47 protein-coding genes (2 of these 47 cut by a window edge) are annotated in these 57,671 nt (G+C 69.0%); 13 read left to right on the top strand and 34 right to left on the bottom strand.

Going from position 1 to position 57,671, the window contains the following annotated elements; genetic code table 11:
* From IWC96_RS15225 to IWC96_RS15160, 14 genes are all read right to left on the bottom strand, one after another.
* A protein-coding gene (locus IWC96_RS15225) for a pitrilysin family protein (protein WP_196839234.1) crosses the window boundary here: on the bottom strand, positions 1-1,052 show its 5' end (the start). It extends 1,678 nt beyond the left edge of the window; 1,052 of the gene's 2,730 nt are visible here — the first part of the coding sequence; its start codon is at positions 1,050-1,052; its stop codon lies off the left edge, out of view.
* A 69-nt stretch (positions 1,053-1,121) separates the two neighbouring features.
* A complete protein-coding gene (locus IWC96_RS15220) occupies positions 1,122-4,565 on the bottom strand; it encodes a TonB-dependent receptor (protein ID WP_021698111.1) in 3,444 nt (1,147 codons plus the stop codon).
* Between the two features lie 101 nt (positions 4,566-4,666).
* Entirely contained in the window at positions 4,667-5,617 is a 951-nt protein-coding gene (locus IWC96_RS15215) for a FecR family protein (RefSeq protein ID WP_196839233.1), read from the bottom strand.
* Complete coding sequence (locus IWC96_RS15210; protein WP_021698108.1) at positions 5,614-6,090, bottom strand: RNA polymerase sigma factor; 477 nt, start codon at positions 6,088-6,090, stop codon at positions 5,614-5,616. The genes IWC96_RS15215 and IWC96_RS15210 overlap by 4 nt, the downstream gene beginning before the upstream one ends.
* A 72-nt stretch (positions 6,091-6,162) precedes the next feature.
* Positions 6,163-6,675, bottom strand: a complete 513-nt coding sequence (locus IWC96_RS15205; protein WP_021698107.1) for a hypothetical protein — start codon at positions 6,673-6,675, stop codon at positions 6,163-6,165.
* Positions 6,676-6,736: 61 nt separating this feature from the next.
* Positions 6,737-8,152 (bottom strand): NAD(P)(+) transhydrogenase (Re/Si-specific) subunit beta, encoded by a 1,416-nt coding sequence (locus IWC96_RS15200; protein ID WP_196839232.1) that lies wholly within the window; start codon positions 8,150-8,152, stop codon positions 6,737-6,739.
* 22 nt (positions 8,153-8,174) lie between these two features.
* Positions 8,175-8,537 carry a hypothetical protein gene (locus IWC96_RS15195; protein WP_196839231.1) on the bottom strand — a complete coding sequence of 121 codons (363 nt, stop codon included), beginning with the start codon at positions 8,535-8,537 and terminating at the stop codon, positions 8,175-8,177.
* Positions 8,534-8,827, bottom strand: a complete 294-nt coding sequence (locus tag IWC96_RS15190) for a hypothetical protein (protein WP_021698105.1) — start codon at positions 8,825-8,827, stop codon at positions 8,534-8,536. Before IWC96_RS15190 ends, IWC96_RS15195 begins: the two co-directional genes overlap by 4 nt.
* Positions 8,824-9,141 (bottom strand): NAD(P) transhydrogenase subunit alpha, encoded by a 318-nt coding sequence (locus tag IWC96_RS15185; protein ID WP_021698104.1) that lies wholly within the window; start codon positions 9,139-9,141, stop codon positions 8,824-8,826. The genes IWC96_RS15190 and IWC96_RS15185 overlap by 4 nt, the downstream gene beginning before the upstream one ends.
* A 50-nt stretch (positions 9,142-9,191) precedes the next feature.
* A complete protein-coding gene (locus IWC96_RS15180; protein ID WP_196839230.1) occupies positions 9,192-9,416 on the bottom strand; it encodes a hypothetical protein in 225 nt (74 codons plus the stop codon).
* Positions 9,416-9,664, bottom strand: a complete 249-nt coding sequence (locus tag IWC96_RS15175) for a hypothetical protein (protein ID WP_045319238.1) — start codon at positions 9,662-9,664, stop codon at positions 9,416-9,418. The genes IWC96_RS15180 and IWC96_RS15175 overlap by 1 nt, the downstream gene beginning before the upstream one ends.
* Entirely contained in the window at positions 9,661-10,794 is a 1,134-nt protein-coding gene (locus tag IWC96_RS15170; protein ID WP_196839229.1) for a Re/Si-specific NAD(P)(+) transhydrogenase subunit alpha, read from the bottom strand. The genes IWC96_RS15175 and IWC96_RS15170 overlap by 4 nt, the downstream gene beginning before the upstream one ends.
* A gap of 88 nt (positions 10,795-10,882) precedes the next feature.
* Positions 10,883-11,140: an aa3-type cytochrome c oxidase subunit IV gene (locus IWC96_RS15165; protein WP_021698101.1), complete on the bottom strand. Its 258-nt coding sequence runs from the start codon at positions 11,138-11,140 to the stop codon at positions 10,883-10,885.
* A 79-nt stretch (positions 11,141-11,219) separates the two neighbouring features.
* On the bottom strand, positions 11,220-13,022 hold the full coding sequence (locus IWC96_RS15160) for a M3 family oligoendopeptidase (protein ID WP_045319237.1): 1,803 nt from the start codon (positions 13,020-13,022) through the stop codon (positions 11,220-11,222).
* Between the two features lie 109 nt (positions 13,023-13,131).
* Here IWC96_RS15160 and IWC96_RS15155 point away from each other — a divergent pair, with 109 nt between their 5' ends.
* The 4 genes from IWC96_RS15155 (at position 13,132) to IWC96_RS15140 (ending at position 19,847) form a co-directional block, all read left to right on the top strand.
* On the top strand, positions 13,132-13,599 hold the full coding sequence (locus IWC96_RS15155) for a DUF1203 domain-containing protein (protein WP_021698099.1): 468 nt from the start codon (positions 13,132-13,134) through the stop codon (positions 13,597-13,599).
* A gap of 56 nt (positions 13,600-13,655) precedes the next feature.
* Positions 13,656-15,467 (top strand): DUF4153 domain-containing protein, encoded by a 1,812-nt coding sequence (locus IWC96_RS15150; protein WP_021698098.1) that lies wholly within the window; start codon positions 13,656-13,658, stop codon positions 15,465-15,467.
* A gap of 98 nt (positions 15,468-15,565) precedes the next feature.
* Positions 15,566-17,017 carry a sigma-54 dependent transcriptional regulator gene (locus IWC96_RS15145; RefSeq protein ID WP_021698097.1) on the top strand — a complete coding sequence of 484 codons (1,452 nt, stop codon included), beginning with the start codon at positions 15,566-15,568 and terminating at the stop codon, positions 17,015-17,017.
* 157 nt (positions 17,018-17,174) lie between these two features.
* Positions 17,175-19,847, top strand: coding sequence for a TonB-dependent receptor (locus tag IWC96_RS15140; protein WP_196839228.1), 2,673 nt, complete (start codon positions 17,175-17,177; stop codon positions 19,845-19,847).
* A gap of 15 nt (positions 19,848-19,862) precedes the next feature.
* On the opposite strand, the gene IWC96_RS15135 is transcribed toward IWC96_RS15140, so the two are convergent.
* The 3 genes from IWC96_RS15135 to ykgO all read right to left on the bottom strand — a co-directional run bounded on the left by IWC96_RS15135 (position 19,863) and on the right by ykgO (position 21,030).
* Entirely contained in the window at positions 19,863-20,135 is a 273-nt protein-coding gene (locus tag IWC96_RS15135; protein WP_231379126.1) for a hypothetical protein, read from the bottom strand.
* A 235-nt stretch (positions 20,136-20,370) separates the two neighbouring features.
* The gene (locus IWC96_RS15130; protein WP_021698750.1) at positions 20,371-20,643 is read right to left on the bottom strand and encodes a DUF2312 domain-containing protein; all 273 of its coding nucleotides are present in this window, start codon (positions 20,641-20,643) and stop codon (positions 20,371-20,373) included.
* A 261-nt stretch (positions 20,644-20,904) separates the two neighbouring features.
* Entirely contained in the window at positions 20,905-21,030 is a 126-nt protein-coding gene (gene ykgO / locus IWC96_RS15125) for a type B 50S ribosomal protein L36 (protein ID WP_021698751.1), read from the bottom strand.
* A gap of 784 nt (positions 21,031-21,814) precedes the next feature.
* Between ykgO and IWC96_RS15120 the strand changes: the two genes are divergently transcribed.
* Complete coding sequence (locus IWC96_RS15120; RefSeq protein ID WP_196839227.1) at positions 21,815-23,077, top strand: lytic murein transglycosylase; 1,263 nt, start codon at positions 21,815-21,817, stop codon at positions 23,075-23,077.
* A 42-nt stretch (positions 23,078-23,119) separates the two neighbouring features.
* Positions 23,120-24,229 carry a hypothetical protein gene (locus IWC96_RS15115; protein WP_196839226.1) on the top strand — a complete coding sequence of 370 codons (1,110 nt, stop codon included), beginning with the start codon at positions 23,120-23,122 and terminating at the stop codon, positions 24,227-24,229.
* A 220-nt stretch (positions 24,230-24,449) separates the two neighbouring features.
* On the opposite strand, the gene leuB is transcribed toward IWC96_RS15115, so the two are convergent.
* The 14 genes from leuB to IWC96_RS15045 form a co-directional block, all read right to left on the bottom strand.
* Positions 24,450-25,550: a 3-isopropylmalate dehydrogenase gene (gene leuB / locus IWC96_RS15110; RefSeq protein WP_021695847.1), complete on the bottom strand. Its 1,101-nt coding sequence runs from the start codon at positions 25,548-25,550 to the stop codon at positions 24,450-24,452.
* Positions 25,550-26,137: a 3-isopropylmalate dehydratase small subunit gene (leuD, locus tag IWC96_RS15105; protein WP_021695848.1), complete on the bottom strand. Its 588-nt coding sequence runs from the start codon at positions 26,135-26,137 to the stop codon at positions 25,550-25,552. The genes leuB and leuD overlap by 1 nt, the downstream gene beginning before the upstream one ends.
* Positions 26,130-27,554, bottom strand: coding sequence for a 3-isopropylmalate dehydratase large subunit (leuC, locus tag IWC96_RS15100; RefSeq protein ID WP_196839225.1), 1,425 nt, complete (start codon positions 27,552-27,554; stop codon positions 26,130-26,132). Before leuC ends, leuD begins: the two co-directional genes overlap by 8 nt.
* Positions 27,555-27,706: 152 nt before the next feature.
* Positions 27,707-28,660, bottom strand: a complete 954-nt coding sequence (locus IWC96_RS15095; protein WP_021695850.1) for a branched-chain amino acid transaminase — start codon at positions 28,658-28,660, stop codon at positions 27,707-27,709.
* Entirely contained in the window at positions 28,644-29,891 is a 1,248-nt protein-coding gene (locus tag IWC96_RS15090; RefSeq protein ID WP_021695851.1) for a 2-isopropylmalate synthase, read from the bottom strand. Before IWC96_RS15090 ends, IWC96_RS15095 begins: the two co-directional genes overlap by 17 nt.
* Positions 29,891-30,142: an ACT domain-containing protein gene (locus tag IWC96_RS15085; RefSeq protein WP_021695852.1), complete on the bottom strand. Its 252-nt coding sequence runs from the start codon at positions 30,140-30,142 to the stop codon at positions 29,891-29,893. Before IWC96_RS15085 ends, IWC96_RS15090 begins: the two co-directional genes overlap by 1 nt.
* Entirely contained in the window at positions 30,142-31,836 is a 1,695-nt protein-coding gene (ilvG, locus tag IWC96_RS15080; RefSeq protein WP_021695853.1) for an acetolactate synthase 2 catalytic subunit, read from the bottom strand. The genes IWC96_RS15085 and ilvG overlap by 1 nt, the downstream gene beginning before the upstream one ends.
* A 27-nt stretch (positions 31,837-31,863) precedes the next feature.
* A complete protein-coding gene (ilvC, locus tag IWC96_RS15075) occupies positions 31,864-32,877 on the bottom strand; it encodes a ketol-acid reductoisomerase (protein WP_021695854.1) in 1,014 nt (337 codons plus the stop codon).
* The gene (locus IWC96_RS15070; protein WP_021695855.1) at positions 32,877-34,634 is read right to left on the bottom strand and encodes a dihydroxy-acid dehydratase; all 1,758 of its coding nucleotides are present in this window, start codon (positions 34,632-34,634) and stop codon (positions 32,877-32,879) included. Before IWC96_RS15070 ends, ilvC begins: the two co-directional genes overlap by 1 nt.
* An 87-nt stretch (positions 34,635-34,721) precedes the next feature.
* Positions 34,722-34,871: a hypothetical protein gene (locus IWC96_RS15065; protein ID WP_158332105.1), complete on the bottom strand. Its 150-nt coding sequence runs from the start codon at positions 34,869-34,871 to the stop codon at positions 34,722-34,724.
* A 139-nt stretch (positions 34,872-35,010) separates the two neighbouring features.
* Positions 35,011-35,958: an SMP-30/gluconolactonase/LRE family protein gene (locus tag IWC96_RS15060; protein ID WP_052516682.1), complete on the bottom strand. Its 948-nt coding sequence runs from the start codon at positions 35,956-35,958 to the stop codon at positions 35,011-35,013.
* Between the two features lie 101 nt (positions 35,959-36,059).
* Positions 36,060-37,160, bottom strand: a complete 1,101-nt coding sequence (locus IWC96_RS15055; protein WP_021695858.1) for a Gfo/Idh/MocA family protein — start codon at positions 37,158-37,160, stop codon at positions 36,060-36,062.
* 24 nt (positions 37,161-37,184) lie between these two features.
* Positions 37,185-39,800 carry a glucokinase gene (locus IWC96_RS15050; RefSeq protein ID WP_021695859.1) on the bottom strand — a complete coding sequence of 872 codons (2,616 nt, stop codon included), beginning with the start codon at positions 39,798-39,800 and terminating at the stop codon, positions 37,185-37,187.
* Between the two features lie 97 nt (positions 39,801-39,897).
* Positions 39,898-40,431 (bottom strand): TetR/AcrR family transcriptional regulator, encoded by a 534-nt coding sequence (locus IWC96_RS15045; protein ID WP_021695860.1) that lies wholly within the window; start codon positions 40,429-40,431, stop codon positions 39,898-39,900.
* A 198-nt stretch (positions 40,432-40,629) separates the two neighbouring features.
* On the opposite strand from IWC96_RS15045, the gene IWC96_RS15040 reads away from it, so the two are divergent.
* Genes IWC96_RS15040 through IWC96_RS15030 form a run of 3 tightly spaced genes read left to right on the top strand, consistent with a single transcriptional unit; the run spans position 40,630 to position 46,539 of the window.
* On the top strand, positions 40,630-41,814 hold the full coding sequence (locus IWC96_RS15040) for an efflux RND transporter periplasmic adaptor subunit (protein ID WP_196839224.1): 1,185 nt from the start codon (positions 40,630-40,632) through the stop codon (positions 41,812-41,814).
* Between the two features lie 19 nt (positions 41,815-41,833).
* Positions 41,834-45,100 carry an efflux RND transporter permease subunit gene (locus tag IWC96_RS15035; protein ID WP_196839223.1) on the top strand — a complete coding sequence of 1,089 codons (3,267 nt, stop codon included), beginning with the start codon at positions 41,834-41,836 and terminating at the stop codon, positions 45,098-45,100.
* The gene (locus IWC96_RS15030; protein ID WP_196839222.1) at positions 45,100-46,539 is read left to right on the top strand and encodes an efflux transporter outer membrane subunit; all 1,440 of its coding nucleotides are present in this window, start codon (positions 45,100-45,102) and stop codon (positions 46,537-46,539) included. Before IWC96_RS15035 ends, IWC96_RS15030 begins: the two co-directional genes overlap by 1 nt.
* Positions 46,540-46,542: 3 nt before the next feature.
* Here the strand turns inward: IWC96_RS15030 and IWC96_RS15025 are convergent, their stop codons facing one another.
* The 3 genes from IWC96_RS15025 to IWC96_RS15015 form a co-directional block, all read right to left on the bottom strand.
* Positions 46,543-46,938, bottom strand: a complete 396-nt coding sequence (locus IWC96_RS15025; protein WP_045318591.1) for a MerC domain-containing protein — start codon at positions 46,936-46,938, stop codon at positions 46,543-46,545.
* Between the two features lie 120 nt (positions 46,939-47,058).
* Positions 47,059-47,733: a TorF family putative porin gene (locus tag IWC96_RS15020; protein ID WP_045318581.1), complete on the bottom strand. Its 675-nt coding sequence runs from the start codon at positions 47,731-47,733 to the stop codon at positions 47,059-47,061.
* A 133-nt stretch (positions 47,734-47,866) separates the two neighbouring features.
* Positions 47,867-49,312, bottom strand: coding sequence for an ammonium transporter (locus tag IWC96_RS15015; protein WP_196839221.1), 1,446 nt, complete (start codon positions 49,310-49,312; stop codon positions 47,867-47,869).
* A 250-nt stretch (positions 49,313-49,562) separates the two neighbouring features.
* On the opposite strand from IWC96_RS15015, the gene IWC96_RS15010 reads away from it, so the two are divergent.
* The 4 genes from IWC96_RS15010 to IWC96_RS14995 form a co-directional block, all read left to right on the top strand.
* Positions 49,563-50,996, top strand: coding sequence for an NAD(P)-dependent oxidoreductase (locus IWC96_RS15010; protein WP_021695868.1), 1,434 nt, complete (start codon positions 49,563-49,565; stop codon positions 50,994-50,996).
* Positions 50,993-55,480: a glutamate synthase large subunit gene (gltB, locus tag IWC96_RS15005; protein ID WP_021695869.1), complete on the top strand. Its 4,488-nt coding sequence runs from the start codon at positions 50,993-50,995 to the stop codon at positions 55,478-55,480. The genes IWC96_RS15010 and gltB overlap by 4 nt, the downstream gene beginning before the upstream one ends.
* 83 nt (positions 55,481-55,563) lie before the next feature.
* A complete protein-coding gene (locus IWC96_RS15000) occupies positions 55,564-56,811 on the top strand; it encodes an NAD(P)/FAD-dependent oxidoreductase (RefSeq protein ID WP_045318592.1) in 1,248 nt (415 codons plus the stop codon).
* Positions 56,808-57,671: the 5' portion of a hydantoinase B/oxoprolinase family protein gene (locus tag IWC96_RS14995; RefSeq protein WP_045318582.1), read on the top strand. It continues 2,745 nt past the right edge of the window; 864 of the gene's 3,609 nt are visible here — the first part of the coding sequence; its start codon is at positions 56,808-56,810; its stop codon lies beyond the right edge, outside the window. The genes IWC96_RS15000 and IWC96_RS14995 overlap by 4 nt, the downstream gene beginning before the upstream one ends.

The following is a 57,671-nucleotide window of genomic DNA, read 5'->3' as shown; positions in this document are numbered from 1 at the left end:
GCTTCGGCCTCGGCCTGATCGACGCCGGGCTGCAGCCGGATCTCGATGTTGAACAGACCCGAGATGGCCGCGCCCTCGTAGTTGGCCGAGACGCTGTTGGCCAGCTGCCGGTCGATCACCAGCGCCTGGTTCAGGCGGGACAGACGCCCACGGCCCAGAACCGACGAGGCCATGCGCAGGGCTTGCCGGTCCTCGGCGTCGTTGCCGGGCACGGGCCAGCTCCACGAGATCGCCGTCTGCGGCACATTGTCGGCCACCACCTCGGTCCTGACCCGCTCCAGCAGGGGCGTCCATTCGGTCATGCGCCCGATGGGCGGCCCTGGCGGCACGCTGCCGAAATAGCGGGTCATCAGCTCGCGCGCCTGCTCGACCGTCACGTCGCCGGCGAGCGCCACCACGGCGTTGGACGCGCCATAGTACTGGTGGAACCACCCATGCACGTCCTCCAGAGAGGCCGCGTCCAGATCCTCCATCGAGCCGATGATGGGGTGGTGATAGGGGTGGTCGGACGGAAAGATCGCCTCGGCCCGCAACTCCGGCATCATCGAATAGGGCTGGTTGTCGCGGGTGCGCTTCTCGTTCTGCACGACGCCGCGCTGCTCATCGAGCTTCTCCTGGGTCACGGCGCCGAGCAGATAGCCCATGCGGTCGGACTCCAGCCACAGCACCCGCTCCAGCCCGCCGGTGGGCACCACCGCATAGTAGTAGGTCTGGTCCAGCGTCGTGGCGCCGTTGACCGCCGAGGCGCCGATTTCCTGCAGCGGCGGCATGTATTCGTCGTCGTGATTTTCCGACCCGTTGAACATCAGATGCTCGAACAGGTGGGCGAAGCCGGTCTGGCCGGCCGGCTCGTTCATGGAGCCCACGTGATACCAGACGGTCACCGCCACCTTGGGCGCCGAGTGATCCTCGTGCACCACGACCCGCAGGCCGTTGGGCAGGGTGAACTGCTCGTAGGGCAGCAGCGCCTGTTCGTCGGACGGGTTTGCGGCGGCGGGCGAACTGAGCATCGCCGCGGCCGATGCGAACAGCACCAGCATCATCGTCTTCATGGGGTTTCCTGACGTGGAGAAGAGAGCGGCCGGCGCGTCACGGGACGCACCGGCCTTTGGGCGTGACGATCAGAACGTGGCCGACAGACCGATGCGCAGGCTGCGGCCGCCCAGATAGGTGGCGCGGGTGAAGAAGGTCGGCGCGCCCTGTTCGCCGCCGAAGGTCTGTTCGAGGTTCGGATCCGATGTGCCGTTGAGCAGATCGTTGGCCTCCACATAGACGCGGAAGCTGCCGTAGCTGGGGCGCAGATAGTATTCCGCGCGGAAGTCCAGCGTCTCCGTGCCTTCGGTGTAGACGCTCAGCCCGCGCGGCTGGAACAGCGACAGCCCCCGCGACTGGTAGCCGTAGGCCAGCGTCGCATCGATGTCGTACTTGTTGTAGGTCAGCGCCGCCGTGCCCGAGTGGGCGGGCTGCTGCACGAACGGCAGGTCTGTGAAGGTGAAGACGTTGTCGGGGGGCGTTCCATAGCTCCAGTTGTAGCGGTCGGCGCGCGAACTGTCGGTCCAGGTGTGGTTCAGGAACACGCCGAAGCCGCCCCAGATGCCGGGCAGGAAGTCGAACCGCCGCTCGGCCTGGAACTCGATGCCCCACAGCTCGGCCACCTCGTCACTGTTCACCGGGCTGCCGCCGGTGATGAAGACCGAGGACGGATTGTTCGGATCGAAATAGGGCGCCCCGTTGAAATAGGGGTGATCCGGCAGGGTCACCGCCGCCAGGGTCGCCGGCCCGTTGGTGATGTTGGTCTGCAGCAGATTGTCGATGCGCTTGTAGAAGGCGCTGATCTTGAAGATGCCGATGCCGGAATAGTACTCGGCGCTCAGGTCGAAATTGTCCGTGGTCGCCGGCTGCAGGTTGGGATTGCCGCTGTTGATCTGCAGGATCGGCTTGACGCCTTCAGGCCCCGGAATGGGGAAGTTGATGAAGGCGATGCGCGTCTCGCTGGACAGCTGGCTGATCGCGGGCCGGGCGACCGACAGGAAGTAGCCGCCCCGGAAGATCAGATCGTCGCTGGCGCGGTAGTTGAACAGAACCCGCGGCAGGAAATCCTCCGACACGGCCTCCTCGGTGACCAGCCGCGTGAACTCGTTCTGGAAGATGAAGTCCACCCCCATGCCCCCGCCGTTCTCGGGCAGGATCGGGCCGGTGTAGACCGGGAAGTTGAGATTGGTCGCCTCAAGCCGGGTGTGGTTGAAGCGCACCCCGCCGATGATCTCGAGCTTGCCGATGTCGATCCGCCCCTGGAGGTAGGCGGCGAAATTGGTCTCCTCGGTGTTCTCGTTGCCCTGGTCGGGGTGGGGCGCGATCGGCGTGAGCGTGAGGCCCGACGGACCCCCGGCCAGGGCGCCCAGACCATCGACGAAACCGCGCAGGGCGCCTTCGCTGAGGGTGGAGAATCCGGGCTCGGACAGTCCGATGCGCGTCAGGTCCGACGGGATGAATTCGAGGCCCAGCGCCGAGACCGGGACGTTGCCGCCGATCTGGCTGCGGGTCAGATTGCTCTGGAACTCGGCGCGCTCATAAAAGCCGCCCAACTCCACATAGTTCAGCCAGCCGCCGCCCGAGGTCCAGCGCGCGCTGCCGCTGGCTGTGTACCGGTCATTGCTGCCCTCGGAATTGTCGAGCTGGCCGCTGGCGTTCTCGATGACGAAGGCGGACGGGTCATTGACCAGGGCCCAGCCCTGGCTGCTCAGCAGGGGCAGGGGAATGCCGCTGCCGCTGCGCGGCCCGAAGCCGGTGTGGATCACCCCGGTCTCCGGATCGACCGCTTCCGGCAGGAACAGATCCGCGCTGGCGTCGGTGTCGGGCATGCGCAGCTGCAGGCCGAAGCTGGCCGGGTGACGTTCCGTGCCGTGGGCATAGCCGGCCAGATAGTTGAACTCGAACGCGCCGAGGGTGGTCCGGCCGTTCAGGCTGAAGGTGTCGGTGATCTTCCGGACGTCGCGGTCATAGCTGTAGTTCTGCGAGCGTGAGATGCCCTCGTTGCCCGGGCTCAGGTCCAGCACCAGCTGGGCGTTCGTCTCGCCCGGCAGGACGACGTATTCGGCGCCGGTCGAGAAAGTGTCCGACAGCGAGAAGAAGTCGGTCCGCGTCTCCGCGTGCTGATAGTCGAACTTCAGATTGGTGTGGCTGGCGATCCGCCATTCGGCCGAGAGCGTCCCGGCCAGGGTTTCTGTCTCGTCGTGAAAGAAGCTGGTGACCAGCCCGCCCGGATACGCCTGATCCTCGCCTGACACGAACGGAAAGGTCTGAAGCGGATCGACGGCTTCGAGATTGGTGATCGGATTTCCGACGACGTCGAGCGGCAGGTAGCGGCCGAAGTTCAGCCGTCCGCCGTTGCTGCCCGCGTCATAGGCGATCGAGCGGGTGCTCTGGCTGCGGTACTGGACCGAAGCGCTGAGGCCGAAATTGTCGCCGAACGTGCCGGCCACCGTGCCGGAGACGAGAAAGTCGTCGCCGAAATCGTCGGGCGTGCGGTCGCCCTCCACCAGAAAGTTCGCATAGCGACGCGGACGATCCAGCGGCGACATGGTCTCGATCTCGATCAATCCGCCGGTGCCGGCGCTGTCATGGCTGGGCAGCAGGGACTTGTTGATGGTGATCCGGCTCACCGAGTCGGCCAGCAGGTTCGACAGGTCGGCCGACCGGCCCACGCCGTTGCCGACCGGCAGATTCAGGCCGTTCAGCTGGATCGCATTCATGTCGGGCTCCAGCCCGCGCACGATCACATTGGTGCCGTCCCCGGTCACCGAGTTGCGCTGAAACGAAATCCCCGGCGCGCGGCGCAGCGCCTCGGAAAAGGTGGTCCCGGTGAAATTGCCCAGCTCGTCCGCCGAGATCACATCGGCGCTGTTCTCGGCCGTGCGCTGAAGATTGAGAGCGTTGGCGCGGGCGCTGCGCGAGCCGAAAATGACCACGTCCTCGACCGTGGTGGCGTAGGCCTGGCCCAGGGTGAAGGCCTGCTGGTGCGACCCTCCGGCCGGGACGGTCACCGTCTCGACGAGAGGCTCATAGCCCAGAAAGGAGATTTCGACCGTGTAGTCGCCGGCCGGAAGCGAGGGAAAACGAAAGCTGCCGTATTGATCGACGCTGGTGGTCTGGCCCGTCTCGGCGATGCGCACCAGGGCGCCGTCCGGACTACGGGCGCCTTCGGCGATGGAGACCTGGCCGACCAGCGCGCCCTGACCCTGCCGGGCGGCCTGTCCGGCTACAGGCGCGCTGACGACGAACGATCCGCCGTCGGTGACGCCCAGCCTCAGGCCTGATCCACGCAGCATCGCGCGATAGGCGCCTTCGGCGGAATAGCTGCCTCGCAGGGCGGGTGCGGTCTTGCCGCTGACCTGGTCGCCGGAGAACACGACATTGGTGTTGGTCTGGGCGGCCACGGCGCGCAGCGACGCCTCGAGCGGCTGCGCGGGCAGATCAAAAGCGTAGAGCGCCTGCGCCTGCGCCTGGGCTGACAGTACGAGCGTGCTGGCGCTGACGGCCAGGGCGGCGAGATTACGTGAAAACATATGTCCCCCTTGGGGAGCGCGATGCATGGCTCCCACTAGGTAGACGACGTTTCGCCGCAAACCCGACACGGTTGCGACACAAAAAAATCACCGCCCCTTCATCAGCGCTCAAGGTGCAGGGTGTCGCCCTCCCGTTCGACGTTGAGGCCGTGCAGATCCGCGACGGCCTGGGCGAAGTCGGGTGCATTGGTCGTGAACACGCCCGATATGGGCAAGGCCGCCACGCGCGGATCCTCGATCACCACCTGCGGCCCGCCGTAGCGGTTTAGCTCGGTGACCGCCTCGCCCAGAGGCGTGTCGCGGAATATGGTCTGGCCTCGCCGCCACGCGGTCGCCGCCTCCACCGAAGCGGGCTCGATCCGGGTGGGCCCGGCTTCCGGTTCGGTCAGCCGTTCGCCCGGCTGCAGCAGCATCGGGGCCTCCGGCGCATCGCTCGTTCCCGCGCCCTCACGGGTGACCGCCACCTCGCCCTTGATCAGGGTGACCACCACCTCGGTCCGTGTCCGCCGCACGGTGAAGACCGTGCCCAGCGCCTCGACCCGGGTGTCCCCGGCGATCACGACGAAGGGACGGTCGGCATCGTGGGCGACCTCGAACATGGCCTCCCCCCGGTCCAGGGTGATGTGGCGGCGGTCCGCGTTGAACTTCACATCGACCCGGGTGTCCGTGTTGAGCGCGATGCGGCTTCCGTCATCCAGGGTGGCCACCTGCTGCTCGCCGGGCCGGGTCACATAGTCGCCGACGGTGGCCAGAGACCACCACAGCACGCCGAAGCCGAGCACCAGCGATGCGGCCATGGCCAGCGCCGGACGCAGCCACGGCCGTCTCTCGGGCGCGGGGCGCAGGCGCGCTTCGTCCGCACTGCTGCGGGCGGCCCGAGGCAGGATGGCCCAGATCTCACTGGCCCGCTCGAACGCCGCCGCATGGGCGGGATCCTCGGCCAGCCAGGCGTCCAGGGCGTCCCGCGCGGCGGCGTCATGGTCGCCGTGCAGCCGCGCCAGCCACGCGGCGGCCTCGGCATCGATGTTGGGGGAAGACAAGCTGCGGCTCACGACGAAGTCCTCCCCTTCATCAGTTGCAACGTCGCGCGGGCCACCGTCTTCTCCACGGCGGCCACCGTCATCGCCTCCGATGCGGCGATCTCGGCGTAGCTCATGTTCTCGAGCCGGCGCTTCAGCAGGATCCGGCGCGTGCGTTCCGGCAGTTGCGCCAGATCCGCCGCCACCTGCTGCAGCCGCGCCCGCGCTTCCAGGATCCGGGCGGGATCCGGCGCTGTGTCGGCGATTTCATGCAGTTCGGCGCCGTCGGCCATGGGCATGCGGCCGCGATGGCGCTGACGGTCGATCGACAGGTTCACCGCCGCCCGGACCAGCAGCGCCTCCTGGCTACGGACCGCATGGTCACGCTGATACTGCTCCACTTTCAGAAACGCCTCGTGCACCAGGTCATCCGCATCGTGATCGGCGATACCCTGCCGTATGACGGCCCGCCGTGCCTTGCCGAGAATGTCCGCGAGCGTCGCCATGGGTACCTGCCTCACTCACTCAGACGTTCGAGGGCGGGAAATCCGACATGCAAAGCGCAACTTCAACGAGATTCAACGATCGTCTTCCAGCGACCGGGGCTCGGCGTGCGCCACCCGCACCATGCCCGGCGTCGGCACGCGATCCGCCGGACCGGCCGCCGCCCCGCACCGACGATCGACCCGCGCCTCGCAAAGCCCGCTGGCGGTCCAGTAGTACTGGGTGCGTGGAAAGCCGTCATCCCCGGAGATGACCCGGGCCAGGGTCGCCGGCCCGCCGTCCGCGCCCGTACAGGCGCTGCGCCCCGCCGCCGCCGCCCGGCCATCGACCGCGCACCAGGCATGGGCGCCCCGCGCCTCGACCGCCGTCTCCAGGAACACCGCCGTCAGCATGGCCGCCGGAACCACCAGCACCAGCCCGGCCAGCACCGCCTTCCACCGCCCTCTCGAGGCGCCCCAGGCGAACAGCGCCAACCCGGTCACGATCACCGCCGCGAGCACGCCGAACGCCCACAGCACGTCAGCCGACGGCGCACGCGTCCACACCGCCCACTCGGCGTCGTTCAGTTTCAGCCATCCCTGAAGCACGTCGCCCCCTCCCGACCGGAGGCGATAGCACGGTTATCCGGTCAGACCCGTGACCGGGGGGTCACAGCCCCTTCACGATCCCTTCCACCATCTTCTTGGCGTCGGCGAACAGCATCATGGTGTTGTCGCGGAAGAACAGCTCGTTCTCCACGCCTGCGTAGCCCGCCGACATGCCGCGCTTGACGAACAGCACCGTGCCGGCCTTCTCCACGTCCAGGATGGGCATGCCGAAGATGGGGGACTGGGGATCGGTCTTGGCGGCCGGGTTGGTGACGTCGTTGGCGCCGATGACGAAGGCCACGTCGGCGCTGCTGAATTCGCTGTTGATGTCCTCCAGTTCGAACACCTCGTCATAGGGCACGTTGGCCTCGGCCAGCAGCACGTTCATGTGCCCCGGCATCCGTCCGGCCACGGGGTGAATGGCGTATTTCACCTCCACGCCCTCCTCCTTCAGCTTGTCGGCCATCTCGCGCAGGGCGTGCTGGGCCTGGGCCACGGCCATGCCGTAGCCGGGCACGATGATGACCTTGGAGGCGTTCTTCATGATGAAGGCGGCGTCGTCGGCCGAGCCCTGCTTGACCGGCCGGGTCTCCACGTGGCCGGCGCCCGCCGCCGCCGCGTCGCCGCCGAAGCCGCCCAGAATGACGCTGATGAAGCTGCGGTTCATGCCCTTGCACATGATGTAGCTGAGGATCGCACCGGACGAGCCCACCAGGGCGCCGGTGATGATCAGGGCGATGTTCTCCAGCGTGAAGCCCAGCGCCGCCGCCGCCCATCCGGAGTAGCTGTTCAGCATGGACACCACCACCGGCATGTCCGCCCCGCCGATGGGGATGATCAGGGTGGCGCCCAGGATCAGGGCGATCACGAACACGCCCCAGAAGGCCCAGACCGCCGTGCCGCCCGTGGCGATCAGGATGCCGATCAGCACCACCAGCCCGGCCGCCAGACCGATGTTGATCATGTGCCGCGCCGGCAGCAGGATCGGCGTGCCGCTCATGTTGCCGTTGAGCTTGGCGAAGGCGATCACCGAGCCGGTGAAGGTGATGGCGCCGATAGCGAGGCCCAGGCCCAGCTCGATGATCGACAGGGTCTTGATGCCCCCCGCCCCGTCGTCGATGCCGAAGGCCACGGGCGCATAGACCGCCCCCACCGCCACCAGACACGCCGCCATGCCCACCAGGCTGTGGAACGCGGCCACCAGCTGCGGCATGGAGGTCATGGGCACCCGCCGGGCGATCACCGCCCCCAGCCCGCCGCCGACGACGACGCCGCCCGCGATCAGCGCCAGCGTCAGGCCGTCCAGCGCCTGGGTCCCCCACAGGGTCAGCAGGGTCACGCCGATGGCCAGCCCCATGCCCACCATGCCGAAGGTGTTGCCCCGCCGGCTGGTCTCCGGGCTGGACAGCCCGCGCAGGGACAGGATGAACAGGACGCCGGCCGCCAGATAGGCCAGGGCTGCGATGGATGCGTTCATGACGGCGTCCCCCTCATTCGTCTCAGTAGATTTCCACCCGCGCCGGTTCGGCGGGGTCGTTGGTTCCGGCGGCGGTGGGCGTTCCGTCCTTGACCAGGGCGAAGCCAACCGGCCCCTCGCCGCCCGTCTTGGTCAGGGCGCACCAGGCGCGGTAGGTCGGCAGACGCCCGGCGGCGCGGCCCTGGCCCTCCAGGTCGAAGCGGTTGACCGTGCCGGTCCCGGCCATCTGGTGGGGCGGAAATCCACAGTTCAGCCTCCAGCTGGCGCCGCCCGGCGCCGCCACGGCGAAGTGCGCGCCTTGATAGGCCTCGCCGGTCTGGCGCGTGGCCTGGGCCTGGGCGACCCCGGCGACGGCGAGCACCGCAACGATCAACGCAACTCTCATCGGTCCTCCGAACCTGTCATGCCGCCGGTCCGCTTCAGCCGCCACAGGGCGGCGGCGATGAACAGCGGCGCAATCACCACCAGAATCCAGTCGAACCAGGTCATGGCCCGGTCCTGGATCAGCACCCGCACGATGATGGACGAGAACACCAGCACCATGCCGGCGTCGTGAAACCGCATCTTGGCGATGGGGTTCTTCTCGCCCACCCAGCCGTAGATCCACAGGCCGACGCCCAGGCCCGTGGCGACCCACGAGCCTGTCGCGGCCACCTGGGCCGCGTCGCCGGTCAAGCCTTCTTTTCCTTCTTCCGGTACATGGCCAGCATGCGCCGGGTGACCATGAAGCCGCCGAAGATGTTGACGCTGGCCAGGGTCACCGCCGCCACGCCCGCGCCCTTGGCGATCCAGCCGTTGACGCCGGACGCCTCCGACACGGCCGCCGCCGCGATCAGACCGCCGACGATGATGACCGAGGAAATGGCGTTGGTGACCGCCATCAGCGGCGTATGCAGCGCCGGCGTCACGCTCCAGACCACATAGTAGCCGACGAAGATCGCCAGCACGAAAATGGCCAGGCGGAAGACGGTGGGATCGACGTGTTCCATCTATCGGGTCCTCTGTTGATTATGCGGCGCGGCCGGGTCGTTGCGAACGTTCATCCCCGCGCCTCCAGCCGGGCGTCGATGCTGAGCAAGGCGCGCAGCAATCCGCCACCCAGAAGGGTGAAGATGATGATGCGTATCGCAACCCCGAGGTCGGCGGCGGTGACCGCCTGCTCGAGCATCCAGGTCAGCGCCAGCATGAGGATCGCGAGCGGCGTGCCGCCGGCGATCAGGATCATCGAAAAGACCGTCAACGCCCTGCGCAGCTTCTCGCTCATCATCGGTTCGCCTCCAGCCGTTCCAAGCGGTCGTCTATGCTGAGGAGCAGCTTGATCACACCGCCAGCCAGCAGACACACCACAAGGGCATAGAGCCCTGCACCGACGGAAACCAACCCGGTTCCCAAGCGGCCGCCCGTTCCCACGCTCACCAAAGCAAAAAGCGCCATGAGCGCCACCAGAGCCGGACCGGCGACAAGAAATATCGTCGAAACCACCCTCAAGAATCCCTTGAGCCAGCGGTTCACCCCTTCACCCCCTCATGCACCACGGCCCCGCCGTGGGTGACGACGGCGGCCTTGAGGATCTCGTCCTCCAGGTCCAGGGCCAGCGCCTCGTCCTTCACCAGCAGGCCGACGAAGGCCAGCAGGTTCTTGGCGTACAGGGCCGAGGCGTCCGCCGCGATGCGGCCGGGCAGGTTGGACCAGCCGACGATGCTGGCGCCGTTGGCGGTCTTCACCACCTCGCCCGGCTTCGAGCCTTCCACATTGCCGCCCGCCTCGACCGCCAGATCGACCAGCACCGAGCCGGGCTTCATGGAGGCCACATGGGCGGCCGAGATCAGACGGGGCGCCGGGCGGCCGGGGATCAGGGCGGTGGTGATCACCACGTCCTGTTTGGTGATGTGGGTGGCGGTCAGGGCGGCCTGCTTGGCCTGATACTCGGCCGACATCTGCTTGGCGTAGCCGCCCGCCGTCTCGGCGGCCTTGAACTCCTCGTCCTCCACCGCGACGAATTTGGCGCCCAGGCTCTCCACCTGCTCCTTGGCGGCGGGGCGCACGTCGGTGGCGCTGACCACCGCGCCCAGACGCCGCGCCGTGGCGATGGCCTGCAGCCCCGCCACGCCCGCGCCCATGACGAACACCTTTGCGGGAGCGACGGTGCCCGCCGCCGTCATCATCATGGGAAAGGCGCGGCCGTATGTGTGGGCCGCCTCGATCACCGCGCGGTAGCCCGCCAGATTGGCCTGGGACGACAGGGCGTCCATCACCTGGGCCCGGCTGATGCGGGGCACGAACTCCATGGCGAAGGCGGTGACGTTCGCCTTGGCCATGGCCTGGACGGTGTCCTTTTCGCGGTAGGCGTCCAGCAGGGCGACGACGATGGCGCCCGGCTTCAGGGCGCTGATCTCCTGCGCCGTGGGGCCGCGCACCTTCAGCAGGATGTCGGCCTTCGACAGCACCGCGCTGGAGTCCTTGGCGATCCTGGCGCCTGCGGCCTCATAGTCGGCGTCGGGAATGGACGAGCCCAGACCGGCGCCGGCCTCGACCAGCACCGAGGCGCCGAGCGCGGTCAGCTTCTTCACCGTATCGGGTGTTGCGGCGGTGCGCGGTTCGCCTTCACGGCGTTCGCGCGTCACGGCTATGGCGACGGCCAAGCGAATCCCCCTGCCTGTTGTTTCAGAGCAGTGGAACGTTAGGACGTTTCAGAAAGGCCCGTAAAGGCCGGGCCCGCCAGAATAACTGTTAGTGATCAGCAGGCTTGCTGCGCAGGAACCACCAGCCGGCGACGGCCAGCACCACCGCCGCGATCGCCGCGGGGAAGAAGCCGCCGTTGGGCATGAACCACACGGTGAACAGCAGCACCGCCACCGCAGTGGCCAGCGAGCCCCACTTGGTCAGGAAATTGAACAGATGCCAGGTGGCGATCTGCTCGGTGATTTCCTGCGAGCCCTTCAGATAGGCTTCGGCGTCGTGATCGGCTTCGTGGGTGTCGGCGGCCATGCGATGATCTTTCGAAGGCAAACGAGAATCTGACCGCCCTTATAGCGAGGGCGGCGCGCGGCTCAAGCGCGGTGTGTCGTCACGCCACCGCCTCGAACTCGTCGATCAGCCGCTCCAGCCGCTGGCAGCCTGTGGCCCAGAAGGCCGGGTCGCGCGGGTTCAGACCGAAGGGCTTCAGCGCCTCAACGTAGGTCTTCGTGCCGCCGCCGGCCAGAAGCTCGCGGTACAGGGGCGCAAAGCCGTCCGGGTCCTCGCGCCGCTTCTCCATCAGGGCGGCCACCAGCAGGTCTCCGAAGGCATAGGCGTACACATAGAAGGGCGAGTGCACGAAGTGGCTGACATAGGCCCACCAGTGCTCGTATCCATCGTTGAGCTTGACCGCCGGGCCCAGGCTCGCGCCCATCTCCTCCATCCAGATCTCGCCGATGCGGGCGACCGACACCTCGCCCTGCGCCCGCTCGTCATGGAAGCGGGTCTCGAAGCGGTGGAAGGCGATCTGACGCACCACGGTGTTCAGCCCGTCCTCGATGCGGCCGGCCAGCAGGCCGCGCTTTTCCTTTTCGGGGGCGGTCGCCAGCAGCCGATCGAACGTCAGGCCTTCGGCGAAGATGGACGCCGTCTCGGCCAGGGTCAGGGGCGTGTCGGCCAGCAGTGTGCCCTGATCCGCCGCCAGGGTCTGGTGAACCCCGTGGCCCAGTTCGTGGGCCAGGGTCAGCACGTCGCGCCGCTCGCCCATCCAGTTCATGAACACATAGGGGTGCCGGTCCGCCGTCACCGGGTGCGCATAGGCGCCGGACTGCTTGCCCGCCCGCGCCCGTCCGTCGATCCACGGATTGTCAAAGAACGACTTCGCCCGGTCGCCGAACTCGGCGCCCAGATCATTGAAGCTGTCCAGAACCATGGCCCGCCCCTGACCCCAGTCGAAGCCGCGCGGCGCGGTGGTCTCGATGGGGGCGTTGCGGTCCCACTGGTTCAGCTGCTTGAGGCCCATGGCCTTCGCCTTGAGCGCATAATAGCGGTGGGTCAGGCGCGGATAGGCCTCGGCCACCGCCGCCGCCATGGCGTCCACCGCCTCGCCGTCCACCTCGTTCATCAGGTGCTTCGATTGGGCCGGATAGGTGAATTTGCGCCAGCGATCCTCCAGCGCCTTTTCCTGGGCCACGGTGTTCAGCACCAGCGCCATGGTGGTGGCCCGTGACGCCAGGGCCGCGTCCAGCCCCTCGGCCGCCGCCTTGCGCCGGTCCGCCTTGGGGTCCGACAGGCGGTTCAGCGCCTCGGCCAGGGTCAGCTCGTCCTTGCCCGCCTTCACCCGCAGGGCCGCCAGGGTCTCGTCGAACAGGCGCGGCCACTGCATGGCGGCGGGCATGCGCTCGGCGATGAACCGCTCCAGCTCGGGCGACAGCTCATGGGGCTTGCTGGCCCGCACCCGGCGCAGCCACGGCCGCCAGCGCGCGGCGGCGTCATCCGCGTTCAGCGCCGCCTCGATCTCGACCTCCTCCAGCCGGTTGATCTCCAGCGTCAGCCACAGGGTCTCGGCGGCGATGGTGGTCACCTTCTGGCGGATGTCCGCCTCGAACCCCTGCGCGGCGCCGTCCTCCCGATTGGTGGACGCGGCCAGAAACGCATAGGCCCCCAGCGCCCCCAGATGGTTGGACGCCTGTTCATACAGGGTGATCGCCCGGTCCAGGCGCCCGCCCAGCGTCGCCGCGTCGCCCCGCGCCGCCTCCAACTGGCCTTCCAGCGCGTTCAGCTCGGCGGTCGCCTTGCGCCCCGCCTCCAGATCCGCCGCCACCCGGTCGTCGGTGGGCGAGGCGTAGAGGTCGGACAGATCCCAGAGGGGAGCTTCGGTCGGGGCCGCATCGGGCTTGAAGGGGGCGTTCATGGTCCCTGTTCTGGTGATCCGGAACGCCCGGCGCAATGGCGGTTCCGAAAACCGCCAGCCGGATCGCCCCCGTCGCGCTACGCCATCCGGGCTTCCACGGAGATGTCTCATGTTCAGGATCGTCGGCCTGCCCCTCGCGCCCTTCGCCCCCCTTTTCGCCCTGCCGGATCAGGCGTTGGCGGACCGGGGCGCCCGGCGCGTTCCCGTCACCCGCGTCGGCGTGGCCCCCTGCCGCGTCAGCCTCGCCGACGCCCGGCCCGGGCAGTCCGTCATCCTGCTGAACTACCCGCACCTGGACGACCCCGCCTCGCCCTTTCGCGCCTCGGGTCCCATCTATGTGTCCGAGAGCGCCCGGGACCATGCGCCGGACGTCGACCATGTGCCCGCCATGCTGGCCACGCGGCTCCTTTCGGCGCGCGTCTACGACGGTTCGAACATGATGATCGACGCTGATGTCATGGAGGGCGAAACCCTGGCCGGACGCCTCGCGAACTGGTTCGCCGACCCCGAGGTGCGCCATGTCCATCTCCACGCCGCGCGGCGTGGCTGCTATCTGGCCAGGGCCGAGCGCGACTGACCCTTCCCTCCTGTCCCCTTTTCAGGCCAGATGCGGCGGAAAGACGGGGAAACAGCATGACCATCTTCGGCGCCAACGAGATTGCGGATCGCGGGCCGGATGACCGGAGTCTGGGCTGGACCCGGCTGGTCATCGGCCTGATCCAGGGCGCGGCCCTGCTGGGCCTCTATCTCTCCCTTGAAAACCGGGCATGGCCCGCCACCGTCCCCGGCCTGTTCGCGCCGCTGGTGCTGATTTTCGCCTGGCTGCCCATCGTCCTGCTGGGCGCCGTCGGCCGGATGCGGCTTCGCACCCTCCTGATCTGGGGACTCGCCGCAGCGGCGCTTCTGGCGCTCATGGGCTGGTGGAGCGTGACCTGGGGCGTGCGGCCCGACGGACTGAACGAGCCCCTGGCCGCGCCCATCGTCTTCGCGGCCTCGGCGGCCATGCTTTTCATCGCCCACCATCTGATCCTGCCCGCCGACCGGGCGCGGCGCTGGCTCGCCCCCTATCCCGCCTATTTCGACACGGCGTGGAAGGCCGGGGTGCAGCTGGCCCTGTCGGTCGCCTTCACCGGCGCCTTCTGGGTTCTGCTTTTCCTCGGCGCCGGGCTGTTCAGCGTCATCGGCCTGAACTTCCTGCGCGACCTGCTGGGTCAGGAATGGTTCTCGATTCCCGTGACCACCCTGGCCTTTTCCGCCGCCGTGCATCTGACCGATGTGAAGGATGGGCTGATCCGGGGCGTGCGCACCGTGGCCCTGATGCTGCTGTCCTGGCTGATGCCGGTGATGACCCTGATCACCGCCGCCTTCATCCTGGCCCTGCCCTTCGCGGGCGTGGGCCGTCTGTGGGACGAGGGCTACGGCACGAGCCTGATGCTGTCGGCGGCGGCGGCCCTGATCATCCTCATCAACGCCGCCTATCAGGACGGCGAGCCCGACGGCGCGCCGCCGGTGGTGCTGCAGTGGGCCGCGCGGATCGCAGGCGTGCTGCTGGTTCCCCTGATCGGCCTGGCCCTGTGGGGCCTCGCCCTGCGCATCGGCCAGCACGGCCTGACGCCCGAGCGCATCATCGCCGCCGCCTGCGTCCTGGTGGGCGCGGTCCACGCCGTCGGCTACGCCTTCGCCGCCGTGAAGCCCGGCCCATGGATGCGCCCGCTGGAGCGCACCAACATCATCGGCGGGGTGGTCGCGGTCGTCGGCATCCTCGCCCTGTTCACCCCCCTCGCCGACCCCGCCCGCCTGTCCGTCGCCGACCAGATGCGGCGGCTCGAGACCGGCCGGGTGTCCGCCGAGGAATTCGACTACGCCTTCCTGCGCTTTGACGCAGGCCGGTCAGGCCGGGCAGCGCTGGACCGGCTTGCGGAATCCGACGATCCTGAGGTTGCGCGCCGGGCGGGTGAGACTCAGACTGTGGAAGACCGCTATCAGGTGTCGCCCACCGAGAGTCCGCGTCCCCAGAATATCCGCATCGAGGTCAACCCGGCGGGAACTACGTTGCCGCCCGCCTTCCTTGAGCAGGTCGCCGAGTACGACTGGTTCATTCAGCTGTGCACCGAAGACAACGTCTGCCAGGCCAGAATGAGGGATATGGATGGTGACGGAACAGATGAAATACTGATCGCCTATGCTTCGCATCGGTCTGGTGTGTCGCTGTTCAAGCTTGAGGGTGACGGCCAGTGGATGGAATGGGCCGACTATCGCGCCCCTGACGACACGGCTTGCAATGGTGAGGACATCGACCCGAGAAACGCGCTGCGGGAGGGGCGGCTGGAGACGGTCGACCCGCTATTCCCCGATCTTGTTGTCGACGGCGTGCGTATCAGGCCCCAAGGCGTTTTCCAGCCGTATTGCGGTGACGGACCTGATCGCGCGCCCGCGTTGCCTTAAACCCGATCTTCACCCCCTTCGGCCTAAAACCGTCCCGAAACGAGCCAGTCCCGATCAATGAGGACCGGCCGCACGGTTGATGATGAAGGGTGGCTCCCATGGCCAAGACGGTGCTGGTCGTCGATGACGACCCGACCCAGCGCAGGCTGGTGCAGGCGGTTCTCGACCGCGAAGGCTACAACGTCGTCCACGCCGAAAACGGCGGCGAGGCCATCGACCGCATGACAAAGGGCGGCGGCGCCGACGTGGTCCTGCTGGACATGGTCATGCCCGGCCTGTCGGGCATGGAGACCCTCGCCGAAATGCGCACCGCGGGCGTCCGCGCCCCGGTCATCATCCTGACCGCGTCCGGCGGCATCGACACCGTGGTCAAGGCCATGCAGGCCGGAGCCCAGGACTTCTTCGTCAAGCCCGCCAGCCCCGAACGCATCCTCATCTCCATCCGCAACGCCCTGCAGATGGGCGATCTGGTGGCCGAGGTGGGCCGCGTCCGCCGTCAGGTCTCGGGCCGGACCTCCTTCGACGACCTGGTGGGCGACAGCGCCCCCATGCGCATGGTCAAGTCGCTGGGCGCCCGCGCGGCCAAATCCAACATCCCGGTCCTGATCACCGGCGAGAGCGGCGTCGGCAAGGAAGTCATCGCCCGCGCCCTGCACGGCGCCTCGTCGCGCGCCGGCAAGCCCTTCGTGGCGGTGAACTGCGGCGCCCTGCCCGCGAACCTCGTCGAATCCATCCTGTTCGGCCACGAGAAGGGCGCCTTCACCGGCGCGGTCGACAAGACCCTGGGCAAGTTCCGCGAGGCGGACGGCGGCACCCTGTTCCTGGACGAGATCGGCGAGCTGCCGCTGGACATGCAGGTCAAGCTGCTGCGCGCCCTGCAGGAGAGCGAGATCGACCCGGTGGGCGCCAAGCGCCCGGTCAAGGTGGACGTGCGCATCGTCTCGGCCACCAACCGCGACCCGGAGGCCCAGGTGAAGGCCGGCGCCTTCCGCGAGGACCTGTTCTACCGCCTCAACGTCTTCCCCATCGAGGCCCCCGCCCTGCGCGCCCGGCGCGAGGACATCCCGGCCCTGATCGACCACTTCATCGCCCGCTTCAACGCCGAGGAAGGCAAGCGGGTGGCCGGCGCCGCGCCCGACACCCTGGCTTTGCTGACCGCCTTCGAATGGCCCGGCAACGTGCGCCAGCTGGAGAACGCGGTCTATCGCGCCATCGTTCTGGCTGACGGCCCGTGGCTGCAGCCCCACGACTTCCCCGCCATCTCAGGCGTGGCCGCGCCCATGCCCGAGGCTGAGGCCAGTCCCGACGCGCCCCGCGCCGAGCACGCCCTGTCCGACCTGGCCCTGCCCGACGCCCCGGTGCGCATCATCGACGACAAGGGCCACCTGCGCACCCTGGAAGACATCGAGCGCGACCTGATCCAGCACGCCATCGAGGTCTATGCCGGCCACATGTCCGAGATCGCCCGGCGCCTCGGCATCGGCCGCTCCACCCTGTATCGCAAGGTGCGCGAACAGGGTCTGGAAGGCGTGCTCCGCGACGCGGGCTGAGCCCTCGATCGCCGATAACGGGCCGAAATTTCGCCGTTGCAATCATGCCGCGACGGAATCGCCGCAATTGACGCGTTAGACGGTCATTGAACCGGGGGGTCGGCAAGGTTCGCGGCCCAGACGAACTCCCCGGCCCTCCCCAACCGGATACGCATACATGTCTCTCTCGACCACCGCCCTGACCGGGCTGGCCGCGCTGCTCGTTCAATCCGCCGGCGTTCCGCAGGACGCCGGCCAGGACCCGATCCTCGAGGAGGACGGCGTCACGTCTGTCTCGGAGCTCATCATCGTCGCCCCGCGACGTCGCGGCGACGTGGACACCGACATCGCGCCCGAGCTGGAGCTGGACGCCGCCGACATCCAGGCCTACGGCGCCTCGGACATCTCCCAGCTGCTGGAATTCCTGGAGCCGGTCACCACCAGCTCGCGCGGCGGCTCGCCGGTGTTCCTGGTCAACGGCCGGCGCATCTCCGGCTTCCGCGAGATCCGGGGCCTGCCGTCCGAGGCCATCGAGCGGGTCCAGGTCCTGCCCGAGGAGGTGGCCCTGCAGTTCGGCTACCGCGCCGACCAGCGGGTGGTGAACTTCATCCTCAAGAATCCCTTCCGCTCGACCACCACCGAGGTGGAGTTCCGCGGCCCCACCGCCGGGGGCCGCTCGGGCTATGAGGTCGAGGCCGACATCCTGCGCATCGACGGCGACAACCGCTGGTCCATCGACATCGAGCACGAGCGGGACACCGCCCTGTACGAGACCGAGCGCGACATCGTCCGCGACCCCGGCACGACGCCCTACGACCTGATGGGCAACATCTCGGCGCCCATGTTCGGCGACGAGATCGACCCGGCCTTCTCGACCGCCGTGGGCGAGACCGCCATTGTAGCCCCCGTGCCCATGGGCGGAACCAGCCTGGCCGACTTCGCCGGCGCCTACGGCCCGCCGGGCCGGGGCGCCCTCAGCGACTGGCGCACCCTGCAGCCGGAAACCGAGCAGAACTCCATCTCCGCCACCCTCAAGCGCGGCCTGCCCGGCGACATCCAGGCGACCATCAGCGCCGGTCTGGAGGACGAGACCAGCGAGCGCTTCAACGGCCTGCCGGGCCTGGCCCTGACCGTGCCGTCGGGCGTGGGCGGCTCACCCTTCTCGCAGGATGTGACCCTCTACCGCTTCCTCGACACGCCCGAGGCCCTCAGCTCCCGCACCGACAGCCTGCAGGCCGAACTGGGCCTTCTGCTGGACGGTTTCATCGGCGACGACTGGCGCTGGAGCTTCAACGGCGAATACACCCGCAACGAACGGGACACCTTCACGGGCCGGGGCTTTGACGTCACGACCTATCAGGACCGGCTGGACGCGGGGGATCCCACCGTCAGCCCGTTCGGCCCGCTGACGGGCGCCGACTTCACCCGCCTGCCCGACGACCTGGCCAACTCCGTGACCAGCCGTTACAGCGGCGAGGCGGTGTTCACCGGGCCGTTGACCGAGCTGCCCGCCGGCGACCTGCGCTCCACCTTCACCTTCGGCGCCGACCGCCAGACCCTGGAGTCCTGGTCCCTGCGTTCGGGCGTCGAGACCGAGCGTGAGCTGTCCCGCGACCGGCTCAACGCCCAGACCAGCTTCGACATCCCGGTCTTCGAGCGCGACGAGGAGAGCCCGTCGCTGCTGGGCGATCTCTCCCTCAATCTCAACGCGGGCTATGAGGACGTGTCGGACTTCGGCGGCCTCGACACCCTCGGCGTCAATCTGAACTGGAGCCCGGTGGACCGACTGTCCTTCCTGACCGGCTACACCCGCCAGGACCAGGCCCCCAGCATCGCCCAGCTGAACGATCCGGTCATCGCCACGCCGAACACAGCGGTGTTCGACTTCTCCACCGGAGACACGGTGCTGGTCACCCGCACCACCGGCGGCAACCCGGACCTGGACGCCGCGACCCGCTCGGTCTGGCGTGCCGGCTTCAACTGGCAGCCGCTGGAGGACGAGCAGCTTCGCATCACCTCCACCTGGACCCGCACCTCCATCCAGAACGAGGTCAACGGCTTCCCCGCCGTGACCGCCGCGCTGGAGGCCGCCCTGCCGGACCGGTTCACCCGCGACGGCGACGGAACCCTGATCGCGGTGGATGCCCGCCCGATCAATTTCGCCGAGGTCGAGCGCCAGGATCTGCGCACCGGCTTCACCTTTTCGCGCACCTTCGGCCAGCCGACGCCTGAAACCCGCCAACGCGGCCGCGGCCAGCGCGGCGAGGGCGGCGGCGGGCGCGGTCCCGGCGCGGGCGGCCCGCCCCCCGGCGGCGGCGGCGGCATGCGTGGCGGCGGCAGGGGCGGCGGCCGGGGCGGCATGCAGCCCGGCCAGGGCCGCTACAACATCTCCCTGTTCCACACCTGGCGCATCCAGGACGAGATCCTGATCGCCCCCGGCCTGCCGATCCTCGACCTGCTGGACGGCGACGCCACCGACGCGGGCGGCGGCAGCTCGCGCCACCAGATCCAGGCCCAGGGCGGCGTGTTCAGGAACGGCATGGGCATGTTCGTCAACGCCACCTGGCGCGAAGGCACCCGCGTGGACGGCGGGACCGGACCGGACCTGTTCTTCGACGACCGCACCAGCGTGGGCGTCAACGCCTTCGTGGATCTGGGCGCGCAGGAACGTCTGGTCGCCCGCTGGCCGTGGCTGGAAGGCTCGCGCGTCAACCTGCGCGTCCAGAACCTGTTCGATTCGAAGCCCGAGGTGATCTCCAGCGACGGAACCACCCCGGTCAACTACCAGCCCGACTTCCTGGACCCCGAAGGCCGCACGGTCAGCATCACCTTCCGCAAGATCCTGTTCTAGCCAGATCTGCGCCGCTCATTCCGACGACGGGGATGAGCGGCCCCGCGCGGGCTTCTTCCGCGTGCCGCGCCGGTCGTCCTCGCCTTTCGCCTTCCTGGCGATCTCTTTCAGCTTGCGCGCCTGCATGGCCGACAGCGACTGGCCCGGCGCGCCCTTTTCCGGGTCGCCGAAAGCGCGGCCATAGGTCTTCACCCGGTCCGACACCGACCCCAGGAACTCGTCCTCCCAGTCGGACAGCTGCACCCCGGCCCTGTCGGCGGCGCGGCGCGCGCGTTTCAGGGCGTTCAGCGCCGAGCGCTGGGCAGCCTTCTTCGCCGCCTCATAGGGGGAATCCTTTTGCGCACCGTCCTTCGGGCTGCTTGATCTGCTCTTTTGCGCGCTACCGCCCTTCGGGCTGCTTGAGCTGCTCTTCTGCGCGCTACCGCCCTTCGGGCTGCTTGAGCTGCTCTTCTGCGCGCTACCGCCCTTCGGGCTGCTTGAGCGCAGTCCGCCGTCCTTGCGTCCGAAACCGGACCGCTTCAGCTCAGATCTCGCCGAGGGCGGCCAGATAGAGGTCCAGGATCGCCTCTTCCTCCTGGCGCTTGGCCTTGTCCAGCTTGCGGATGCGGATGACCTTGCGCAGGGTCTTCACGTCATAGCCCTCGCCCTTGGCCTCGGCGAAGACCTCCTTCATGTCGGCCATGATCGCCTGCTTGTCCTCCTCCAGACGCTCCAGGCGCTCGATGATGGTGCGCAGACGGCCCTGGGCCGAGGCGTTCAGGACGTCAGGATTGGCGAAGGCGGCGTCGTCGGCCATGGGAAGTCCTTTTTGGGCGCTATCGCTCGGCGCGCGGCGCCTCGCTGCTTGAGCGCGGTTGATTTGGTGCGCTTTGTTCGCGCGCAACATGGATGGTTGAAGCTGGGTTAGCGCCGTCGCCGCAACGGCTCAACGGCGCACGCGAAAAAGGCCACGGACAATCGTCCATGGCCTGTGGATCATTCCGCCGCCCGGCCAGTCCGCGACAACGCCCTCAAGCAGAGAGCGCCCGCGGCGCGAGCGATAAGGCGCTAAAAAGCCTTAACCCTGGCGCGCCTTGAAGCGCGGGTCGGTCTTGTTGATCACATAGACGCGGCCCTTGCGGCGCACGATCTTGCAATCGCGGTGGCGCGACTTCAGCGACTTCAGAGAACTACGGACCTTCATGGTCTCATTCCTTCGTGGCCCCCCCGGCGTGAACCTGTCGGGCGCGATACAAAATGAAACGCCGCAAGCGGACCTGCGGCGGGGAGACGGGCCTATAGGTCAGCTACGCCTGCCCTGTCAACGGGAAACCACCTCAAACCCGACCGCGTCCGCCTGTTTCATCCCCCTCCCCTCGCCCGGGCCCATAATGACCCTCCTCACGAGGCGCAGGAGACGATTTCGGACAATTCAGACTATTCAGACCCTGTTTTTTTGGCGCCAGAGTCTGAAATCCGCCCTCAGGTAGAGAGGCCTCCGGGACCGAGCGTTAGGGTTGCGAACCTTGCCCTCAAGCAGCGAGCGCCCGCGCGGCGCGAGCGTTAGGGCCAGAAACGCCCTCAAGCAGCGAGGCTCCGCGAGCCGAACGATAGGGCCAGAAAAATGGAGCCCATGCCCTCAAGCAGCGAGGCTCCGCGAGCCGAGCGCTAGGGCAAAAAAGATGGAGCCCATGCCCTCAAGCAACGAGCCGCCGCGCGGCGAGTGGTAGGGCAATAAAGGATGGAGGCCTGGCCTCCGAGTCGAACGGAGGGTCTGCGGATTTGCGATCCGCCGCGTATCCTCTCCGCCACCAGGCCGCATCGAGGCGAGGAACCTATGGCATGGCGCAGTTAACAGAGGACGAGCGACAAGGGTTAGCGCGGTTCATCATCCGTGGCGCCGTCATGGCGAAAAGACGGCCAAACCGCGCTCTCCTTTCGCGCGCTTGTGATTGTGGTGGCAGGGCGCAACGCGCTAGGCTTGCACCATGAAAATTCGCCTTGTTCTCATTGGTCTTACGGCGGCCTGCGCTCCCCTGATCCCCGAACCGCCGCGTGGCGGGCCGGCCCAGGCGGCGCAGCCGACGGCTGCCGCCGCCACCGCGACGGCGGCGGTCCAGCCGGTCCCCTATGAGGATCAGTCCTTCGAGGGCTGGAAGCAGGGCTTCCTGGCCCGTCACGGCGGGGCCAACCGCGCCGCCTTCGAGCGCGAGCTGGCGGGGCTGTCCCCCGATCCCAGCGTCATCCGCCTGGACGGCAACCAGCCCGAGTTCAGCCGCCCGGTCGGCGCCTATGTCCAGAACGCCGTCAGCGCCCAGCGCATCGCCGAGGGCCGCGACCGTCTGATGTCCGCCCCTGTGGCGGCCGAGCAGCGCTATGGCGTGCCGCGCGAGATCCTGGTCGGCATCTGGGCCCAGGAAAGCGCCTTCGGCCAGGTCCAGGGCGACCACGACGTGATCCGCTCCCTGGCCACCCTGGCCCACGACGGCCGCCGCCGCGACTGGGCCGAGGAACAGCTCAAGGAGGCCCTGACCATCATCGTCGAGGGCCGGGCCCCCCGCTCGCGCCTCAAGGGCTCGTGGGCCGGCGCCATGGGCCAGAGCCAGTTCATGCCCGACAACTACCGCCGCCTGGCCGTGGACGGCGACGGCGACGGGGTGGTGGACATCTGGAACTCGCCCGCCGACGCCCTGATGTCGGCCGCCAACCTGCTGAACAACGCGGGCTGGAAGCGCGACCAGCGCTGGCACTACGAAGTGACCCTGCCCCGGGGCTTCGACTACGCCCTGGCCGAGGGCGAGCGTCAGCCGTGGTCGTACTGGGCGCAGCGCGGCGTGGTCCTGTCTCGGGGCGGGGCCCCCAGCACCGCCGAACAGGCCGAGGGCGCGACCATCCTGCTGCCCCAGGGGGCCAATGGCCCGGCCTTCCTGGCCCTGCCCAACCACTACATCATCCGCCGCTACAACAACTCGGTGGCCTATGCCTTGGCCATCGGCATGACCGCCGACGGCATCGCGGGCCGGCCCGGCCTGGTCGCGGCCTGGCCCGACGAAGCGCCCCTGTCGCGGGACCAGCGTCTGGGCGCCCAGCGCGCCCTGGCGGCCGCCGGTTTCGACCCCGGGGGCGTCGACGGAATCGTCGGCTCCGGCACCCGCCGGGCCCTGCGCGGGTGGCAACAGGCCAACGGCCTGACCCCCGACGGCCACCTCACCGCCGCCCTCGCCGACCGCCTCATCGCCGAACAGCGATAACCCGCTTGCCGGACGGGTCGAACACCGGCACGACGACCGGCCATGAGCGACCGTTCGATCCGGAATCTGGCCAACCTTCAGGCGTTCGGCTCCACCTCTCGGGTGCTGAACCTGTTGGCCGTCTGGCGCCGCCATGGCCACACGGACGAATGGCGCGAAAAGCCCCTGTTCCAGACCCCGGCCCTGAATCAGGGCCTGATCATCAAGCACCGCCTGCGCCGCGACGAGGTGGACCTGTTCCACGTCTATCGCCAGTCCGCCACCAAGGTCATCCTGCCCCTTGATCTGGATGACCTGCGCCTGGGCGGCCGGTTCATCTTCATCGGCCAGCGCAATTTCGACCGGGCCCTGCGGGAGTATTTCGGGGTGTCCGTGGACGAGCGCGACCTGGAGACCCTGCGACTGATTGATCAGCTGCCGTCGCTGGACCCCTTCCTTCTGCGCGAGCAGGTGTCACGCGCGGGCCTGGACGTGGCGCGCTGCTATTTCGAGCTGACCGAAGGGGACATGAAACGCATGTTCGGCTTCGTGGAGTCCCAGATCGCCCCGCTGGTGGCCATGAGCATGGCGGCCGGAACCTCACTCCCCGGCAAGGCCCGGGGCACCGCCAGTCTGGTGTCCAGGATCCTGTCCAATACCGACGGCGCCGGGATGCAGCCCCTGGGCGAAACGCTCCAGCTGGCGCCTGGGCAGTACGCCGAGGGCGTGTTTTGCTGGAAGGGCTTCCTCTACTACAAATGGTCCGCCGCCACGGTTCTGAAAGAGGCGCGCGCGGTGGCTGACGCCATCGCCACCATGCAGCCGGCCGGGCCGCTCGACACAGAGTCCCGTCTCTACATCGAGCGCGGCCGTCAGGTTCTCCGGCGCAAGATTCTCAAGACCTGCGAGACGGTGGTTGAAACCCTGAAGATCTATGACCGCGCCTATGCCAGCCTGACCGAAGACGGCCGGCCGACCGCCTTTCGGGAGTTCCTGCTGGACGCCCCGCACATGTTCATCCGTCTGGGCGAACAGGTCGGAGCGGTCAGGCACATCGTCAGCTTCTGGAATTTCCGCTTCGCCCCCGGCGCCCCGCGCGTGTCGGTCGAGGAGCTGATCGACATCTTCATGGACTTCGAAACCAGCCTGATCGGCCGCGAAATCATCGACTGACGCCCACTAGCCGCGAAGCGTCCGCGACGCGAGCACAGGCCCAACCCGGCGCCCTCAAGCAGCGAGGCGCCGCGCGCTGAGCGGTAGGGCCAAATAAAGAAACCCCTGCCGGCGGCTCAGGGAACCGGCAGGGGCTTCGGCTGACGCGCGCCGGCATTTGGGGGCGACGACGCGCGGGCCTTTCGCGGTCCCGTGGGGCGGGGCGCGAAACTCGAAAGGGTCAGGCCCAGTGCATCTGGACCCGGTGGGCGGCGGCCCAGTGGATGGCGCGGATGGCGTCGCAGATGGCGTCACCTGCGGCGCGGCAGCCCAGCTCCCCGCCCAGATCCGCCGTGACCGCGCCGGCGGCCAGCACCGCCGCCACCGCCGCCTCAATGGCGTCGGCCTCGTCCTCCAGCTTCAGGGAGTGGCGCAGCATCAGGGCCGCGGACAGGACCATGCCCACGGGATTGGCCAGGTCCTGCCCGGCGATGTCCGGCGCCGAGCCGTGAATGGGCTCGAACAGCCCCGGCCCCTCGGTCCCCAGCGAGGCCGACGGCAACAGGCCGATGGACCCGCCCAGCACCGAGATCTCGTCCGACAGGATGTCGCCGAACATGTTCTCGGTCAGGATCACGTCGTACTCGCGGGGCTTCCTGATCAGGTGCATGGCCATGGAGTCCACCAGGGCGTGCTCCAGGGTGATGTCGGGATACTCCTCGGCCTGGATGCGGGTGACCACCTCGCGCCACAGGCGGCTGGTCTCCATGACGTTGGCCTTGTCCACCGAGGTGACCTTGCCGCGCCGCTGGCGGGCGGTCTGGAAGGCGGCGCGAGCCACCCGCTCGATCTCCTCCACCGAATAGACGCACAGGTCCGAGGCGGTAGTGTCGGTGCGGGTCTTCTCGCCGAAATAGATGCCGCCGGTCAGCTCGCGGAACACGATCAGGTCCACGCCCTCCACGATCTCCTTCTTCAGCGGCGAGCGGTGGGCCATCACCGGCGAGACCTGCAGCGGCCGCAGGTTGGCGTACAGGCCCATGGCCTTGCGGATGGCCAGCAGGCCTTCCTCCGGCCGACGCTTGCCGCCGTCCCATTTGGGGCCGCCCACCGCGCCCAGCAGCACCGCATCGGCGGCCCTGCAGGCGTCGCGCGTCGCGTCGGGCAGGGGCTCGCCGGTGGCGTCGATGGCCGCCCCGCCGATCAGGTGTTCCTGATAGGTGAAGCGATGGCCGTAGAAGTCGCCGATGCTGTCCAGCACGGCGCACGCCACGGCCGTGACCTCGGGCCCGACCCCGTCTCCGGGCAGCACGACGATGGTATGGTCCTGAAAGGGGGGCATCACGCGGTTTCCTGTTGTCGGCGTTCAAAGGCTTCAATGTCGGGCAGTCGGGCGGTCAGCCAGCCCATGGCGTCCACCCCGTCCAGAAGGCACTGGCGGGCGAAGGACTCCACCCGGAAGGGCGTCGGCTCGGCGTTGCCCCGGCGGATGGTTTCGGCCTCCAGGTCGATGGTCACCGGCTGGTCCGGATGGGCGGCCAGATCGTCCCACACCGCCTGGCTGACCACGACGGGCAGCAGCCCGTTCTTCAGGGCGTTGGAGGTGAAGATGTCGGCGATGGAGGTGGAGACCACCGCCCGGAAGCCATAGTCCAGCAGGGCCCAGGGCGCGTGCTCGCGCGACGAGCCGCAGGCGAAATTGTCCCCCGCGATCAGGATGCGGTGCTCGGTGGGATCGATGCGGTTCAGCACCGCCTCGGGCTTGACCGATCCATCGGCCTCATAGCGCCAGTCGTGGAAGGCGTGCGCGCCCAGCCCCTCGCGGGTGGTGGTGGTCAGGAACCGGCCGGGGATGATCTGGTCCGTGTCGATGTTGGACTGGCTGAACACCACCGTACCCGAGGTCAGCGTCTTCAGAGGCTCAGGCATGAACAGTCTCCTCGGCGGACATGAACACCCTTGGGTCGGTCAGCACGCCCATGACGGCGCTGGCCGCGGCCGTGGCCGGGCTGGCCAGGATGGTGCGCGCGCCCGGGCCCTGGCGGCCCTCGAAATTGCGGTTGGAGGTGGACACCGCCAGCTGGCCCGGCCCCACCATGTCGCCGTTCATGGCCAGACACATGGAGCAGCCGGGGATGCGCCATTCGGCCCCCGCCTCGGTGAACACCGTGTGCAGGCCTTCGGCCTCGGCGTCGCGGCGCACGGCCTCGGAGCCGGGCACCACCAGCACCCGCACCCCCGGCTTGACCCGGCGGCCCTTCAGGATGGCGGCGGCCGCGCGCAGGTCTGGCAGACGTCCATTGGTGCAGCTGCCGATGAAGACCACGTCCACCGGATAGTCAGTCGTCGCCCGGCCCGCCTCGAAGCCCATATAGGCCAGGGCCTTGCGGTCATTTTCCGATCTCGGCTCGGGCGGCGCCGCACCGATGGCGACGCCCGCGTCCGGCGTGGTGCCCCAGGTGGCCATGGGCCGGATGGCGTCGCCGTCCAGCCGGACCTCCTTGTCGAACACCGCACCGGGGTCCGACGCCAGGCTCAGCCAGTCCGTCGCGGCCCGTTCGAACGCCTCACCCTGCGGCGCATGACGGCGGCCGCGCAGCCAGTCGACGGTGACCTGATCCGGAGCGATCATGCCCGCCCGGGCGCCCGCCTCGATGGACATGTTGCACAGGGTCATGCGCCCTTCCATGTCCAGGGCGCGGATCACCTCGCCCGCATATTCGATGACGTAGCCTGTGCCCCCGCCGAACCCCAGGGCGGCGATCACCGCCAGGGCCACGTCCTTGCCCGACACCCCCGGCGCCAGGGTTCCATCCACCGTCACGCGCAGAGTCTTCGCCTTGCGCTGCAGCAGGCACTGGGTGGCCAGCACATGGCCCACTTCGGAGGTGCCGATGCCGAAGGCCAGCGCCCCGAAGGCGCCGTGGGTGGCGGTGTGGCTGTCGCCGCAGACCACGGTCATGCCCGGCTGGGTCAGGCCCAGTTCGGGCCCCATCACATGCACCACGCCGCGCTGATCCGAGTCCCATCCGGCCAGCGACACCCCGTGCCGGGCGCAGTTGCGCTCCAGCGTCTCCACCTGCGCCTTGCTGGCGGGGGTGTAGTAGGGCCGCTCCCCGTCCGGGCCCGCCGGCAGGGTCGGGGTGGAGTGGTCGAGGGTGGCGAAGGTGCGGTCCGGGCGACGCACCGTCAGGCCCCTCCGCTCGATCTCCGCGAAAGCCTGCGGGCTGGTCACCTCGTGCACCAGGTGGAGGTCCACATACAGGACGGCGGGCGTCTCCGCCGTCTCGGCCGAGACCACGTGTCGGTCCCAGACCTTTTCGTAGAGGGTGCGGGGCTCAGACATCACACACCCCGCTCATCCCCGCGAAAGCGGGGACCCAGTGCTTTGGGTGATGATCCGTCACGGCGCACCCACGACCCGTTTGGCCAGAAACGCCGGCGCCATGCTGGACAGAACTGGGTCCCCGCTTTCGCGGGGATGAGCGGAAAGGAGGACTATGCATAGGCCGCCTCCCGCGCCGTCGCACCCTCGTAGACCGGCTCCAGCCAGCCGTGGCGGTCCGGCGTGTCGCCGGTGAACAGGCCCCGGAAGGCGGCGTTCAGCGCCTTGGTCACCGGCCCCGGCCCGTTCGCGCGGGTGGCGATCCCGTCCACCGAGCGCACCGGGGTGATCTCCGCCGCCGTGCCGGTCATGAAGATCTCGTCGGCCAGGTACAGCATCTCGCGCGGCAGGCTCTGCTCCACCACCTCGACGCCCTGATCACGGGCCAGTTGCAGGACCGTGTCGCGGGTGATGCCCATCAGGATCGAGGACGCCGCCGAGGGCGTCAGGATGCGCCCCTCCCGCACGATGAACAGGTTCTCGCCCGCCCCCTCGGACAGACGGCCGTCCACGCCCAGGCCGATGCCCTCGCCGAAGCCGCCCACCCGCGCCTCGCGCCCGATCAGATAGGACGACAGATAGTTGCCTCCCGCCTTGGCCCCGGTCGGGACGGTGTTGGGCGCAGCGCGCTGCCAGGACGAGACACAGGCGTCCATGCCCTTCTCCAGCGCCTCGTCGCCCAGATAGGCGCCCCACGGAAAGGCGGCGATGGTCACGTCCACCTGCGGCTTGGCCGGGGTCACCCCCATGCCGCACTCGCCCAGAAAGGCGATGGGCCGCAGATAGGCGCCCTTCAGGCCGTTGGCCCGCACGATGGCCTTGCAGGCGTCCAGCACCTCGTCCTCGGTGAAAGGCAGGGCGAAGTGATAGATGCGCGCGCTGTCGAACAGGCGGCGCACATGGTCGGTCAGGCGGAAGCCCTGCGGCCCGTCCGGGGTGTCATAGACGCGGATGCCCTCGAACACCGAGGTGCCGTAGTGCAGGGCGTGGCTCATGACGTGGACCTTGGCCTCGGCCCAGGGCGTCATCTCGCCGTTCATCCAGATGTAGTCAGCCAGCGGCGGCATAGGCGGGTCTTTCCTGTCGGTCGGCGGCGGCGGCGATGATGGCCGTCAGCTCCGTGTCGTTGATCTCGCCGATCTCGTCGGCGCGGCGCTTGAAGCCGGCGAATACCTCGGCCAGCACGCCCCCGGTCAGGTCGTGGCCCAGCACGGCGGCGCGCTTGGCCACCGCGTGGCGGCCCGAGTGCTTGCCCAGCACGAAGAAGCTGCCCTCGAAGCCCACGTCCTCGGGGCGCATGATCTCGTAGGTGCGCGCGTCGGCCATCATGCCGTGCTGGTGGATGCCGGCTTCGTGGGCGAAGGCGTTGATGCCGACGATGGCCTTGTTGCGCACCACCGGGCTCTCGGTGATCTCGCACAGCAGGCGGCTGGTCCGCACCAGATGGCGGCAGTCCACGCCAGTGGTCACGTCATAGCGGTCCGCCCGGGTGCGCAGGGCCATGATGACCTCTTCCAGCGAGGCGTTGCCCGCCCGTTCGCCGATGCCGTTGATGGCGCCTTCAACCTGCCGCGCCCCGGCCTCCACCGCCGCCAGGGAGTTGGCCACGGCCAGCCCCAGGTCGTCGTGACAGTGGGCCGAGAACACCGCGTGCGGATGCTTCGGACGGATGCGGGCGATCAGGTCCGCATAGCGCGCCCGCACCTCGTCCGGCGTGGCGTAGCCCACCGTGTCGGGCACGTTCAGGGTCTGGGCCCCGGCGTCCGCGGCGGCCTCCATCACCTCGGCCAGAAACGCCGGCTCGGTGCGGAAGGCGTCCTCGGCGGAGAACTCCACGTCGTCGAACAGGGTCCGGGCGTAGGCCACCGAACGGACGGCGGCGGCCAGCACCTCGTCGGTGCTCATGCGCAGCTTGGCCGAGCGGTGGATGGGGCTCGTCCCCAGGAAGATGTGGCAGCGGCGGTGCGTCTTCGGCGCCGGCGACAGGGCGCGGTGCGCCGCGTCGATGTCTTTCTCACTGGACCGGGACAGCGAGCAGAACACCGGCCCCTCCACCTCTCCGGCCACGCGCCGCATGGCTTCCTCGTCGCCGGGCGAGGCGGCGGCGAAGCCGGACTCGATCACGTCCACGCCCAGATCGCGCAGGGCCTCGGCCATGCGCAGCTTGGCCGCTGTGGACATGGAGAATCCCGGCGCCTGCTCCCCGTCCCGCATGGTGGTGTCGAAGACGATGACGCGGTTGGGGTCCGACGCCGCCAGCTCCGCGGTGCGGGATACGGGTCTTGATACGTCGGCCATCACGCGGCCTCCGACTGCATGACGACGGCGTCGATGCGGCTGACGCCGATCAGCCGGTCGATCTGGCGGCGCAGGACCTCGGCGCAGCGGCTGTCGTCGCGCCCCCGCACGGTGATGGCCGCGCGGCGCATGACGCCCTCGTCGGTCAGGCTCAGCCCGTCGATATGAAAGCCCCGGCGCTCCACCAGTCCGATGAGACGCTGCAGCGAGCCGTCGGCCCGGTCGATCTGGATGTGTATGGTGTCGCTCATCAGGCGCCCTCCATCATTTCTGCGTTTGACTTGCCCGGCGGCACCAGCGGCCAGACGTTTTCCCTGGGATCGATCACGACGTGCGCGAGGCAGGGGCCGGGCGCGTCCAGCAGCCGCTGGATTCCGGCGGAGACCTCCTCGCGCCGGCTAATTCGGAAGGCCTCGACGCCGAAGGCCTGGGCCACCGCCACGAAGTCCGGATTGTCCGACAGGTCGACCTCGGAATAGTTCTCGTTGAAGAACAGCGACTGCCACTGGCGCACCAGGCCCAGCGAGGCGTTGTCCAGCAGCACGATCTTCAGGTTGATCCCGTAGCGGCGCAGGGTCGCCAGCTCCTGGATGTTCATCATGAAGCCGCCGTCCCCGGCGATGGTCACCACCTGGGCGTCCGGCCGCGCCAGCTTGGCGCCCAATCCGGCGGGCAGGCCAAAGCCCATGGCGCCCAGACCGCCCGACGTCAGATGCGCCTCGGGGCGCGAGAAGCGGCAATGCTGGGCCGCCCACATCTGGTGCTGGCCCACGTCGCAGGCGGCGACGAAGTCGTCCCCGGCGCGCTCGGACAGCTCCTTCAGCAGGGCCGGCGCATAGACCCCGTCGCCCGGCGCGTCATAGCGGGCGGCGTGGCGCTGGGCCCGGGCCATGCAGCGCATGATCCACGGATCGATGGCCAGCGGTCCCGGATCCGTGGCCGCCAGGCTCGCCTTCAGATCGCCGACCACCGCAACCGTCGCCTCCCGCAGCTTGGAGATTTCCGCCGGGTCGATGTCGTAGTGGACGATGCGGGCGTGGGGCGCGAACTCGGCCAGCTTGCCCGTGGCCCGGTCGTCGAACCGGGCGCCCAGAACCACCAGCAGGTCGGCTTCCTGCACCGCCTCGTTGGCGGCGCGCGTGCCGTGCATGCCGATCATGCCCAGGAAGCCGTGCGCGCCCGTGGGGATCGTGCCCAGGGCGTTCAGGGTCGCCACCGCCGGGATGCCGGTGCGACCGAAGAAGGCGCGCAGTTCATCCACCGCCCCGGCGATCTTGACGCCGCCGCCCACGTACAGGACCGGACGCTCGGCGGCGCGGATAGCGGCCTCGGCCTCGCGGATCGCGGCATGGTCCGCCGCCTCCACCGGGTCGTTGAAGATCGGCGCGGCGAAGGGCTGGGCGACCTCGGCGAACTGGATGTCCTTGGGCAGGTCGATCAGGACCGGACCGGGCCGGCCTTCCTTCGCCACCCGGAACGCCTCGGCCACCACCGAGGGGATGTCGGCGGCGTCTCGCACGATCCAGCTGTGCTTCACGATGGGCAGGGTGCAGCCCAGGATGTCGATCTCCTGGAAGGAATCCGTGCCCATCAGGCCGGTGGCCACATTGCCGGTGATGCAGACCATGGGCACCGAATCCATCATGGCGTTGGCGATGCCGGTGATCAGATTGGTGGCGCCGGGGCCCGAGGTGGCCATGCACACCCCCACCTTGCCCGACGAGCGGGCATAGGCGTCGGCGGCGAAGGCGGCGCCCTGCTCGTGACGCACCAGGATGTGGCGCAGGGACGAGCCGGTCAGGGCGTCATAGACCGGCATGATCGCCCCGCCCGGATAGCCGAACAACACATCCACGCCCATCGCCTCCAGGCTGGAGACGAGCAGGCGCGCGCCCGTCTGGGGGGCTGTGGCGGCGTCGGGCTGTTTCAGGGCGGCGGCGGTCATGGTGATGCTTTCAGCGATCCTCTGGCTTCAGGCCGCTTCGGACTTGGCGGCGTGCAGCCAGGCCATGCGTTCGCGCAGGCGGGCGCCGGTCTGTTCGATGGGGTGCTCGTAGTCAGCCTTCAGCCAGGCCTCGTACTGGCCCTTTCCGGCCTCGTTCTCGGCGATCCACTGGCGGGCGAACTGGCCCGACTGGATGTCCTCCAGGATCTCCTTCATGCGCGCGCGGGTCTCGTCGTTGATCACCCGCGGGCCCGAGGCGACCGCGCCGTATTTGGCGGTCTCACTGATGAACTCGTGCATCTTGGTGACGCCGCCCTCGTAGAACAGGTCCACGATCAGCTTCAGCTCGTGCAGGCATTCGAAATAGGCGATCTCGGGCTGGTACCCGGCCTCGACCAGGGTGTTGAACCCGGACATGACCAGCTCCTTGGCGCCGCCGCACAGCACGGCCTGTTCGCCGAACAGGTCGGTCTCGGTCTCCTCGCGGAAGCTGGTCTCCAGCAGGCCGCCGGTGGCGCCGCCGATGCCCTTGGCGTAGCCCATGGCCCGGTCCCGGGCCTTGCCCGTGGCGTCCCGCTCGATGGCGAACAGGCTGGGCACGCCGCGGCCGCGCGCATATTCGCGGCGGACCAGATCGCCGGGGCCCTTGGGCGCCACCAGGATCACGTCCATGTCCTCGCGCGGGGTGACCCGGTCGTAGATGATCGAGAAGCCGTGGGCGAACAGGATGGCCGCGCCGGGCTTGGCGTTCGGCTCGATGATGTCTCGGTAGACCTCGCCCTGGATCATGTCCGGGGTCAGGATGGCGATGATGTCGGCGCCCTTGACCGCCTCGGCCGGCTCGGCGGTCGGCACCCCGTCCGCGGCCGCGTTCTTCCAGCCCTTGCCGCCCTCGCGGACGCCGACTATCACGTCGTGACCGGAGTCCTTCAGGTTCTGCGCATGGGCGCGACCCTGGCTGCCATAGCCGATGATGGCGATGCGCTGGCCGGCGATGGCGCCGGGCCGAATGTCTTCGTTGGTGTAGATGGTGATGGGCATCAGGCGTCCTCGTGAGCGGTCTGGGTGCTGGCGGCGCGAGGCCGGCCCTGGAAGGAATCGGCGGTGCGCGCCGGCGGCGGATTGGGAATGGTGACCGCGCCCTGCGAGGCGGAGGCCGCCAGAACGGCGTATTTGGCGAAGACCCCTGTCGGCGCCTCGCGGTCGGACGTCGTCGGCGCGCGCGCGCCCAGGTCGGCGTCCACATCGATGCGGCGGTTGGTGACGTCGATGGTGACCCGGTCGCCGTCGCGGACCCGCGCGATGGGTCCGCCCACGGCGGCTTCCGGCGACACGTGCCCGGCCACGAAGCCGTAGGACGCGCCCGAGAACCGGCCGTCGGTGATCAGGGCCACGTTCTCGATCTTGCGGCCCTTCAGGGCGGCGGTGACCTGCAGCATCTCGCGCATGCCCGGGCCGCCGCGCGGTCCCTCGTGGCGGATGATGATCACGTCGCCCTCGCCCGCCGCGCCGGACTGGACCGCCTCAAAGGCGTCCTCCTCGCGATCAAAGACCTTGGCCGGTCCCTCGAAGCGATCGACCTTGTGGCCGGTCAGCTTGATGACCGCGCCCTCGGGGGCCAGGTCGCCGTAGATGACCGCATAGCTGCCGCGCGCCATGACCGGGCGGTCGAAGTCGGTGATGACCTTCTGGCCCGGGGCTTCCTCGGCCTCGGCGGCCTCCTCGAACAGCGAGCGGCCTGAGACGGTGGGCGCATCGGCGATCTTGCCCGCCCAGGCCAGCCGCTGGGCCACCAGACGGGTGCCGCCGGCCACGAACAGGTGGTGTGCCAGGAACTGCCCGCCCGGCTTCAGGTCGCAGATGACCGGGGTGGTCTCGCAGGCGAAGTGGCAGTCCTCGACCCCGAACGGCACGCCCGCCTCCGCCGCGATGGCGGTCAGGTGCAGCACCGCGTTGGTCGAGCCGCCCGAGGCCGACACCGCCACCGCCGCGTTCATCAGTGACCGGGGGGTGATGAACGCGCGGGCGCTGATCCCCTTGACGGTCAGCTCCACCGCCAGACGGCCGCAGCGCTCGCCCTGCTCGCCCTTGTCGGGATGAACCGCCGGCACATCATTGGCGCCCATGGGCGACAGGCCCATGACGCTCAGGGCCATGGCCATGGTGTTGGCGGTGAACTGGCCGCCACAGGCTCCGGCGCCGGGACAGGCCGCCACCTCGACCGCCTTCAGCCCGGCGTCATCCAGCGCACCGGCGCCGTGGGCGCCGATGGCCTCGAAGATCTCCTGGACCGAGATTTCCTTCTGGCCGATCCGGCCCGGCATGATGGTGCCGCCGTAATAGACCAGGCCGGGGATATCCATCCGCGCCAGGGCCATGGCTGCGGCCGGGATGGTCTTGTCGCAGCCGACGATGCAGACGACCCCGTCCAGCTGATGGCCCTGCACCGCCAGCTCGATGGAGTCGGCGATCACCTCGCGGCTGATCAGGGACGCCTTCATGCCCGGCGTGCCCATGCTGATGCCGTCGGTGACGACGATGGTGTTGAAGTCCACCGGCCAGCCGCCCGCCTCGCGGATGCCCCGGCGCACATCGTCGGCCAGCCGGTCCAGATGCATGTTGCAGGGCGTCACCGACGACCACGTGTTGACCACCGCGATCATCGGCCGCTCGAAATCGGCGTCGTCCATGCCTGCGGCCCGCAGATAGCTGCGCGCCGCCGCCCGGTTCGGGCCGCGCGTCACCGCCGCGCTACGGCGGTTGGGCGGGGACGAAGGTGAGGAAGAATTTTGCGTCATCGGTTCCGGCTGATCCGGACCGCCCAAACACGAAAAACCCCGCTTCCGGTGGAAGCGGGGCTGTGCGAGCGGTCCTGAGGTTTGAGTTCAGGTCGCGTGCAGCCCCGCACTTCCAAGAAGCACGAGCACCAGTACGGTAATCAGGATAAGGGTTTTCAGGCCGTCGACAGCCACATGCGGACGCACGGCGGCGATGGCCGTCCGGGTCTGTCCAGTGATGGGCGCGCGGTTGTTCACGTCGTCAGCCTTGGTCTGCGATGACGGCAAGAGACATCAATTCCCTGTGCGGTGCAACAGGGCAAAGGCACAATTTTCCAATTAGCGAGCTTCAACCACCGTCTGTGGCATTTTTTCACCGCAGCCTTGAGGCGGGGCGTCAGGCCGGTATCAGAGCCACTCGCGTCAGCCGATCATCCGCCGTCATGAACAGGCTCGCCCCTCCCGGGCCGAAGGCGCAGTTGGCAGTCGCCCGTCCCGTGTCGATGACGCCCAGCAGTTCCCCCTCAGGCGTCAGCACCAGCACGCCGCCCGGGCCGGTGGTGAAAATGCGCCCCCGGGCGTCCACCTTCAGCCCGTCCGGCAGGCCCGGCGCATCCGGCCCCATCAGCGGCGCGGCGTCGAAGAGCACGCGCGAGGCACGCGCCCCGCCGGCCTCGTCAAGCTCATAGGCCATCACCACGGGCCCCTCGGGATCGGACACGGCCACATAGAGCGTGCCGTGATCCGGCGACAGCGCGACGCCGTTGGGAAAGGTCAGGGCGTCGTCGACCAGCGTCACCGCGCCGTGCGGCGCCATCCGATAGAGGCCGTTGTGCGCGAGTTCCTTGACGGGGGACTCATTCATCCCCTCCAGCCCATAGGGCGGGTCGGTGAAATAGACCGCGCCGGACCGGTGGATCACCAGATCGTTGGGACTGTTGAAGCGCCGCCCCTCGAACCGGTCCACGACGATGGTCTTCTCGCGCGTGGCCAGATCGACCCGCGACAGGGACCGGTTGCCATGATCGCACATCAGCAGCGTCCCGGCCGGCTCGATGACCAGACCGTTTGCGCCCGGTTCGCGCAGGTGCGAACCATCCTCGCCGTCGAAGCCGGAGGGCCGCATGAACTCCGACAACCCGCCCGTCTCCGACCAGCGCCAGATCACGTTCTGCGGCACGTCGGTGAACAGCAGATAGCCGCCCGCCTCCACCCAGACCGGCCCCTCGGCCCAGTCGAACCCCTCGGCCAGCACCTCCACCCGGGCGCCGGGCGCGATGATGGAATCCATCTCCGGCGACAGGCGATGCACGCCGCCCACGCTCTGGCGTTCCATGCTGGTCATCCGACCGCCTCCACATCCCATGATGCCCAAGGCGGCGGCCCCCGCCCCGCCCGCGAGAACGCCGCGCCGCCCGATCCTCGCGAGACCATCTCGCTGGCCGGTCATATTGCCACCGGCCGGCGCTCGCGCGCGGCCTGATACATGCCGTCGATGATGCGCATATCCCGCAGGCCTTCCTCGCCCGGCACAATGGGCTCGGCGCCGGTGAGCACGCACTGCGACAGGTGATCCAGCTGGCCGGAGAACTGGTTCAGGGGCAGGATCGGCGGCTCATGCTCGCGGGTGCGCCCCTCCAGATGGACGCGCATCCGGTGGCCGCCGTAACCCGTGGCCGGCTCCATATCCAGCCAGCCCGCCGCCCCCACGGCCCGCGACCGCCCGTGGTGGGAGCTGTAGGACGACACGCCGTCGGCCACGGCGCCGGACGGAAAGCGCAGCTGGAACAGCAGGGTGTCCTCCACCGCGCGGAAACGGGGGTCCGACCGATCGGTCTGTTCGAAAGCGGCGACCTCCACCGGCTCCTCGCCGCTCAGATAGCGGGCCGACTGCAGGCTGTAGATGCCGATGTCCATCATCGAGCCGCCGCCCGACAGGGCAGGGTCCAGCCGCCACTGGTTCGGATCGCCGATATTGAACCCGTGCTGTGACGTCACCAGCCGCAGCGGCCCGAGTTCGCCCGCGGCCGTCATGCGCATGGCCTCTCGGTTGTGGCTCTCGAACCACGAGCGATAACCGATCATCAGCTTCACGTTCGCCGCGTCGCAGGCCGCGATCATCTCGGCGGCCTCGCCGGCGTTCATGGCCATGGGCTTTTCGCACAGCACGTGCTTGCCCGCCGCCGCCGCCCGCAGGGTGTACTCATGATGCAGCGCCACCGGCAGGATCACATAGACGATGTCCACATCCGGATTGTCGCGAATGCGATCGAAGTTCGCATAGTCGTAGATGTTGCGCTCGGGCACGCCATATTCAGCCGCGATGCGCCGCGCCTTGGCCGGATCGCCGCTGACCAGCGCCGTCAGCCGCGAATGCCGGCACTCGGCGAAGCGCGGCATGATGATGTTGGCGTATCCGCCCAGACCCACGATGGCGTAGCCCAGCTTGCGGGGCTCCTGACCGAGCGCACGGCCGCCCGCTATCAGACTGCCGGTCAGGGCCCCCGCCCCCGCGAGGACGGATCGACGGTTCGTGGGCAGGCTCATGGGCGTCTCCTCAAGTGTGGCAGGTCAGGCCGCATCAGCCTGGGCGTCATAGTCGGGCGACGTCACGGCGGTCATGGCCTCCACCAGGGCGCCGATCTGCAGGGGCTTGGCCACACAACGATCCATGCCCGCGCCCAGATACTCCGCCACCTGATGTGTCATGACATTGGCGGTCAGGGCGATGATGGGCGTGCGCGCACGGCCCGTCATCGCCTCGGCCGCCCGGATGGCGCGCGCGGCGCCGGGGCCGTCCATGCGGGGCATCTGCACGTCCATCAGGATCAGATCCCAGGGTTCTCGCCCCCACGCCTCCACCGCCTCCAGCCCGTCATCCACCACGGTCAGGTCCACCCCCAGTTGGTGCAGCAGGGTCTTGAGCACCAGCTGGTTGACGGTGTTGTCCTCGGCCGCCAACACCTTCAGCCCTCGCTCGGCGGTCAGAGGGGCGGGCGCGGGCGCCTCGCCGGCCGTCGTCACGGCCTCGCCGCGCGGCAAGGTCAGGCGCACGGTGAACACCGTTCCTTTGCTTTCCGCGCTCGACACCACGATCCCGCCGCCCATCAGCTCCGCCAGTTGGCGCGTGATGGCCAGGCCCAGCCCCGTGCCGCCATAGCGCCGGGTGGTGGAGGCGTCGGCCTGGACGAATTTGTCGAACAGACCCTTCAGGCACGGTTCTGGAATGCCGATGCCGGTGTCCGTCACCGTCAGGGTCAAGGCGTCGCCATCACACGCTGCGGCCACCCGCACCTCGCCCTGTTCGGTGAACTTCAGGGCGTTGGAGATCAGATTGTACAGGATCTGGCGCACCCGCGTCGGATCACCCCGCCAGACCCCCAGGGCCTCGGGCGCCACCGTCAGATCAAACGACAGGCCCTTTTTGTTGGCCAGGGCGGTGAAGGTGGACCGGGCGCCCAGCAATAGCGCCTCCAGATCGAAGTCGGTCTCCTCAAGCTCCAGCTTGCCCGCCTCGATCTTGGACAGGTCGAGGATGTCGTTGAGGATGGCCAGCAGGCACTCTCCAGATTGTCGGATGACGCTCAGCCGCTCGGCTTGAATCGGCGACAGTTCGTCATGCGCCATGGCCTGGGTCATCCCCAGCACCCCGTTCAGGGGCGTCCTGATCTCGTGGCTCATGGTGGCCAGGAAGGCGGACTTGGCCTCGTTGGCGGCCTCGGCGTCCCTCTTGGCGTCGCGCAGATCCGCGGCCAGATCCTGAAGCTCGCGCGCCCGGCGGGCTACGACGGTGACATCCTCGGCCGTGATGATCCAGCCGCCCGAGGCAATGGGCAGGGCCTCGTCCCGGGTGACGCGCCCGCCGAACCCCTGACGCTCGATGACGAAGGGCTCGGCGCTGCGCAGCCGGCCCAGCGCCGTCTCCACGTCCTCGGCCCGCCATTCGCCCAGTTCGGCCAGAGCCTTCAGGCACGGCTCCACCGGCGCGCCCGGCCGTCTCAGAGCTTCCGGCGCAGCCGATCCGGCCCAGAAGCGCTCGTTGGAGGCCACGATGTTGAGATCAGAATCCACCACCAGCAAACCGCTGGCCACCGCATCCAGCAGCGGCTGCCCCAGCCGCCGCACCAACTTCCGGTCCGCCGGTCTTGAAGGCGGCGGCGCGGCCCCCTTGGGCGGTGACGGCGGGATCAGCATGGGCGCCTCGGCCCGCGCCCGGTCGGTGGTCAGCTTGCGGGCCGCCCCGATCAGCACCGCGCCCGGATTGACCACGGCCCACACCGGCAGGCGCGCCACCACCCCGCTCAACCGGCCCTTGGCCTCGAAACGCTCGCGGAACCGGCTGGCGGCGATCTGGTCCTGCATCTCCACCATGGCGCGGCCGGTCAGGAACACGCCCTGATTGGCGCCGAGCGCCAGCGCCGACGCCCCCGCGAAATCCCCCAGCACCGCCAGATACCGGTCCAGCGCCTCGCGGCAGTGGGGATCGGCGCCCGTGCGCGCGTACAGCGCCACCTCCAGCGGATCCAGCGGCTCGTCAGGCCGCGCGCCGGGCGCCCGCGCCAGCGCCTCATGCACATTGGCCAGTCCAGGCCAGGAGATCAGCCGTTCGTAGGACACCCGTCCGAACACCGCGCCCAGCCGGGCCAGCAATTCGAACTCCTCCGCATTGTCCGGGGCGAAGGCCAGGTGGCCCGCCTCGGTATCGATCACCCGGCAGCCGTCCGGCCCGATCTCCACGGCCGAGACACCCAGGCCGAAATCGGCGCTGACCACCGCATAGCGTCCTTCAGCCAGTCCTCCCACCGGCGCGTCCGCCGCTCCGATGGCCAGGGTGTCCCCGGCCTCCAGCCACTGCAGCGACAAGGCCGCCGCCGCCGCGTCATTGATCAGCGACAGGGTCTCGAAACCGAAGGTCTCGCAAAGCTCGTGGCGTGTGAAGGACCAGCCCGACTGGGTCACGGTGATCCGCTCGTCGTTGACCGGGGCCGCGACGGCCAGGCCGAGGCGGGACGGCAGCGGACGGCCCAGGCCCAGCGCATAAGCGCTCATCAGGCTACAGAGGCTGTCGCCCAGCCGGACCGGAACCTCCCGATACTGGGACAGGCGCGGGCGATCGCCGGTCGCCTCCATCAAGGCGAACCGACAGGCTTCCGGGCCAACGAAGGCCAGCAGGGCGTGATTGTCCAAGGCGCTCTCCCCAGTGCCTTTTCAGCAATGAGAGCGCTAACAAGGTTAAGGAAAAGATTTCAGCGTTCGGCGAATTCCTCAGCGTCCGGATTTTCGCTCAGCAATCGCCATCGATGCAGTTCTGGAACAGAACGGCCAGCCGCTCGCACAGTTTGGCGGTGTCTTCTTCCGACAGGCCATAACCGCCGGCCATGTCGCGGCTCAGCGCCATGCCCATCAGGACCCCCAGCACCATCCGCGAGCGGACTTCCACGTCCTCGCCGCCCAGCCATTTGATGAACGGCGCATAGAATCGCTCGTGCGTTGACTGGCGAATGATCTCCGCCGCCTTCTGCGACCCCATGGAGCGCAGCATGATGAGCAGGCCGTCCAGCTTGCAGTCATCCATCTCGGACGGATCATAGACCAGCTCATAAGCCAGCTCGCGGCCGAAGTCGGTGCGGTCGCCCTCGAACCAGTCCTTCGCATCGCCGCAACTGCGCAGCACCTCGGCGAACAGGTCCTCCTTGGAGCCGAAATAGCGGGACACCAGGGCCGCATCGACACCGGCCTCACGGCCGATGTCGCGCATGCCCACCTCGTCGTATCCCTTATGGGAGAACAGTTCGCGGGCGGATTCCAGAATCCGCACCCGCGTGTTCGCGGCGTTTCTGGGTCTTGCGGAACAGTCGGTCAGAACCAATCTCCAGTCAGTCGGAACAAGCGTCACAGTTTTTGAAGTCAACGACTGTTGACAAACATAGGCCATCGCGAGCAGTAAGTCATCAGACGTTGACTCGCGGCGATCTCCCCATCGCATACGTGGTCCGTCCCGACAGGAGAAGACCCCATGCGACCGTACCGCGTGATCGCCGCGAGCGCTTTTGCGTTGCTCGTCCTTTCCGGCTGTGGAGACCCCGCCGAGGGTCAGGCCCCGCCGGCCGCCGCCCCCGTTTCCGTGGCCACCCCCCTGGCGCGCCAGGTCACCGACTGGGACGAGTTCGTCGGCCGTTTCGAGGCCGTTCAGACCGTGGACGTGCGCGCCCGGGTGGGCGGCTACATCCAGGCCGTCCACTTCCGCGACGGGCAGATGGTCCAGCGCGGCCAACTTCTGTTCACCCTCGACCCCCGCCCGGCCCAGGCCGCCCTGGCCTCCGCCCGCGCTTCGGTGGCGCAGGCCGAGGCCCAGTTGAACCTGGCCCGCGCCGAATTCGCCCGCGCCGAGGGACTGCTGGAGGCCCAGGCCGTGTCCCAGGCCGAGTTCGACAGCGCCCGCGCCGCGGTCAGCCAGGCCGAAGCCGCCCTGGCCGGCGCCCAGGCCAATGCCCGCGCGCGCCAACTGGATCTGGAATTCACCCGCGTCACCGCCCCGTCGTCCGGCCGTGTGTCGGACCGCCGTGTGGACGTGGGTAATCTGGTGGCCGGGGGGTCGTCGGCCGCCGACGTCCTCACCACCATCGTGTCCGGCGGCCCGATCCACTTCACTTTCGAAGGTTCCGAAGCCCTGCTGCTGAAGTACCAGCGCGACGCCCGCTCCGGCGGCGGCGCCCCGGTGCGCATCCGCTTGCAGGACGAGGGCGACTATCGCTGGTCCGGCACGCTGGACTTCACCGACAACGCCATCGACGCCTCCTCCGGCACCATCCGCCTGCGCGCGGTGGTGAACAACGCCGACGGCTTCCTGACGCCCGGCATGTTCGGCCACGCCCGCGTCGCCGGCTCGGAGGCCTATCAGGCCCTGCTGGTGCCCGAGACCGCCATCGTCACCGACGGCCCGCGCCGCCTGGTCTATGTGGTCGGCGCCGACGGCGTGGTGGCGGGCAAGCCCGTTCAGCTGGGTCCGACGGTGGACGGACTGCGGGTCGTGCGCGCTGGCCTGGCGCCCGACGACCGGGTCATCGTCAACGGCCTGCAACGGGCCCAGCCCGGCCAGCCGGTGACGCCCCAGAACACCGAAATCACCATCGAGCCGCGTGAAGAGTCGCAGCCGGTGACCACCGCCCAGGCGGCGTCCACCGCGACCATCGCCGACTGATCGGGACAGGCTCCACGCCATGAATTTCTCACGCTTCTTCATCGACCGGCCGATCTTCGCGATCGTCATCTCGGTGGTCATCACCCTGATCGGCGCCTTCGCCTACCCGCTGCTGCCGCTGTCGCAGTATCCGGAGATCGCGCCGCCCACCATCGCGATCCAGGCCGCCTATCCCGGCGCCTCGGCCGAGACCCTGGCCGAGACCGTCGCCGCGCCCATCGAGCAGGAGGTGAACGGCGTCGAGAACATGCTCTACATGTCCTCCTCGTCCACCTCCGACGGGGTGGTGGCGGTGACCGTCACCTTCCAGCCGGGCACGGATCTGGATGCGGCCCAGGTGCTGGTCCAGAACCGGGTCGCCCTGGCCGAACCGCGCCTGCCGGAACAAGTGCGCCAGATCGGCGTGACAGTGAACAAGCAGGCCACCGACTTCCTGCTGCTGGTCGCCCTGACCTCGCCGGACGAGAGCCTCGACGTCGACTACATGGGCAACTACGCCAACTCGACGCTGCGTGACCGCATGCTGCGCATTGAGGGCGTGGGCCAGGTCCAGATCTTCGGCGGCGGCAACTACGCCATGCGCATCTGGATCGACCCGGCCAAGGCCGCGGCGCGCAACCTGACGGCGCCCGAGATCATCAACGCCCTGCGCGGCCAGAACACCCAGGCCGCAGCCGGCGCCATCGGCCAGCCGCCCTATACGGACAACGCCTCCGCCTTCCAGCTGCCCGTGCAGGTGCAAAGCCGGCTGTCGGATCCCGAACAGTTCGCCGATGTGGTCATCAAGACCGACGCCGAGGGCCGTGTCACCCGCGTCCGCGATGTGGCGCGGGTCGAGCTGGGCTCCCAGGACTACGGCATCCGGGGCTATTTCTCCGGCGAGCGCGGCGTGGGCATGGCCATCGTCCAGCAACCGGGCGCCAACGCCCTGAACACCGCCCACGCGGTCCTCGAGGAGATCGAGGCCCTGTCCGGCGACTTCCCGCCCGGCATGACCTATTCCATTCCCTACAACCCGACCGAATACGTCGAGCACTCGGTCGAGGCGGTGCAGCACACCCTGATCGAGGCCATCTTCCTGGTCATGATCGTGGTGCTGGTTTTCCTGCAGACCTGGCGCGCGGCGATCATCCCGATCATCGCCATTCCCGTGGCCCTGGTCGGCACCTTCGCCATCCAGCTGGCGCTGGGCTTCTCGATCAATTCCCTGTCCCTGTTCGCCCTGGTGCTGGCTGTGGGCATCGTGGTCGATGACGCCATCATCGTGGTGGAGAACGTGGAGCGCTATATCCGCGAAGGCCTGACCCCGCGCGAGGCCGCCTACAAGTCCATGCGCGAGGTGTCCGGCGCCCTGATCGCCATCAGCCTGGTGCTGGTCGCGGTGTTCGTGCCGACGGCTTTCGTGTCGGGCATCCCGGGCATCTTCTATCGCCAGTTCGCCGTCACCATCGCCGGCGCCACCATGATTTCCCTGCTGGTTTCGCTGACCCTGTCGCCGGCCCTGGCCGCCCTGCTGCTGAAGCCGCACAAGCCTCACGACGCGAACGCCCGCAAACGCGGCCCCATCGGGACCGGGTTCCACTACCTCGGCATGGCGGGCGCCAAATTCAATCAGGGATTCGACTGGCTGTCGGACCGCTACGGCCGCCTGACCGCACGGCTCGTGCGCACCGTCTCCATCGTGCTGATCATCTATGTGGGTCTGCTGGCCCTGACCGGGTGGCGGCTGATGGACACGCCCACCGGCTTCATCCCCGAGCAGGATCAGGGCTTCCTCATTGGCGTGGTGCAACTGCCGCCCGGCGCCTCGCTGGACCGCACCGAGGCCGCCATGACCCGCGCCGTGGAGATCGTCCGCGCGACCGAGGGCGTCGTCGATGTGGCCGCCTTCGCAGGTCTGGACGGCACCAGCTTCTCGGCGGGCTCGAACTCCGCGACCATGTTCATCCGTCTGGCTGATCACGGCGAACGTTCGGCGCCCGAGCTCACGGCCTCGGCCTTGGCCGGGCAGCTCAGCATGGCCGCCGGCGCCATCGAGGAAGCGCAGATCTTCATGATCGCACCGCCCGCGGTGCAGGGTCTCGGCAACGGCAACGGCTTCGTCATGATGGTTCAGGACCGTTCCGGCGCCGGCTATGAGGCTCTGCAAGGCGCCACCTACGCCATGATGGGCGCCGCCGCCCAGACGCCGGATCAGGTGCAGCAGGTGTTCAGCCTGTACAACACCGGCACGCCGCGCATTCAGGCCGACGTGGACCGCGACCGCGCCCTGATGATGGGGGTCCAGCCCGCCGATGTGTACGACACCCTCGGCATCTATCTGGGCTCGTCCTACATCAATGACTTCAACTATCTGGGCCGCACCTTCCGCGTCACCGCCCAGGCCGAGCCCGCCTACCGCGACGACATCTCCGACATCGCCAACCTTCAGACCCGCTCATCCTCGGGCGCCATGGTTCCGATCGGTTCGGTAGCGACGCTGAGCAACGACTCCGGCCCGGCGCGTGTGGTCCGCTACAACATGTTCCCGGCCTCCGAGCTTCAGGGACAGGCCGCCCCGGGCGTCTCGTCCGGACAGGCGCTGGCCACGATGGAGGCCATGGCCGCCCAGGCTCTGCCGGACGGGTTCAGCTATGAATGGACCGGCCTGGCCTATCAGGAGCAGCAGTCGGGCTCATCCTCGACCATGATCTTCCTGATGGCGGTGGTGTTCGTGTTCCTGGTGCTGGCCGCCCAGTACGAGGCCTTCACCCTGCCGCTGGCGGTCATCCTGATCGTGCCCATGTGCATCCTGGCGGCCCTGATCGGGGTCAATCTGAACGGGATGGACAACAACATCCTGACCCAGGTGGGCCTGGTGGTTCTGATCGCGCTGGCGGCCAAGAACGCCATCCTGATCGTGGAGTTCGCCAAACAGGCCGAGGAGAACGACGGGCTGAACCGCTGGGACGCCGCGGTCCGCGCCGCGCGCACCCGTCTGCGGCCGATCCTGATGACGTCCTTCGCCTTCATCTTCGGCGTGCTGCCCCTCGCCATCGCCACGGGTCCGGGCGCGGAGATGCGTCAGGCCCTGGGCGTGGCGGTGGTGTTCGGCATGGTCGGGGTGACCCTGTTCGGCCTGATCTTCACGCCGGTGTTCTACGTCATCTCCCGCTGGATTTCGGGCAAGCTGCCCAGGGCCCCCGAGAAGGACCGCGACCTGCCCACCACCTACGGCGCGCCGCCCCACGACCCCTATGATCCTGACGCGCCGGCGCCTGCCGCCGGCCGGACCGGAGACCACTGATGACCCCCCGCCTGTCCACTTCCGCCCGTTTCCTCTCCGCCGCCTGCGCAACGGCTCTCCTGTCGGCGTGCGCGGTGGGGCCAGGGGCGCCCGAGGCCACCCTCCCCCCCCCTGCCTCGGGCGCCTTCATCGGCCAGGGGCTGACCACGCAGGTCAGCCCCGCCCAGGCCCGCAGCGACTGGTGGCGTCTGTACGATGATCCCGTGCTGGACGGCCTGGTGCTCCAGGCCCTGGCCGAGAACAACGAACTGGAAGCCGCCGCTGCCAACCTGCGTCTGGTGCGCGCGTCGCTGAGCGAGGCGCGTTCCGCCCGCCTGCCGTCCACCAGCGTGGGCGCGTCAGGCCAGTACGGCCGCCAGTCCGCCTACGCCGTCGATCCGGCGGCGACCGGACCGCTGGACGAGGGCGAGACCTATGACGTGGGTCTGGACGTGGCCTATGAGATCGACCTGTTCGGACGGGTGTCCTCGGCCATTCGCGCCGCCCGCGCCGACGCCGACGCGGCCCAGGCCGCGCTGGAGGTGGTTCAGGTCACTGTGGCGGCTGAAACGGCGCGCGCCTACGCCGACGCCTGTTCCGCCAACGCCCGGATCGCGGTCACCGAGCGCACCATCGGGCTGCAGCAGGAAACCGCCGACCTCACCCAGCGCCTGCTGGATCTGGGCCGGGGCACCGGGCTGGACACCGCCCGCGCGGACTCGGCGCTGCAGTCCACCCGCGCCACCCTGCCGCCCCTGAGGGCCCAGCGCGACGCCGCCCTGTTCCGCCTGTCCACCCTCACCGGGGTCACCCCGGCCGAGGCCAGCCAGGCCGCGCGCGACTGCGCCCGTCCGCCCCAGCTGACCCAGCCCGTCCCCATCGGCGACGGGGCGGCCCTGCTGGCCCGCCGGCCGGACGTGCGCCGGGCGGAACGCGAGCTGGCCGGCGCCGCCGCACGGGTGAACGTGGCCGTCGCCTCCCTCTATCCGACCATCCAGCTCGGCGGGTCTCTGGGCGCGACCGCGTTGGATGCGTCCGACCTCGGCGACGATACGGCCTTCCGCTTCAATGTCGGACCTTTGATCAGCTGGTCCTTCCCCAACATCGCCGCCATCCGCGCGCGCATTGCCCAGGCCGAGGCCGGGACCGACATCGCCCTGGCCAATTTCGACCAGACGGTGCTGGTGGCGCTGCAGGAGACCGAGACGGCCCTGTCGGCCTACGCCAACGAACTGGACCGTCGCGCGGCCCTGACCACGGCCCGGAACCGCGCGGCGGACGCCGAGCGGCTGTCGCGGCTGCGTTTCGACGCCGGCGCCGACAGCTTCCTGACCCTGCTGGACGCCCAGCGGACCCTGGCCCAGGCCGACGCCGCCCTGGCCGCGTCAGAGGCTCAGGTCAGCAATAACCAGATCACCCTGTTCAAGGCTCTGGCGGGCGGATGGGGTGTTGCGGAGTAGTCCTCAGCAGCGGTGACGTCGTCGCCGCAGATTGATCCAGTGGGCGGCGCTCAGCAGAAGGGCGCCGGCCACGGTGATCGGCGTCTCCATGGCATGGCTGGGCCACTCGGCCGCGCCCAGAACCAGCGCCGTCAGCCCCAGCGCCGCCAGCGACAAGGGCAAAGGCCGCAGGGCCCCGCGCGGCGGCCAGGCCAGGGTCCAGATGGACAGCGGCGCCGCCACGGCCACGAAGGCCCAGTGCGCCCAGGCCGCTTCCGTGGCCAGGCCGAGCATGGGGAGGAACGCCGCCGCCACCGGCAGGGCCAGGCAATGGGCGAGGCAGGCCATGGACAGGCCGATGGCGGCCATGTCGCCCCAGGATCGGACGACGGCGCGGGGGGCTGCGGCGGGGGCGTTCATGCGGAATCCTTCGATGACCCCGCTCATATGTTATTCTATAACACCAGCGCAAGATGCGCCCATGAAAAACGCCGCCCGGCGAACCGGACGGCGTTTTGGTTTCGACGGACGTCTGTAGCGTCAGAAGCCGGCGGTCAGGCTGAGGACGACGCGGCTGTCGAAGATGTCCCCCCAGTTGTGCTCGTCGGTGTCGTGGTAGCGCAGGTCCACGCCGAACACATCGTTGAAGGCGTACCCCACGCCCAGATTCCAGCTCAGATAGTCGGCGCCGGAATCCACCCACTGCTGGCCCACCGCACCCGACACGCTCCACTGCGGCGCGGGTTCGACGGCGAAGTTGGCCTCCAGATAGGTGGCGTCATCCTCGGCGCCGAAGAAGTCCGGCGAATAGGCCAGCTTCAGGCCGTATGTCGCCGCCCCAATGGCGCGCGACACCGCCGCGGACGCTTCGGTGAAGTCATAGTCCGAGCCGTCCGGATCCCCCAGGTACATGTAGTGGGTGATGCCGAAGTCCCAGTCGAAGCCGCCGACCGACGGCGCGACACCCAGATAGATGTCCCACTCGGCGTCGGTGTCGTCGCCGAAATCGACCGTCGAGGCCCAGGTCCCCGCATAGAAGATCCCGGACTCGTAATCCACACCGCCCTGGATGGCGAAATCCTCGTCGGACTGGCTGACGCCCCGCCAGACATAGTCCGAGGTGGCGGTGAGGTTGAAGCTGAAATCCTGGGCCGAGGCAGCGCCGGCCAGGGCGAGAACGGCGGCGGAGCAGACAGACGCGATCACTGTTTTCATTGGATATCCCCTCTTTGAGTTCGTTGGTTGAAAGCCTCTGAGCCTTCAGATCACCCCCGGGCGGTAGGGAGAGCGGGACCCCCTCGATCCCGCTCTCCCGTCCCCCTCCGCCCCGCGGAATGAGACGACGGAGCTAGTGCTCCAGCGCCTCGCCATGGATCACGGTGTCGAGACCGGTCTCCTCCTCCTCGGGCCGCACGCGCAGGCCCGTGGTGAACTTGCAGATCAGCAGGATGAGGAAGGTGCCCACCGCGCTCCATGCGATGGTCCAGGCCAGGCCCAGGGCCTGGGTCGGGACATTGGCGCCTTCCGACACGCTGTTGATGGCGGTGGTGGCGAACACGCCGGTCAGCAGCGCGCCGAGCAGGCCGCCGGCGCCGTGGATGCCGAAGACGTCCAGGCTGTCGTCGTAGCGCAGCAGCTTCTTGATCCAGACCGAGGCCGCGTAGCAGACCGGACCGGCGATCAGGCCGATGATGACCGCGCCCTTGGGATCGACGAAACCCGCCGCCGGGGTGATGGCGACCAGACCGGCCACCAGACCCGACAGCACGCCGATCAGCGAGGGTTTGCGCTTCTCGATGACCTCGATCAGCTTCCAGCTGAGCGACGCCGCCATGGCGGCCAGCAGGGTGTTCAGTATGGCAACGCCGGCGATGGCGTCCGCAGCCCAGGCCGAGCCGGCGTTGAAACCGAACCAGCCCACCAGCAGCAGGCTGGCGCCGATCAGGGTCAGGACCGGGTTGTGGGCCACGATCGGACCCGCGCCATAGCCCTTTCTCGGGCCGAGGAAGATGGCGCAGACCAGACCCGCCACGCCGGAGTTCACGTGAACCACCGCGCCGCCGGCGAAGTCGAGCACGCCCATGCCGCCCAGGAAGCCGCCGCCCCACACCCAGTGACAGATGGGCGAATAGACGAAGAGCGTCCACAGGGCCGTGAACAGCAGCAGCGCCGAGTACTTCATGCGCTCGGCGAAGGCGCCCGTGACCAGGGCGGGCGTGATGATGGCGAAGGTCAGCTGGAAGGCGATCCAGAGATATTCAGGCAGACCCGGAGCCGCGCCATAGGCCGTCTCCATGCCGACCCCGTTCAGGAACATGGCCTGAAGTCCGCCGACCACGGCGTTGACTTGCTCTCCGCTGAATCCGGCGATGGGCTGACCCACCCCGAAGGCCAGGCTGTAGCCTGCGACGAACCAGCACAGGCTGACCACCGCCGCCACGCCCACCGACTGGGTGATGGTGGCGATGACGTTTTTGCGCCGCACCATGCCGCCGTAGAAGAGCGCCAGACCCGGCAGGGTCATCAGCAGCACCAGGGCCGTGGAGGTCAGGATCCAGCTGGTGGCCGCACCGTCGATCTCGGCCACCGCCTGGTGGTCGAGCAGTTCCGGTCCGGGCGCGGCCTCCTCGGCGGCCGCGGCCTCTTCGATGGTCACGGTGCTGGCGGCGCCCGCCCCGCTGTCCGCCGCGGCTTCAAGAGCCTCCGGCGCGGCTTCGGCCGCAGGCGCAGCCAGCGCCGCCGGGTCCGCAGTCGCGGGGGTGGCGAACGCGCCCCCCGCGTAGAACAACGCCATGGTTAGAATGCATAGCCCGACAAAGCCGGGCAGTCGGTTCCAGATCTTGGTCACTGATATTACCCCCTGGTTGGTTATCCCGCAGGTGCGAACTGTTTAACGCATTTGCGAAATGCGCAAGAGGCTTTGCCGTGGTCGGAGCACAATTGTTGCCAAATTCACGCGGACGGACCTTGCGCGCGACTAATTTATTGCGCCAAGAACCACCTGCCCATAGAGTTTTCGCCCGCACTTGCGAGAGGGATTTGATTTGGCTGACGCGAACCAGAAGTTCGTGACCGTTCCGCACGCCGGTCCTGCGAAGGCCGCCGCGTCCGAACGCGTGCGCGATTTCGACGAGATCTACGCCTCGTTCCGGGTCGCTGAAGGCACAAGCCAGTCCAGCCGCTGCGCCCAGTGCGGCGTGCCGTTCTGCCAGTCCGGCTGTCCCTTGCAGAACAACATCCCTGACTGGCTGCGCCTGGCCTCCGAGGGCCGTATCGAGGAAGCCTGGCGGCTGTCCGAAGCCACCAGCGCCATGCCCGAAATCTGCGGCCGCATCTGCCCCCAGGACCGCCTGTGCGAAGGCGCCTGCACCCTGGAGCAGGCCGGCTGGGAGACGGTCACCATCGGCTCGGTGGAGAAGTGGCTGGGCGACCAGGCGTTCGACAACGGCTGGATCTCGCCTCTGCGCCCCCTGACGGAACTGGGGCGGTCAATCGGCATCATCGGCGCCGGGCCGGCCGGTCTGGCCGCCGCGGACCGGCTGCGGTCGGCGGGCTACGCCGTCACCATCTATGACCGCCACGACCGCGCGGGCGGCCTGCTGACCTACGGCATCCCCGGCTTCAAGCTGGAGAAGCATGTGGTCGCCCGCCGTGTGGACCGCCTGATCGAGGGCGGCGTGAAATTCCGGCTCAACACCGACATCGGCAAGGACATCGCCTTCGACGACCTGCGCGGCGCCCATGACGCGGTGCTGGTGGCCACGGGGGTCTATCAGGCCCGGCGGCTGTCGGCGCCCGGCTGCGGCTCCAACGGCGTGGTGGCCGCGCTGGACTATCTGATCGCGTCCAACCGCAAGGGTTTCGGCGACGCCGTGGCCGCCTACGACGACGGTCCCCTGAACGCCGAGAGCAAGCGGGTGGTGGTCATCGGCGGCGGCGACACGGCCATGGACTGCGTGCGCACCGCCGTGCGTCAGGGGGCGACCTCGGTCACCTGCGTCTATCGCCGCGACCGGGACAACATGCCCGGCAGCGCCCGCGAGACCACCAACGCCGAGGAGGAAGGCGTCCGCTTCGAATGGCTGGCGGCGCCCAAGGCGGTGCTGGGCGGCTCGGACGGCGTCACCGGCCTGCGCGCGGCGCGCATGGCCCTGTCGGCCCCGACCCTGGACGGCCGCTGGACGGTCGAGGAGGCGCCCGGCGGCGAGTTCGACCTGCCCGCCGACCTGATCATCGAGGCCCTGGGCTTTGAACCGGAGAACCTTCCTGTCATCTTCGACGCCGACGATCTGGCGGTGACCGACTGGAAGACCCTGCGTGTCGCCGCCCACGGCTTCGCCACCACCCTGCCCGGCGTATTCGCTGCGGGCGACATCGTGCGCGGCGCCTCTCTCGTGGTCTGGGCCGTGCGTCAGGGACAGGACGCCGCCGCCGAAATCGACCAGTGGCTGCGTAATCAGGACTCCGTTGCGGCATGACGTTCGACCCCAAGCACTACCTGGCCCAACGTGACGCCCTGGCGGCGGCCCACGCCTATGAACCCACGTCCGAGCGGGACGCCTGCGGCGTCGGTCTGGTCGCCGCCCTGGACGGCCAGCCGCGCCGCGAGGTGGTCGAACTGGCCCTCAAGGCCCTGAAGGCCATCTTCCACCGGGGCGCGGTGGACGCCGACGGCAAGTCCGGGGACGGCGCCGGCATCCTGATCGGCATGCCGCGCGCCTTCTTCGAGGCCCAGGTGCGCGACACCGGTCACACGCCCCGTCCCGGCCCCATCGCCGTGGGCCAGGTGTTCCTTCCCCGCACCGATCTGGGGGCCCAGGAGCGCGCCCGCACCCTGGTCGAGAGCGAGGTCCTGAAAGCCGGATTCTATCTGTACGGCTGGCGTCAGGTCCCCCACCGCATCGAGGTTCTGGGCGAGCGCGCCGCCGCCACTCGCCCCGAGATCGAACAGATCATGCTGGCGCCGCCCGACGATCTGGAGGGCGAGGCGCTGGAGCGGGCCCTGTTCCTGCTGCGCCGCCGCATCGAGAAGCGCGCCCAGGCCAAGGGTCTGGCCGAGTTCTACGTCTGCTCCCTGTCGGCCCGCTCGGTCATCTACAAGGGCATGATGCTGGCCGAGGCGCTGGACGAGTTCTATCCGGACCTGACCGACCCGCGCATGGAGGCGCCGGTGGCCCTGTTCCACCAGCGATACTCCACCAACACCTTCCCGGAATGGCGGCTGGCCCAGCCTTTCCGCATGCTGGCGCACAACGGCGAGATCAACACCCTGCGCGGCAACGCCAACTGGATGCGCAGCCACGAGATCCGCATGACCGCCGACGCCTTCGGGGCCGACGACGCCACGGTCAAGCCGGTGATCCAGGCCTCGGGCTCCGACTCCGCCGCACTGGACAATGTGTTCGAGGTGCTGGTCCACGCCGGGCGCCCCGCGCCCATGGTCAAGGCCCTGCTGATCCCCGAGGCGCGCCTGCCCGGGCTGATGAAGCCCGAGCACGAGGCGCTCTACGCCTATTGCAACGCGGTGATGGAGCCGTGGGACGGCCCCGCCGCCATCTGCGCCACCGACGGCCGCTGGGTCGTGGCGGGCAAGGACCGCAACGGCCTGCGCCCCCTGCGCGCCGCCCTCACCACCGACGGCCTGCTGATCTGCGGCTCCGAGGCGGGCATGACCGGCGTGGCCGAGGAGCGCATCGCCGAGCGCCGCCACATCGGCCCCGGCCGCATGATCTGCGTCGATCTGGAGGCGGGCCGCTTCTACGACGAAGCCGAGACCATCGACCGTCTGGCCGAGGATCACCCCTACGCCGAGTGGCTGGACAACATGGTGGAGCTGGAGCCCATGATCGGGCCCGGCGACGAGCCGCGCCGCCTGGACGGCGAGGCCCTGGTGCGCGCGCAGGCCGCGGTGGGCTGGACCGACGAAGACATCGAGAGCCTGCTGGACCCCATGGCCGCCGACGGCAAGGAGGCGGTGGGCTCCATGGGCGACGACACCCCGCCCGCGGTCCTGTCCCATCAGGACCGGCCCTTCAGCCACTATTTCCGCCAGCAGTTCGCCCAGGTCACCAACCCGCCCATCGACTCCCTGCGCGAAGCGGGGGCCATGAGCCTGAAGACCCGGTTCAAGAACCTCGGCAATATCCTGGCCCAGGACGAGACCCAGACCCGGGTGTTCGTGCTGGAGTCCCCGGTCCTGACCACCGGCATGTACGAGCGCATGCTGCTGGCCGTGGGTGCGGGCGCCACCATCCACATCGACTGCACCTTCATCGCACCCCCTGAGGGCGCGAAGCCGGGCGAGGCCCTGCGTCAGGCGCTGGACCGCATCCAGGGCGAGGCGGTCCAGGCGGCCGCTGACGGCGCGGCCCTGATCGTGCTGACGGACGAACACATGGGCCCCGGCCGCCCGCTGGCGCCCATGATCCTCGCGGCTGCGGCGGTGCACGCCCGGCTGGTGGACGAGGGCCTGCGCTCGTTTGTCTCCATCGTGGTGCGCACGTCGGAAGCCATCGACGCCCACGCCTTCGCGGTGCTGGTCGGGGTCGGCGCCACGGCGGTCAACGCCTGGCTGGCGCAGGAGACCTTCCAGGACCGCATGGACGCGGGCCGCTATCCCGGCCTGACGCTCCGCGACGCCTGCCTGAACTACAAGAAGGCGGTCGAGGCGGGTCTGATGAAGATCCTCGCCAAGAAGGGCATCTCGGTCATCTCCGCCTATCGCGGCGGCTATGAGTTCGAGGCGCTGGGCCTGTCGCGGGCGCTGGTCAACGAGTTCTTCCCCGGCATGGTCTCGCGCATCTCCGGCGTCGGCCTGGCGGGCATCGAGGCCCAGATGGTGCGCAAGGCGAAACGCGGCTTCGAGGCCGCCCGCCCGGCCCGCCGCATCGGCGGTTCGCACCGCATCCGTGCCGGCGAGGAGACCCACGGCTGGGACGCTGAGATGATCCACCGCCTGCAGGACGCCACCACGCGCGGCGACTACAAGCGGTTCAAGGCCTATTCCCGCCGCGCCCGCGAACTGCCGTCCATCGCGCTCAGGGACCTGCTGGACTTCCGCGAGGCGGAGCGCCCCGCGCCCCTGGACGAGGTCGAGAGCGTCAACGAAATCCGCAAGCGGTTCGTCACCCCGGGCATGAGCCTGGGCGCCCTGTCGCCCGAGGCGCACGAGACCCTGAACATCGCCATGAACCGCATCGGCTCGCGCTCGGTGTCGGGCGAGGGCGGCGAGGATCCGGAGCGCTACAAGCCCCGCGCCAACGGCGACAATCCAAACTCGGCCATCAAGCAGGTGGCCTCGGGCCGGTTCGGCGTCACCGCCGAATATCTGAACCAGTGCCGCGAGATCGAGATCAAGGTGGCCCAGGGCGCCAAGCCCGGTGAAGGCGGCCAGCTGCCCGGCTTCAAGGTCACCGAGTTCATCGCCCGCATGCGTCATTCGACGCCGGGCGTGGGCCTGATCAGCCCGCCGCCGCACCACGACATCTACTCCATCGAGGATCTGGCCCAGCTCATCTACGACCTGAAGCAGATCAACCCCGACGCCCGGGTCACGGTGAAGCTGGTCTCCTCCGCCGGCATCGGCGCGGTGGCGGCGGGCGTGGCCAAGGCGAAGGCCGACATCATCCTCATCTCCGGCCACAACGGCGGCACGGGCGCCTCCGCCATGGGCTCCATCAAGCATGCGGGCATGCCGTGGGAGATGGGTCTGGCCGAGGCCCATCAGGTGCTGGGCCTGAACGGCCTGCGCGACCATGTGCGCCTGCGCACCGACGGCGGCATCCGCACCGGCCGGGACGTGGTCATCGCCGCCCTGCTGGGGGCCGAGGAGTTCGGCATCGGCACCGCCAGCCTGATCGCCGTGGGCTGTTTGATGGTGCGCCAGTGCCACTCCAACACCTGCCCCGTGGGCGTCTGTGTTCAGGACGAGCGCCTGCGCGCCATGTTCACCGGCACGGCGGACAAGGTGGTCAACCTGTTCAGCTTCATCGCCGAGGAGACGCGCGAGGTTCTGGCGTCCCTGGGCCTGCGTTCGCTGGACGAGGCCGTCGGCCGCACCGACCTGCTGCGTCAGGTCTCGCGCGGCGGCGCCGAACTGGATGATCTGGACCTGAATCCCTTGCTGGTGCGCGTGGACAGCGGCCTGCAGGTGCGGCGCGGACCAGAGGCCCGACGCAATCCCGTGCCCGACACCCTCGACGCCCAGGTGGTGCGCGACGCCGCCCCCTTCCTGGAGCGGCGCGAGAAGATGCAGCTGACCTATTCGGTCCGCAATGTGCAGCGCGCCATCGGCACGCGCACCTCCAGCCACATCGTGCGCAAATACGGCTCGGACCTGCCCGACGGACATCTGACCCTGAAGCTGCGCGGCTCGGCCGGCCAGTCGCTGGCCGCCTGGGGCATGAAGGGCCTCAAGATCGAGCTGGACGGCGAGGCCAACGACTATGTGGGCAAGGGCCTGTCCGGCGCCGAGATCGTGGTGCGCCCGACCCGGTGGATGGAGCGCCAGGCCATCGTCGGCAACACCTGCCTGTACGGCGCCACCTCCGGCGCACTGTACGCCGCGGGCATGGCGGGCGAGCGCTTCGGGGTCCGCAACTCCGGCGCCACGGCGGTGATCGAGGGCTGCGGCGCCCACGGCTGCGAATACATGACCGGCGGCGCCGTGGTGATCCTGGGCCGGGTCGGCTGGAACTTCGCCGCGGGCATGTCCGGCGGGCGGGTCCATGTGCTGGACGAGGACGGTGACCTGGCCGCCCACGTCAACGCGGACTCCGTCGTGCTGGGCCCGGTGGTCGGCGCCTCGGCCGACGCGCTGAAGGCTCTGGTGGAACGCCACGCGCTCGAGACCGGCTCGCCCAAGGCGCGCCGCCTGCTGGAGAACTGGCCCACCGCGCTCAAGCGCTTCGTGGAGATCCTGCCGGCAGAGACTGCCGCCAGGGCTTCCCTGAAACGCGCCTAGGGCCGGCATAGCCACAATTCGCAAAGGGTGGTCTCGCGCGCCTCACATGCCATATGTCGGGCGACCAGCCTTGCAGGACCGCCATGACCGACACGACCGCCCATCCCGCCGACGCCCGCATCGTCATCGTCGGCGCGGGTCATGCAGGCGGCTCGGCGGCGGCGTTCCTGCGCCAGTACGGCCATGAGGGTCCCATCGTCCTGATCGGCGACGAGGCGGCCATCCCCTACCAGCGCCCGCCCCTGTCCAAGGCCTGGCTGAAGGGCGAGGCGGACATCGAGGCGGTCGAGCTGCGCCCCGCCTCCTGGTACGCCGAAAACCACGTGGACCTGCGCACCGAAACCGCCGCTGTCGCCATCGACCGCGACGCCCGAACGGTCACGCTCAACGATGGATCGAGCCTTGCCTACGATGTCCTGATCCTCGCCACGGGCTCCCGCGCCCGGCGTCTGGATATTCCCGGCGCCGACCTGCCCGGCGTCCTGGCCTTGCGCACCTTCACCGAGGCCGAGGCCCTGAAGGCGGTGCTGAAGCCGGGCGCGCGGCTCGCCGTGGTCGGCGGCGGCTATGTGGGGCTGGAGGCCGCCGCCTCGGCCCGCGCCCTGGGCGCCGCGGCCGTCATCATCGAGCGCGAGGCCCGCTGTCTGGCCCGCGTCGCTTGCGGCCCCCTGTCGGACTTCTTCCAGGATCTTCACCGCGGCCACGGCGTATCGCTGGAACTGAACGCCGCCGTGTCCGGCTTCGAGGATGCGGACGGCGTCCTCACCGGCGTGCGTCTGGAGGATGGCCGTGTCATCCCCTGCGACATCGCCCTGATCGGCGTCGGCGGGGTGGCCAATGACGAACTGGCGCGTGCGGCGGGGATCCCGTGTGAGAACGGCGTGGTGGTGGACCATCAGGCCCGCACCAGCGACCCCGCCATCTTCGCCATCGGCGATGTGACTTGGCGCCCCCTGCCGCTCTACGAGGACCGCTCGTTCCGTCTCGAAAGCGTGCCCAATGCGCTGGAGCAGGCCAAGCAGGCCGCCGCCGCCGTCACCGGCCGCCCCGCACCCGCGCCCGAGACGCCCTGGTTCTGGTCCGACCAGTACGACGTCAAACTCCAGATCGCCGGCCTGCCCTTCGAGGCCGACGACGTGGTGGTGCGCGGCGATCCCGCCGCAGCCAAATTCGCCGTGTTCCATCTGAAGGGCGACCGGGTCCGCGCGGTGGAGGCGGTAAACGCTGCGCCGGAGTTCATGATGGGCAAGCAGCTCATCGCCAGGGCGACCCCCGTCGACCGCGCGAAACTGGCTGACCCCGCCGTGTCCATGAAAGCGGTGGCGGCATGAGCGGCTGGCGCTTCTGGATCGACCGGGGCGGCACCTTCACCGACATCGTCGCCCGCGCGCCGAACGGCGCCCTGACCACCACCAAGCTGCTGTCCGACAATCCCGAGCGCTACGCCGACGCCGCCACCGAGGGCGTGCGCCGCATCCTGGACGCCGCGCCCGGTCCGGTGCCCGCTGGTCAGGTGGACGCCGTGCGCATGGGCACCACCGTGGCCACCAACGCCCTGCTCGAGCGCAAGGGCCAGCCCACCGTCCTCGCCATCACCGGCGGCTTCGGCGACGCCCTGCGCATCGGCTGGCAGAGCCGCCCGGAGCTGTTCGTCCGCCACATCAAGCTGAACGACCAACTCTATGACCGCGTGGTCGAGGTCGACGAGCGCCTGACTGTGGACGGCGCCGTGGACCGTCCGCTGGACGAGGCCAAGACCCGCGCCGACCTGACCGCCGCCCACGCCGCCGGCTTACGCGCCGTGGCCATCGTCCTCGTCCACGGCTGGCGCTTCACCAACCATGAGACTCGCGTGGCGGAAATCGCGCGCGAGGTCGGCTTCACCCAGATCTCGGTCAGCCACGAGGTGGGCGCCCTGATCAAGCTGATCGGGCGCGGCGACACCACCGTGGCCGACGCCTATCTGTCGCCCGTGCTGGCCGCCTATGTGGACCGGGTCGGCGCCGATCTGGGCCCCGACGTCCCGCTGCTGTTCATGCAGTCCTCCGGCGGCCTGACGGCGGCGGACGCCTTCCGGGGCAAGGACGCCATCCTGTCCGGTCCCGCAGGCGGGGTGGTGGGCATGGCCGAGACCGCGCGTCAGGCCGGCTTCGAGCGCGTCATCGGCTTCGACATGGGCGGCACCTCCACC

The sequence above is a fragment of the Brevundimonas sp. BAL450 genome (assembly GCF_015767455.1).
GTDB classification, from domain to species: domain Bacteria; phylum Pseudomonadota; class Alphaproteobacteria; order Caulobacterales; family Caulobacteraceae; genus Brevundimonas; species Brevundimonas abyssalis.
The sequence above is the reverse complement of the archived record's forward strand: the minus strand, read 5'-3'. Positions and strand labels throughout refer to the sequence as shown.

Bases quoted from the DNA above. Each gene is read 5' to 3' on its own strand.
- IWC96_RS15220 (WP_021698111.1), bottom strand. From the start codon at position 4,565: ATGTTTTCACGTAATCTCGCCGCCCTGGCCGTCAGCGCCAGCACGCTC.
- IWC96_RS15210 (WP_021698108.1), bottom strand. From the start codon at position 6,090: ATGGCGACGCTCGCGGACATTCTCGGCAAGGCACGGCGGGCCGTCATA.
- IWC96_RS15200 (WP_196839232.1), bottom strand. From the start codon at position 8,152: ATGAACGCATCCATCGCAGCCCTGGCCTATCTGGCGGCCGGCGTCCTG.
- IWC96_RS15195 (WP_196839231.1), bottom strand. From the start codon at position 8,537: ATGAGAGTTGCGTTGATCGTTGCGGTGCTCGCCGTCGCCGGGGTCGCC.
- IWC96_RS15185 (WP_021698104.1), bottom strand. From the start codon at position 9,141: ATGGAACACGTCGATCCCACCGTCTTCCGCCTGGCCATTTTCGTGCTG.
- IWC96_RS15180 (WP_196839230.1), bottom strand. From the start codon at position 9,416: ATGAGCGAGAAGCTGCGCAGGGCGTTGACGGTCTTTTCGATGATCCTG.
- IWC96_RS15165 (WP_021698101.1), bottom strand. From the start codon at position 11,140: ATGGCCGCCGACACCCACGAAGCCGATCACGACGCCGAAGCCTATCTG.
- IWC96_RS15160 (WP_045319237.1), bottom strand. From the start codon at position 13,022: ATGAACGCCCCCTTCAAGCCCGATGCGGCCCCGACCGAAGCTCCCCTC.
- IWC96_RS15155 (WP_021698099.1), top strand. From the start codon at position 13,132: ATGTTCAGGATCGTCGGCCTGCCCCTCGCGCCCTTCGCCCCCCTTTTC.
- IWC96_RS15150 (WP_021698098.1), top strand. From the start codon at position 13,656: ATGACCATCTTCGGCGCCAACGAGATTGCGGATCGCGGGCCGGATGAC.
- IWC96_RS15145 (WP_021698097.1), top strand. From the start codon at position 15,566: ATGGCCAAGACGGTGCTGGTCGTCGATGACGACCCGACCCAGCGCAGG.
- IWC96_RS15140 (WP_196839228.1), top strand. From the start codon at position 17,175: ATGTCTCTCTCGACCACCGCCCTGACCGGGCTGGCCGCGCTGCTCGTT.
- IWC96_RS15130 (WP_021698750.1), bottom strand. From the start codon at position 20,643: ATGGCCGACGACGCCGCCTTCGCCAATCCTGACGTCCTGAACGCCTCG.
- ykgO (WP_021698751.1), bottom strand. From the start codon at position 21,030: ATGAAGGTCCGTAGTTCTCTGAAGTCGCTGAAGTCGCGCCACCGCGAT.
- IWC96_RS15120 (WP_196839227.1), top strand. From the start codon at position 21,815: ATGAAAATTCGCCTTGTTCTCATTGGTCTTACGGCGGCCTGCGCTCCC.
- IWC96_RS15115 (WP_196839226.1), top strand. From the start codon at position 23,120: ATGAGCGACCGTTCGATCCGGAATCTGGCCAACCTTCAGGCGTTCGGC.
- leuB (WP_021695847.1), bottom strand. From the start codon at position 25,550: ATGCCCCCCTTTCAGGACCATACCATCGTCGTGCTGCCCGGAGACGGG.
- leuD (WP_021695848.1), bottom strand. From the start codon at position 26,137: ATGCCTGAGCCTCTGAAGACGCTGACCTCGGGTACGGTGGTGTTCAGC.
- leuC (WP_196839225.1), bottom strand. From the start codon at position 27,554: ATGTCTGAGCCCCGCACCCTCTACGAAAAGGTCTGGGACCGACACGTG.
- IWC96_RS15095 (WP_021695850.1), bottom strand. From the start codon at position 28,660: ATGCCGCCGCTGGCTGACTACATCTGGATGAACGGCGAGATGACGCCC.
- IWC96_RS15090 (WP_021695851.1), bottom strand. From the start codon at position 29,891: ATGGCCGACGTATCAAGACCCGTATCCCGCACCGCGGAGCTGGCGGCG.
- IWC96_RS15085 (WP_021695852.1), bottom strand. From the start codon at position 30,142: ATGAGCGACACCATACACATCCAGATCGACCGGGCCGACGGCTCGCTG.
- ilvG (WP_021695853.1), bottom strand. From the start codon at position 31,836: ATGACCGCCGCCGCCCTGAAACAGCCCGACGCCGCCACAGCCCCCCAG.
- ilvC (WP_021695854.1), bottom strand. From the start codon at position 32,877: ATGCCCATCACCATCTACACCAACGAAGACATTCGGCCCGGCGCCATC.
- IWC96_RS15070 (WP_021695855.1), bottom strand. From the start codon at position 34,634: ATGACGCAAAATTCTTCCTCACCTTCGTCCCCGCCCAACCGCCGTAGC.
- IWC96_RS15060 (WP_052516682.1), bottom strand. From the start codon at position 35,958: ATGACCAGCATGGAACGCCAGAGCGTGGGCGGCGTGCATCGCCTGTCG.
- IWC96_RS15055 (WP_021695858.1), bottom strand. From the start codon at position 37,160: ATGAGCCTGCCCACGAACCGTCGATCCGTCCTCGCGGGGGCGGGGGCC.
- IWC96_RS15040 (WP_196839224.1), top strand. From the start codon at position 40,630: ATGCGACCGTACCGCGTGATCGCCGCGAGCGCTTTTGCGTTGCTCGTC.
- IWC96_RS15035 (WP_196839223.1), top strand. From the start codon at position 41,834: ATGAATTTCTCACGCTTCTTCATCGACCGGCCGATCTTCGCGATCGTC.
- IWC96_RS15030 (WP_196839222.1), top strand. From the start codon at position 45,100: ATGACCCCCCGCCTGTCCACTTCCGCCCGTTTCCTCTCCGCCGCCTGC.
- IWC96_RS15025 (WP_045318591.1), bottom strand. From the start codon at position 46,938: ATGAACGCCCCCGCCGCAGCCCCCCGCGCCGTCGTCCGATCCTGGGGC.
- IWC96_RS15020 (WP_045318581.1), bottom strand. From the start codon at position 47,733: ATGAAAACAGTGATCGCGTCTGTCTGCTCCGCCGCCGTTCTCGCCCTG.
- IWC96_RS15015 (WP_196839221.1), bottom strand. From the start codon at position 49,312: ATGGCGTTGTTCTACGCGGGGGGCGCGTTCGCCACCCCCGCGACTGCG.
- gltB (WP_021695869.1), top strand. From the start codon at position 50,993: ATGACGTTCGACCCCAAGCACTACCTGGCCCAACGTGACGCCCTGGCG.
- IWC96_RS15000 (WP_045318592.1), top strand. From the start codon at position 55,564: ATGACCGACACGACCGCCCATCCCGCCGACGCCCGCATCGTCATCGTC.